We start from the raw sequence: 57,671 nt of genomic DNA, 5'->3' as shown, positions 1-57,671 counted from the left end.
CACTGGCCGTTTACCCATTGTCCCTGAACCGTAACCCACTGACCGGGAGGTGTATCATCCTGATTATAGGATGGTCCGTAGTTGTAAGGCTGTTGAGGTCCAGGGGCAGGGATATTGTAAACTGTTTGCCGGGTTGCTGCATTTGCCGGTTGCGATAAGGTAATACCGAGAACAGTGCCGAGAATGATGCCTCCAAGCGCTGCACCTGCGATGTATAAACCATTGTCGTTATCGTTTGACCTTTCATAGCGTACATTATTATAAGGACGGGAAGGCCCCGAATCACGACCACTATGATTATTTATTGCCATATGTTTATAATCGTTGTGACTACGATCAAAAACACGCCCATAGCTCATAGTAGGGTTGGATATTATAATCCCCGTCACTAAAACCATTATCACTGCTATTATTTTTTTCATCTTCAGCCTCCAGTACCGCCATTATTAATATTCATATACATAAATAAAGCAAAACCTGTACCAGATTTAGTAATGTTTGTATCTATGTGCAATATATAAGATATTTATAATATATGTTTGCATTGGATCGCATTTATCAAACAATATTGTCGAAACATGTATTCCATTCGACAAAATGGTTATGATATTTTTTTGAAATTATTTCTTGACAAATAAAAAAACAAATGTTTATAATTGTGCACAATGAAGGAACAGAGGAAAATGCAGGAAAATATTAATAAATATTTTGGCTGGTGGTATTTCAATGCGTCGCTGCATCCTCGTCCTCATTAGAGCCGAAAAAAGGTTTCTAAAGGCCATGGGTGTAGTAACCCATGGCCTTTTTTTATTGCCCACGGGCTAATATCCCGGAGTTTGTTTTGAGATGGTTTCATGTTTTTATCTCGTCTTTAAAACTCTGTGAAAGGAGACATTTGTTTGCCGCGGGGTAGTTCATTTCTAAAGTACGTGAAAGAAGGAGGCACAATGAACGGCATAAAATTGACTGCCTTAAAAGAAAATGGAAAGACAGTTGTGTGTGTGGGCGATGCGGTTATAGGGGAGGGTTTTTGTGTCATTGCAGGCCCATGCTCTGTAGAAAACGAGAAACAGACCGTTGAAACCGCACGGGCAGTAAAGGAAGCAGGCGCCGATATGATGAGGGGCGGAGCTTTCAAACCGAGAACATCTCCCTATGCTTTTCAGGGACTTGGCTTAAAAGGACTCAAGATACTGAGGAAGGCGAAGGAAGAGACGGGATTGCCTATTGTCACAGAGGTAATCGATACAAGGGATGTTCCGTGGGTATGTGAGTATGCCGATATACTCCAGATAGGTGCGAGAAACATGCAGAATTTTTCCCTCCTTAAAGAAGTGGGCAAGATGCAAAAGCCTGTCCTGTTAAAAAGAGGTATGAATTCAACTATAGAAGAGTGGCTGAACTGTGCTGAATACATACTCGATGGAGGAAACACCGATGTGATACTATGCGAGCGGGGCATACGTACTTTTGAAACCTATACAAGAAATACACTCGATATCAGTGCTGTCCCATCGCTGAAAGAACTTACCCATCTTCCTGTAATTATTGATCCTTCCCATTCATCGGGAAGGGCAAGTCTGATATCCCCACTTAGTCTTGCAGCAGTGGCTGCCGGTGCGGACGGTATTATTGTTGAAGTTCATATTAATCCGGAAGAGGCCATCTGTGATAAGGAACAGACATTAAACCCACAGCAGTTTTCAGAAATGATAAAAAAAGCCAGGGCACTCTATAAATTTATGGCGGATTCAGAATGAGACAGATTATGTTGGCCGGCAATACCGGCAAAAGCAAAATCATGCTGGGTACATCATTAAACAATTTGACCGATTTTTGCAGCATCGAAAAAACAATCATTATTACAGACAATAATGTCCACAGGCTTTACGGGGATCAGTTTTCCAGGTACAGGACAATTGTGATTGAGGCAGGCGAGGAGCATAAAACCCTCGATACAGTCCACAATATCTATAAAAAACTCCTTGAACTCGAATTTGACCGCTCATCATATATAGTAGGCATCGGCGGCGGGGTTGTATGTGACATTGCAGGTTTTGTGGCCTCAACATATCTCAGGGGCTTGCCCTTCGGTTTTGCACCTACTACACTTCTTGCTCAGGTGGATGCCAGTGTCGGCGGGAAGAACGGTGTCAATTTCAAGGGTTATAAAAACCTTATCGGTACAATCAATCAGCCCGGGTTTGTTATGTGTGATTTTGAAACCATAAAAACTCTTCCAAAAGCAGAATTAAAGAATGGTTTTGCCGAGGTGATAAAGCATGCCCTGATAGGGAACAAAGCACTTTTTTCCCGTATTGAAAGAAACCGGGAAGCAGCTCTATCGCTCGATAAAGATACGATTAACAGGATTGTATATAACTCCGTAAAGGTGAAAACCGGTATTGTTTCCCGCGATGAAACAGAGAAAGGAGAGAGGAGAAAACTTAATTTTGGTCATACCTTTGGTCATGCATTAGAAAAAACCACCGGTATCAGGCACGGTGAAGCAGTAAGCATCGGCATGTTTATGGAGGCAAGACTTTCCGAGGTTAAAGGCATGTTGCAGAAAAAAGATGTGAATAGAATAGCACATGTGCTTGGTGCCTTTGGTCTGCCGGTATCATTTCAGGGCAATGTAGAGGCAACTATTGATGCAATCAGAAAAGATAAGAAGCGGGAGGATGAGTACATACACGCTATCCTTCTCGATGGAATTGGAAAAGCTGTTATTGAGAAGATAAAGATTAATGTAATCAAGGAGATAGCATATGATATGTGTTAGTATGGATGAACAATATAATATTAACTACCTTAAATCATTAATGAATATAGACATTGCTGAGATAAGGATGGACAGGATGATCCTGGCCCCGGAAGATATTGCAGACATCTTCTCACAGCCTGTTACATTTGTTGCCACATGCAGACCCGGTACCCTTGACGATCAGAAGAGGAAGGCATATCTGATTGCTGCAATAGAGGCAGGGGCAAAATATGTGGATATCGAGGTGGAATCAGACATTGCCTTTAAAAGAGACATTTTGGAAAAAGCAGGGTCAAAGGGGTGCAAGGTGATAGTTTCTTTTCATGATTTCGAACAAACTCCGGCAAATGTAAAGTTAAGGCAAATAGCTGCCCTGTGCTTTAGTGAAGGCGCCGACATTGCCAAGATTGCTTGTAAGGCTAATTCTGTTATGGATAGTGCGAGACTTTTGGGACTTCCCGGTCAGGAGGATTTTAAGGACAGATTGATAGTGGTAGGTATGGGTAAAGAGGGGAAAATAACACGGATTGTTGCACCTCTTCTGGGAAGTCTTTTTACATATGCCTCGCTTGCAGAGGGGATGCAGACTACTGAAGGCCAGATTGAAAAAGCACGGCTGGAAGAAATCATGGAGTTATTAAGACAATGAAAAAAGAAAGGGAATTTAATGAGTCGTATACGACCTAATAAGACCAATCAAACAAACAATTCAGAAAAAACAAAGATTTTTGCCGTTGTCGGTAATCCTGTACTGCACAGCAAAAGCCCGGATATCTTTAACACTGCCTTTGGTTTGATGTCGATAGACGCAGTATATACCCGTTTTGCAGCATCGCGTGCCAAAGACATAATGGCTGGAATATCGGATATAGGGCTTTCCGGTTTTAACGTGACATCACCTTTTAAGGAAGAGATCATGCCCTTTCTGGAGAATACAGAGGAAGCGGCACAGAGAGTAGGTGCTGTTAACACAATACTTGTAAAGGATGGCAGACTTCATGGATTCAATACGGATATTAAAGGTGTAAAAGATGCCCTTTCTTTTAATGGTGTGGAAGTTGAAGGGAAGAGGGTGCTTGTGCTTGGTGCGGGCGGAGCAGCTAAAGCAGTCGTATGTGCCCTTATCTCAGAAGGGGCGGATGTAATAATCGTGAATCGTACCTTTGAAAAGGCAAAGGCTATTTCTGAAGATATGGGATGCAAAGTCGCAAAAATGGAAGATATGAATAAAGCACTGAAATTTACAGATATCCTTATTTCATGTCTGCCTTCAGCGGAAAGGATTGTTAAACCTGATTCCCTTAAGAAAAATATGGCAATCCTTGATGCTAACTACAGTAAACCCACTGCCCTTGTGGAGGACGGTAAAAGGCAGGGATGTACAATTATTGACGGCAGGGAATGGCTGCTTTTTCAGGGCGTGGCCGCCTTCAGGCTTTTCACAGGCACAGAGCCTCCGATGGAGTTCATGCGGCAGGCTTTATACGGGCAAAACAAGTCTATCGGGAAAAACATTGCCTTTATAGGTTTTATGGGCGCCGGTAAATCAACGGCGGCCCGTGGTATGGCAGAACTGACGGCAATGCCATTTATAGACATCGATACGGTGATTGAGCAGAAAGCAGGAATATCGATAAGCGAGATCTTTGAAAACAAGGGAGAACAGGCATTCAGGCAGATGGAGAGTGATGAAATAGCAAGCATCGGGAATCTGTCGGGAACAATAGTATCATGCGGAGGCGGGGCAATACTTAACAGGGCAAACAGGAATATACTCAGGAAAAACTCTATCGTCATATGGCTATGGGCAAACGCCGACACTGTTCTGAAACGTGCAGGCAATGACAATAGACGTCCGCTGCTTCGCAACATGCGTGAAAAAATCCACATTCAAGAGATGCTTGATGAAAGGATGCCTTTTTATGCAGAAACCTCCGATATGGTTGTAATTACGGATGGTATGGAACCTGAGGAGATTATAAGGAAGGTATATAGTGAAATCAATAAGTTCCTCAAAGATTGATGCGACAATCGACGCACCGGCATCAAAAAGCGTAATGATCAGAGTTGTTGCTGCAGCTTTGCTGGCTTCAGGCACATCTGAAATAGTAAACCCATCTTTTTGCAGCGACGGTTTGACTGCCCTTGCCATAGCAGATACGCTGGGGGCTGAAATATACAGGGGAGACAAAAGCGTTACGATCAAGGGTAATGATAGTTTGAAGGAAAGAGGCATAAAGAGCAATGTTCTCGATTGTGGAGAATCCGGGCTCTGCATGAGGATGTTTACCCCTGTTACAGGATTGCTTGAAGAAGAGATTATTCTGAAGGCCTCCGGCTCATTGATCAATAGACCTATGAAGATGGTTGAAGCATTAACGGATCTTGGTGCAACATGCCGTACAGAAGCAGGTTTTGCGCCTGTCATGGTGAAAGGCAGGATCAATGGAGGCAGGATCAACATAAGCGGCGCTGAAAGCTCACAATTCCTGACAGGCTTACTTATGGCGCTTCCTTTATGCAGCGGCGATTCACACATTGTGGTTACCGGGCTAAAAAGCAAGCCCTATATTGAGTTGACAATTGATATAATGGGCAGATTCGGCGTGAAGGTTCTCCATGACAAAAACCTTGAGGAATTTTATATTCGAGGTGACCAACAATACAAATCCTCTACGTATGTCACAGAAGGAGATTGGTCCGGTGCTGCTTTTTTTCTTGTGGCCGGTGCACTTGCTGGTTCTATAAAGGTAAGGGGCTTGAATCCTGCTTCATATCAGGCCGATAAAGCTGTGATAAAGGCTATTATCAATGCCGGTGCACAGGTAAAGGCAAAAGATGACTATATTCTTGTCACAAAAGATAGATTGAATGCTTTTGAGTTTGATGCACGTGATTGTCCCGATTTGTTCCCACCCCTTGTTGCCCTTGGAGCCGGTTGCACAGGCAAAAGTGTCATCTACGGGGTGGAGCGTCTCAAACATAAGGAGAGCAGCCGTGCCATTGCCCTGGTTGAGGAATTTTCCAAGCTTGGGATTGAAATAAAAGTTTTTGAAGACAGGATGGAAATCAATGGTGGTATTACCAGAGGCGGTACTGTGGATTCCCATAATGACCACAGAATTGCAATGGCATGCGCAATTGCTGCCATTGCAAGGGAAGTGGATGTTGTCATAGAGGGGCCGGCATGTGTTTCCAAATCCTACCCTTCGTTCTTTGAAGATCTAAACTCAGTGAAGGTGAAATATGAATAGTTTCGGACGTATTTTTAGAGTATCTATTCTTGGAGAATCGCACGGATCATGTGTGGGTATTGTTATTGATGGTTGTCCTGCCGGACTTTCTGTACCTGCTCAGGAGTTCTATGATGATCTGAAGAGGCGCATGAGAGGCATCAAGGGCACAACCCCGAGAAAAGAGCAGGATATACCCCTCATAAAAAGTGGAGTATTTAACGGAAAAACCACAGGTGCGCCGATATGCGTTCTCTTTGAAAATAAAGATGTTGATTCAGGTGCATACAACGATATAAAAGATACGCCCAGACCGGGGCATGCGGACTTTACTGCCTGGAGAAAATACGATGGTTTCAATGACTATCGAGGCGGAGGACATTTTTCAGGCAGGCTCACTGCAGGGCTGGTTGCTGCAGGGGTTATAGCAAAGATGCTTATAAAACCTGTGCACATAGAAGCAGTGCTTATAGAAGCTGGCGGGTCTCAGGATGTTGCCGCTGCTGTTCAATCAGCCATACAAAGCAGAGACTCTATAGGCGGTGTTGTAACGTGTAGAGTGGATGGCTTGCCGGCAGGACTGGGAGAACCTTTCTTTGACTCTGTGGAATCTTTAATAAGCCATATAGTTTTTTCAATACCGGCCATTAAAGGGATAGAGTTCGGCGCAGGCTTCTCATGCGCGCAGATGAGGGGGAGCGAGTGCAATGACGAGATCATCAATATAAATGGTGAGACAAGGACCAATAACGCCGGTGGTATTAACGGCGGCATAACAAACAGCAATGATATTTTTTTTAAGGTGGCTGTTAAGCCTACATCGAGCATTCCCATAATGCAGCATACAATTAATATGAAAACCGGCGAACAAACAGAGCTTAAAATAACTGGAAGACACGATGTATGCATTGCGCTACGGGTACCTGTTATTGTAGAGGCTGTCACGGCAATAGTTCTTGCAGATCTCATGCTTATACAACAGGTGATGGGGAGGATCATCGGCGTATCATCAGAGAAAATACAATTAAAGTATACAGATATGGTAAAAGGCGCATTAGCCGGTTGTCTTGATGCAGAGACCGTATTCAGTCCAGATTCATTGGCTGAACTGGACAGGGTTACGGCAAAGCTGGAATATCTGAAACATATCATCAGAGAAAAGGATCAGGAGGAATTGGAGACGTTTTCCCTGTGAAAAATTCCAATGTCAAATCAAAGCGCTATCATCGTTGGCTTCGTTATCGGCATCCTCGACGTACTGTTGAAGTACGCCTGCGGTGCCTCTTCCTTGCTGCCTTGATATCATCTTTGATTTGGCATTGGAAAAAGAACTTTGTTAATAGGAGAGGATGTATATATGAATAATGAAGCCATGACTTACAAAGAATTTTTAAAACAGGCTGAAGCAGGAGATGTATTCCCCTTTTTCAGGGAAATACTTGCAGATCTTGATACCCCCCTGTCATGCTATATGAAACTCAAGGATGCGTACCCGTCTTCCCCGTCTTTTCTACTTGAAAGCGTAGAGGCCAAGGAAAGACTCGGCAGATTCTCCTTTATCGGGTTTGAGCCATTTCTTGCGTTCAAGAGTCTTGATAATAAAGTGTTTTTAAATGGGATTATTGAGGATACATTCGAAAGTGATAATCCTTTTCTGGAACTCAAGGAAATCATGAACAAATTTAAGGGCTTCGGTTTTTCCGATAGCATTGCACGTTTTGGAGGTCCTGTCGGTTATGTGGGCTACGATGTAATTAAGTTCTTTGAGAAAATGCCGGACAGAAATGAACGTGTACTTGACGTTCATGATATACATTTCATCTTCCCGAAGAAACTTATCATATTTGATAATTATACACGGAGGATGACGCTCTTTGTATTTCATCATGCAGGAAAACATGAGAGTATGCGGGAGAGCCATGCGGGCGGTATTGCAGGACTTGACGAACTCCAGACCATTGTCCGTTCGCCCCTTGCCTTTCACAAAGAAGGTGAGCTTTCCGTACGCATGATGGACAGCAATACAACCAAAGAAGAGTTTGAGGAAATGGTCTTGAAGGCAAAGGCATATATCCATGCCGGTGATGTCATCCAGGTAGTTTTGTCCCAAAGATTCGCAATGGAGATTTCTATCGACAATTTGAGCCTTTACAGAGCACTGCGTGTGGTGAACCCTTCTCCATATATGTTTCTCCTCGATTATCTTGATTATAGTCTTATAGGTACTTCGCCTGAAACGCTGGTAAAACTGGAAGACGGAGAGGTCGAGGTAAGACCTATAGCAGGGACAAGAAGAAGAGGAAAGGACCGGGAAGAAGATGAGGCCCTGGCAAAGGAACTCCTCTGTGATGAAAAAGAGCTGGCTGAGCATACTATGCTTGTTGATCTCGGGAGAAATGATGTGGGAAGGATAGCTGCAGCAGGAAGCGTTTCTGTGCCGGAATTCATGGATATCGAGAGGTATTCCCATGTAATGCACATAGTATCCTCTGTTAAGGGACAGGTCAAAGAAGGCATGGATGCCTTTGATGTGTTTCAGGCAACCTTCCCGGCAGGCACAGTGACCGGCGCCCCGAAAATACGGGCAATGGAGATCATCGAAGAACTGGAAAAGGAGAAACGAGAATTTTATGCAGGATCTGTGGGCTATTTTACCTATAACGGAAACATGGATTTTTGCATTACCATAAGGACACTCCTTAAGAAGCAAAACAAGGTATATATCCAGGCCGGGTCAGGTATTGTGGCCGATTCCGTACCTGAGACGGAATACATGGAAACGATTCACAAGTCACAGGCATTGATAAAATCCATCATGGAATTAAAGGAGATAATAGACTGATATGCTGCTAATGATAGATAACTACGATTCATTTACATATAACCTCGTCCAGTATTTCAGCGAACTTGGTGAAGAGGTGGCGGTTTACAGGAACGATAAAGTCACATTGGAAGAGATAGAAAATCTTTTACCGGAAAGGATAGTTATATCTCCCGGACCGTGTACTCCTCGAGAAGCGGGCATATCTGTTGATGTAGTAAAACGCTTTGCCGGCAGGATTCCTATCTTCGGTGTTTGCCTCGGGCATCAGGCCATCGGATATGCATTCGGAGGCGAGATTGTGCTTGCAAAGGAGCTTATGCACGGAAAGACCTCTCAAGTGTTTCACGATGGAAAGACTATCATGCATGATGTGGGCAATCCCTTTGAAGCCACTCGCTATCATTCCCTTGCAGTGGAAATGAAGGGATTAGAGGATAAATTCGATGCGTCCGCATGGACCAAAGACGGCGAGGTTATGGGCATAAGACATAAAACATATATGCTTGAAGGGGTGCAGTTTCATCCGGAATCAATCCTTACAAAGGAAGGGATGAAGATATTGAATAATTTTTTGTCAATTTCAAAGACAAATGGAGGGAAGGGGTTATGATTAAACAAGCTATCAATAAGGCTGTAAATATGGTTCACCTTGAGGAACATGAAATGTCGCAGGTTATGGAGGATATCATGGAAGGGAAGACAACCCCTGCCCAGATAGCTTCATTGATTACGGCGCTGCGCATTAAGGGGGAAACCGTTGATGAGGTTGTGGGTGCAGTCAAGGTGATGAGAAGCAAGGCGGCAAAAGTAGCTTTAAACGGGGAAGCGATCTGTGATTGCATAAACAGACGTAATGGTGTGATAATCGATATTGTCGGTACAGGCGGTGATTGTACAATGACTTTCAACATCTCCACGGCGGCCGCTATTGTTGCTGCAGCGGGAGGCGCCACAGTCGCAAAGCACGGCAACAGATCTGTTTCAAGTAAATGCGGCAGCGCTGATGTGCTGGAAAAGTTGGGAGTTAATATTGAAGCTGCACCGGATATGGTTGCAAAACAAATCAGTGAAATCGGCATAGCCTTTATGTTTGCACCTGTATTCCATGGTTCAACGAGACACGCCGTAGGCCCAAGGAGAGAGATAGGAATCAGGACAATATTTAATATGCTCGGTCCTCTTACAAACCCTGCCTCGGCCAGACACCTGCTTCTCGGCGTATATGATGAAGCTTTATGCGAAATGTTTGCGAATGTGCTTTTGAAACTTGGCACGGAAAGGGCTATGATCGTCTATGGGCTTGATGGAATGGATGAAATATCGGTTACTACAGACACAAAAGTGGCGGAGATAAAAAACGGCGGGATAGGGCATTATCTGATAAATCCAAAGGATTTCGGGATTAAAGAATATGATATTGAGGATTTGAAGGGAGGGAATGCACAGGAGAATGCGCAAATCCTCAAAGGCATCTTTTCAGGGAAAGAAAACGGGGCAAAAAGGGCGGCAGTCCTTATCAATGCCGGCGCTGCATTTTATGTTGCAGGCGTCCGGCGGGATATAAAAGAAGGCATAGCCTATGCTGAAGAGGTTATAGACTCAGGAAAGGCATTGAAAAAAATTGAAGAACTGGCAGGAGCAGGCAGAGGATAGTAATTGTTCAAACCGTTTAAACCGTTAAAGCTATTCAAGTAGTTTAAGCAGATCAAAGGATGAGATAGGATTTATATGACATTTCTTGAAAAGGTTTTAGATGAAAAAAAGAGAGTAGTGAAGGATTCAAAAGTAAAAACCCCTCTCTCAGACCTTAAGCAGATGATCGCAGGGATTGAAAAGAGACCTTTTTATCAGATCTTTTGCAGGAGATTCCCGGAAGATGTGAAGATAATCGCTGAAGTGAAAAAGGCATCACCTTCCATGGGTGTGCTTGTTCAAGACCTGGATTTGCCGGGGCTACTTATGGATTATGAAAAAGGCGGAGCTTCAGCGATATCAATCCTTACTGAGGAAAAGTATTTTAACGGTTCACTTGCCTATATTACAGAGGCGAAAAAAGTTATTAATCTGCCGGTTTTAAGGAAGGATTTTATAGTTGATGAGTATGAAATATACCAGGCAAAGGCTTTTGGCGCTGATGCAGTGCTTTTAATAGGCGAGACTCTGGATGTACATCAGATTGCCGAATATCTCGAAATTGCCCGACAGATAGAAATTGATGTACTGCTTGAGGTTCATAGTATAAAAACCTATAAAAAGATAGCTGATCTTGGAGGCTTTGTCCTTGGGATAAATAACAGAAACCTTGAAACCCTGAAAGTCGATCTTTCTGTTTCCCATGAAATGCTTAAGAATATCTCTAAAACATTGCCTGTAATAGTGGAAAGCGGAATTGAGGACAGAGAACATATCAAGAGTTTTAAAGAACAGGGGGCCAGCGGATTTCTTATCGGCACATCGCTTATCGTTTCAGGTAACCCCTGTAACAAACTCAGAGAGTTGCAAGGAAAGACATGAAAACACTTGTTAAAATCTGTGGTATTACGAACCTCGCAGATGCTTTGCTGGCTACAGAAATGGGTGCCGATGCATTAGGGTTTGTGTTTTATGAAGGGAGTAAAAGATGCATATCATGCGAAGCTGCAAGAGAAATAATCTGCAACTTACCGCCGTTTATTATTAAATGCGGTGTTTTTGTTAATGAAAAGTGGGAAAGAATCATGGGAATAAGGGATTTTTGCAAACTGGACAGGGTGCAGGTATACTCAGGCGACGATAACCTGTACGGCAATATTGTCCCGGGTATTACCATTATGGCCTTCAGGATACGTAGTATGAAAGACGTTGAAATGGCGCAAAAATCGGAGGCGTTCCCTTTGCTTGACAGCTATCATGAGAAGATGCGCGGTGGAAGCGGCAGGGCATTCAACTGGAAGCTTATGGCTAATTTCGGCAGACCATTTATCCTTGCAGGCGGAATAAATTGTGAAAACATTGATATGGCCCTGAAACTTGAGCCCTATGCAATCGATATAGCATCAGGCGTTGAATCAACTCCGGGGAAAAAAGACCCGGAGAAGATGGTTGAAATTTTTAGAAAGATAGATAATTATTTTAGCTCACACAGTGAGCGAGAAGGATTAAGGATATTATGAAAACAAATGGTTATTTTGGTAAATATGGTGGTGCTTATGTACCGGAGACGCTCATGCCTGCCCTTGGTGAGTTGAATAAATGTTTTTTAAAACATGTGAAATCAAGGGTATTTCACAAAGAGTTTGTATATTACCTTGCCGAATATGTAGGCAGACCGACACCGCTTTACTTTGCAGCAAATATTTCCAGAAAAACGGGTATGAAGCTTTATTTGAAACGTGAAGATCTCTGTCATACCGGTGCGCATAAGATAAACAATGCCATTGGTCAGGTACTTCTTGCAAAGAAAATGGGCAAAGGCAGGGTTATAGCTGAAACAGGGGCAGGACAGCATGGTGTTGCAACAGCCACTGCGTCAGCACTTTTTGGTCTTGAATGCAGAGTCTACATGGGTTCGGAAGATATGGTAAGGCAGGCATTGAATGTAATCCGTATGGAATTGTTGGGCGCAGAAGTAGTTGGAGTAGAAAGCGGAAGCAGGACTCTTAAGGATGCAATAAACGAGGTATTAAGGGACTGGGTGACAAATGTGCGAAATACCCACTATGTCCTTGGTACTGCCTTTGGACCCCATCCTTACCCTACTATGGTGAAGGAGTTTGTTTCAGTCATAGGCAAGGAAGCAATCAGGCAGATTAAAAAGAAAGAGGGTAGGCTACCTGATGCTATTATTGCATGTGTCGGCGGAGGCAGTAATTCCATGGGTATTTTTCATCCTTTTATCGAGCATGAAGAGGTAGAACTCATTGGTGTTGAGGCGGGTGGTCTCGGTATAGAGACTGGCAAACATGCGGCAAGGTTTGAAACAGGTAAAGTCGGTGTATTTCAGGGCACGAAAAGTTATGTATTGCAGGATGATGACGGTCAGATTCTCCCGACACACTCTGTTTCAGCAGGGCTTGATTATGCCAGTGTGGGTCCTGAACACAGCTTTTTAAGAGATATGAAAAGGGCGCATTATTCCTATGCCACGGATGGTGAAGTGCTTGATGCATTCAGTCTTCTTTCGAGAGAGGAAGGCATTATTCCAGCCTTAGAGAGCAGTCATGCCATAGCCTATGCAATAAAACATGCGAACGAGTTTCAGGGAAAGATAGTTATTGTAAATCTTTCAGGCAGGGGAGACAAGGATGTGGATCAGGTATCGAAAATCCTGGAAGGAGAATCATGACTAACAATAAAATAACGAAAGTATTTGAAGAACTTAAAATAACCGGCAAAAAAGTGTTTATTCCATACATTACCACAGGTGATCCTGATCTTGCTAAAACCATGGAATTACTGGCGATGCTTGCAGAAAACGGTGCAGACATCATTGAACTTGGTGTTCCCTTTTCCGATCCCATGGCGGACGGGACTGTAATTCAGAGAGCTATGGAAAGGGCCCTTAAAAGCGGAACCACTTTAAGAAAAGTTCTTCAGTTAGTAAGTGATTTCAAGGCCCGCTATTCGGTGCCGATAGTACTTATGGGGTATTTTAATCCTTTCTATGCCTACGGGATTGAGACATTTGCAAAGGACGCAGGAACAGCAGGTGTTGATGCTGTGCTTACAGTTGACCTCCCGCCTGAAGAGGCAAAACCCTTTGTCGAGCTGCTCTGGAAGGAAGGGGTTTTTTCAATATTTCTTGCAACTCCTGTAACGGATAAAAAGCGTATACAGGTGATTAATAATATAGCAAGAGGTTTTATATATTTTGTCTCTGTTACAGGAGTCACCGGCGAGAGAAGTGCACTGCCGGAAGGATTAAAAGATAAGATTGACGAGATTAAAAGTAAAATCAAGCTGCCCCTGGTACTTGGTTTTGGAATATCCGGGCCTGATATTATACATGAATATGCGGGATGTGTAGACGGTTTTGTGGTAGGCAGTGCGCTCGTGAAGAGATGGGAAGGCATTTGTCAACAACACACGCCCTTTCGGGGCGATTTGTTACTGACTAACTTCCTGCAGGAAGTTAGTCGGAAGTCTCATGAAGAATCGGAAGATTTTCAATCATTTTTCAGGGAGCTGGCAGAAGCATGTCACACCCTGCGTAATACCAGTCCGCCTTCAATTATATAATCCTGGGATATATCATTGGCAACGATGTCGGGTTATCCCCGGCAAACACGTTCATTATGCTTAAGGCGGCTTCAATTACTGGGGCTTACGTCGCCCCATCCACAAGCAAAGCTCGCGGAGCCTCCCCTCCTCGCTCACCATGTGAGCTATTTATCACATTGACGCTATACATACCGGGATACCTGTAAACGGATACCCAGTCGCCCCCTCCACAAGCAAAGCTCGCGGAGCCTCCCCCTCTTGCCCACAGTGCGGGCTGGTTTATGCTCGCGTTCGGCTTAAGACTTTTGCTTATGCAACGGTATTAAAATTATTTATCTCCACTGGAATATGAGAGGAAACATATGGTAGCTTAACTGTATGTCCGTGAAAATGGGAGAAGATCACCATTTACATATAAATGAAAATAGAATCTTCGGGCAAGCAGTACGAGAGGGTATCCATTACCTGGAGAATTATCACCATGGCTGACGGAACGACCAGATATTGCTATGTTGATGAAGTTGGAAATGCAGGAGGTTCATGACACTACTTAAGGCTTATACGGCATGGAGCCTAATTTTGTTCCTGGTATGTATAATGTTAGCAGGTTAAGCAGATATATCAAAGAAAGTATTCAGGATTATTGAGAACTTGAGCGGTTTTATTTAGTTGTTTTCCATAGATATTTGGCGGTTTTGACTGAGACCGCTTCGGAGGGTGCTGAAATGAATGAGGAAATGAATTCCTTGCTTGCTTATGTAAAAAGCAACCCTGGCAAACATATTGTACAAATCGCAAATGGTTCAAATATATCACCGGGAAAAGCTGGAAGCTTGATAAAAAAGCTGCGTGGCGACGGCAAAATAGAGTTAAGAGGGAGCAAGAAGACCGGCGGTTATTATTTGACAGGAAATAGCATATAAGGAAAGACAAAATGTACATCACACAGCAGTTCTGCGAAAGTGAATAAGTTTAATTGTAAACTACGAAATGAATCACCCCGCCGTAAACGGACGGGGTATCAAAGACAAGAATATGGAACCATTTCGAAGCAAGCTTAGGGGTATTGACCCGGCGGGGCAATAAATTACTGTATGAACAATGGATTAAATGAATAACATGAAAAAAGTTATTACTGTTGTCGGACCGACATGCACCGGCAAATCCGATCTGTCAATGTACCTTGCTGAGACTTTTGGCGGCGAGATTGTCAACGCCGATTCCATGCAGGTATACAGACACTTTAACATAGGCACTGCCAAACCGGACATGGCGGAACGTAAAATAATTCCCCATCACTTAATTGACGTTGTTGAGCCATATGAAGAATTTAACGCAGCTCTGTTCAAAGAAAGGGCGGATGCCTGTATAAACGACATTTGCAGCCGAAATATGATCCCTATCATTGTCGGCGGGACAGGTCTGTATCTTAGGGCTTTGGTGTACGGACTCTTTGTTGCCCCGAAAGATGCAGGTTTAAGGGATGCCCTGCAAAGAGAATACGCCGAAGATCCTTTGAAGTTTTATGATAAACTTAAGGAGACAGACCTTGAATATGCTCTTAAAATAAGTTTCAGGGACAAGTTAAGAGCAGTCAGGGCAATGGAAATATTTAAATCCACAGGGCTGCGCATGTCTGAATGGTCGAGTATCCATGGTTTCAGGGAGAGTCATTATGAAGTTCTGAAACTTGGATTAAGAAGAGAAAGGGATGAATTATATCCGAGAATAAATAAAAGGGTGGATGATATGCTGATTGCAGGCTGGGTAGATGAGGTGAGACATATTCTTTCCCTGGGATATAAGGAGGAACTGAAGCCTTTTACAAGCATCGGATACAGAGAGATACTCCTTTATATTAAAGGTTTAATTAGCCTGGAAGATATGGTAAAAGATATAAAAATGCATACACGACACTATGCAAAAAGGCAAATGACGTGGTTCTCCAAAGAAAAAGATGTTGTCTGGCACGAGTATCCTGAAGGTATTGGTATTATAAAAACAACTGTTTCGGAGTTTTTGAAAGGATGGAACTCAAGAGGATTATAGAAGCGGTTCTTTTTGTGTCCGGTAAACCTGTAACGCTGAAAGGGCTCAATAAGAGGCTTGAAAGCTGTTCTATGGCAGATATTGAAGGGACTGTTAAAGAACTGATGTCTGAATACAACTACTCGGAAAGGGCAATAGAGATAGTCGAAGTATCAGGCGGCTACCAGATGAGAACGAAAATAGATTTTAAAGAATGGGTAAAAAGGTTTGTAAAAGAAAAAGATGTTGAATTAACGAAATCTGTACTTGAAGCGCTTGCAATTATTGCTTACAGACAGCCTATAACAAAAAGGGAGGTGGATGCTTTAAGGGGGGTAGACTCATCGCGTGCCATTAAGCAACTGCTTGAAAGAAAATTTATCGAAATTGCAGGAAGAAACGAAGAGATCGGAAAACCTATTGTTTTCAGAACAACGAACAGATTTCTTGAAGTATATGGACTAATGTGTTTAGAAGATTTACCGACAATAAAAGAGTTGGAAGTATTAGAAAAATAGGAGGGTAATTATGGATGTATCTGAATTATTGATTTTTATGGTTGACAATAAAGGTTCTGACCTGCATGTCAGTTCCGGCGAGCCTCCTGTTGTGAGGATAAACGGGGATATGATGAAGATTGAGGTGCCGCCCATGGACAAGGATGAAGTCCATAACATGATATATGATATTCTGAACGATCAGCAGAGAAAGGTTTTTGAGGAGAATCTTGAACTGGATTTTTCTTTTGCTCTTGGCGATATTGCAAGGTTCAGAGTGAATGTTTTTAAACAGCAGAGAGGCGATGCTGCTGTTTTCAGAACAATTCCAACAAAGATACCTACCTTCGAAGAATTGAACCTACCCAAGGTTTTTATGGATATTTCCAGATTGGAAAAAGGGCTTGTCCTTGTTACAGGCCCGACCGGTAGTGGCAAGTCCACGACCCTTGCGGCAATGGTTGACTTAATAAACCGGGAAGAAAAGGGACATATACTGACTGTCGAAGATCCGATCGAGTTTGTCCATCAATCGAAGGGCTGCCTTGTTAATCAACGCGAACTTGGACCTCATACAAAAAGTTTTTCCAATGCATTGAGGAGTGCTCTTCGTGAAGATCCTGATGTGATTCTTGTTGGCGAATTGAGGGATTTGGAGACCATTTCCCTTGCACTTACCGCTGCAGAGACAGGACACCTTGTTTTTGGAACATTGCATACAAGCGGAGCACCGAAAACAGTTGACAGGGTTATAGACGTTTTTCCTGCGGCTCAGCAGGCACAGGTTAGATCAATGTTTTCCGAGTCCATACAAGCAGTTATAACACAGGCATTGTTCAGGCGAAAAGATAGAAAGGGCAGGGTTGCAGGCTTTGAGATTATGATCGGTAATCCTGCTGTAAGGAACCTCATCCGGGAGGGTAAGATTGCCCAGATACCATCCATTATGCAAACAAGCAAGGCCCTTGGTATGCAGACAATGGAAGCTTCAGTTACCGAATTGCTTGCAAAAAATATTGTTACAAGAGATGAGGTGGCTTTTTATCTGCCTCAATCTGCGCAGCAGAGGTAATGAATTATGACCGATATTTTAGAATATTTAAGATATATGAATCAGATGGATGCCTCGGATATATATATTACTTCGGGTCTCCCTGCTATGTTCCGAATTCAGGGCTCCACAGAACCTTATGACGAACCGCCTTTAACCCCTGAAGACACGGATAGAGTAGCAGCTGCTATAATGAATGAAAAACAGAAGGTCCAGTTTGCTCAAGAGTTTGAACAGAATCTTGCACTTTATTATCCTGATATTGGCAGGTTCAGGGTCAATATTTTCAGACAGAGGGGATGCACCGGTATTGTTATCAGACAGATTAAAACAGAGATAAAAAGTCTCGATGAAATGGGCCTGCCGGCAGTCTTCAAAGATATTATGATGAGCAAAAGGGGTCTTGTGCTTGTTGTCGGTGCTACAGGAAGCGGCAAATCCACCACTCTTGCATCAATGATAGACCACAGGAATGCCAATCAGCGCGGACACATAATCACCATAGAGGACCCGGTTGAATATGTCCATAATCACAAAAAGAGTGTTATTACCCAGAGGGAGGTGGGTTTCGATACCCTTTCCTTTTATAATGCCTTGAAAAATACCTTACGGCAGGCGCCTGATGTGATCCTTATCGGTGAGATAAGGGATTCGGAAACCATGGAAGATGCCATTACCTTTGCAGAAACAGGCCACCTTGCCCTTGGTACCCTCCATGCAAACAATGCGAACCAGGCAATTGAAAGGATCATGAACTTTTTTCCTATAGAGAGGCATCTTCAGATACACATGCAGCTATCATTGAACCTGAGGGCTATTATATCTCAAAGGCTGATACCGACTGTTGAAGGAAAAAGGGTTGCAGCTATAGAGATAATGCTCGACAGCCCGAGGATAAAAGACCTTATTATGAGGGGCGAGGTTGGTCTTTTAAAAGAGACGATGGCCGAAGCGTATAATGAAGGTATGCAGACCTTTGACCAGCATATAATGGACTTTTATAAGGCAGGAAAGATTGACTACAATAATGCTATTGCAAACGCTGATAGTCCTAACGATTTAAGATTGAAGATAAAAATGTCCGGTATTGAAAAAGAAGATGTTGACAAAAAAGAGCCTTCATTTAAACTGAAGGTTGATCAGAAATGAAAAATGTTTTAGGGAATTAGCTGCTCCGCCGTAAGCATCCGGAGCAGCTAATTTTTTATTATATTTCCTTATCTAAATAGTGTATAATTGCAAAAAAAATGTCACATGAATTGATAATCCTTATAATTACCGCCGCCTCAATAGGTTTTTTCCATACGTTGATCGGTCCTGACCACTATATACCGTTTATAGTAATTGCCAAGGCAAGAAAATGGTCTTTAATGAAGACAATGTGGATAACCTTTTTATGCGGTATTGGTCATATCGGAAGCTCGGTTGTATTGGGTATGGCAGGCATAGTTTTAGGTATTGCTGTAACAAGATTGGAAATAGTGGAATCGTTTCGAGGTAACCTTGCAGCATGGGCGCTCATTGCCTTCGGGTTGGTATATTTTGTTTGGGGCTTAAGGAGGTCTATAAGAAACAAACCCCACAAACACGTGCATTTTCATTTAGACGGCGGCAAACATATCCATGAGCATGTTCACGTTGAGGAACATACTCATATTCATAACGTTGAAAATAATACAAATATCACACCCTGGGTGCTTTTCACAATCTTTGTTTTTGGTCCTTGTGAGCCGCTTATTCCCATATTGATGTATCCTGCAGCCAAGAGCAGTTTTTTTGGCCTGATGGTAGTAACATTTGTATTCGGTGGAGTTACAATAATGACTATGTTAAGCATTGTTGGTATTTCATATAGGGGTATCAATTTTCTTCCTTTCAAACGTTTTGAAAGATATAGCCATGCTTTGGCAGGTGCTGCCATTTTTCTTTGTGGGATTGCAATACAATTCCTCGGCATATAGCGGATAAAGGCCTAAAGCACTAACAGACAGAAAAGTACAAAAAATTCTAAACACAATTCATCAATATTCTTAAGTCTTTGTAAAAATATCCGATATTATACTGAAAGGTGAAATATATAATTATTAAGTCTGGAACATAGAAAAATTATGATAAAGGATTTAAAAAAAAGAATTGAAGGTGCTATTAACTTATTGCCACCGATTCCTGCGATAATGGCAGAGTTATTAAATGCCCTTGACGATGACAATACGGACATCAACTCTTTAGCAAGAATAATCTCAAAAGATCCTTCAATGAGCCTGAATGTGCTGAAGGTTGCTAATTCTGCCTTTTACCGGCTCCCATATAAGGTTTCGTCCATTGACCATGCGGTAAGAATGCTGGGAGTCAAAGAGATTACAATGATTTGTATAGCCTGTGGTACATATAAAGCATTAAAGCCATCCCGAAATGGACAAACATTTGATATGGATGAATTCTGGAAACATTCTGTGGCTACTGCGGTAATTGCAAAAAGGCTATGCAATAAGGTGAATATAAAAGACCAGGGAGCTATTTATCTGTCAGGCCTTCTGCATGATGTTGGAAAGATAATATTGGATAAATTTGTTCATGAAATATATGAGATTGTCATTAAGGCAACCCGTGACGAATGCATATCGATGATTGAGGCTGAGAAAAAGTTTATCGGTGAGTCTCACGAGACAATTGGCGGCTGGATTATGGAACGGTGGAAGCTGCCGTTTATGTTTATTGACGTCGCAAGCCACCATCATTCTGTAATGGATTCTTCGGAGGGAAACAGAACAGCTGTTGCTGTTTGCTCAATGGCGGATCAATTGGCAAGGATTGAAGATTTTGGTTTTGGCGGTGATATGAGCGGGGTTGTTTTGAATGAAACAGAAGCATTCAATGTTCTTTTAAAAGCCGATACAGCAATCGCAGAGATAGATTTTGTCAAGTTCATCTGGGATCTGGAGAATGTTGACAATGAAATCGAAGAGATGGAAAACATTCTGAAAAATTGAATTAACTGCCGCAATCAGCATTATCTCCTTTAAGCTTATTAAGTGCATGAGGTAGGGCAACCGATACAAAGGAAAGACATTCAGTTGCTGCCTTCGGGCTTCCTGGAAGGTTGATGATGATACTCTCGCCCCTTATCCCACAGATACCCCTTGATATTATCCCGTGAGGGGTGATCCTGTAGCTCTCAATACGCATTATTTCAGCGAAACCGGGCAAATCTTTTTCAATGACCATTCTTGTGGCTTCAGGAGTTACATCCCTGTTTGACAAACCTGTACCGCCGGTTGTAACAACAAGGTCTATCTTTTGTTCATCAATCAGCTTCTTTATCGTATCAGCAATAATATCTGTTTCATCCGGTACGATAAGAATATCGGTTACATTATAAGAATCTTTAAGCATTTCAGCTATTGCAGGTCCACTTTTGTCTACACGTTCACCTACGGAGCCCTTATCACTGCATGTAATAATTACAACACTATATTTCATTGCATTACCTCGATTTCATCTCCTGTTTTGATTTCACCCTCAGTGAGCACCTCGGTAAAAATACCTTCTCTTGGCATTACGCAATCACCGACTTGCTGGAAAATAGCGCACCTGGCATGGCATTCCTTACCTATTTGTGTGACCCTTAAAATAATTCCGTCTCCGACTTTAAATTTTGTGCCTATGGGTAGCGTAAAAAGTTCTATGCCTTCAGTGGTCAGGTTTTCAGCAAAATCTCCGCAATCCACATCGACTCCCATGTCCTTTATCTTCTGAATACTCTCCTTTGCCAGGAGGCTTACTTGTCTGTGCATAAAACCTGCATGTGCGTCATTCTCAAGCCCCCTATCTTTTATCAACATGCACTTCCCTATTGCATGTTTCTTCTCGCCCTTTTTGTCACTGATATTTACTGAAATGATCTTACCTTTCATGTCTTATACTCCATAGCCTTATATTTCGTGTTTTTACGCTTCACGAATCACACTTCACGTTTTTTACATATTTGCCGCTCTTCCCGCCGCTCTTTTCAAGGAGATAGAATGGCCCAAGTTCAATACCCTTATCAATAGCCTTGCACATATCGTATATTGTCAGCGCAGTGAGCATAACGCAGGTAAGAGCTTCCATCTCAACACCGGTCTGTCCTTTTATTTTTACAGATGATGTAATTTCCACAATGGATTCTTTGTCATCAAAGTTATAATTGACATCTATATGGGTAATGGTCAAGGGATGGCATAGAGGTATAAGCTCATGTGTTTTTTTAGTTCCCATAATGCCGGCTATTTTAGCAACAGTAAAAATATCACCCTTTGGCCCAACACCTTTTCTAATTTCCCTGTATGTTTTAGGCGACATCCTTACCTTACCAAAGGCCTTTGCCGCCCTTTCAGTTTCCTTTTTTTCAGTAACATCAACCATACGTGCCTTACCATTGCTGTCTAAATGGGTAAGTTTCATCTCCTCTCCTCTATCCTCCTATATGCTGCAAACTTCTTTGACATTTTTTAATCTGGCCGATTTCATCCTTTCTTTCAGGTTTTACCTTGACGATATTGATTATAAAAGTCTTTATTTCTTCATCGCTTTTTCCTTCTCTCATGAGTTTTTTCACATCATATCCCACATCAGAAAATAGACATGGCCGAATTTTACCGTTTGAAGTAAGCCTGATTCGGTTGCATTCCGAGCATATATGAGAAGATACGGGGCTGATAAACCCTATCTTGCCAGCTGCGCCTTTAATATTAAACATCTTCGCAGGACCTCTTTCATTATTAATAGAAGACTCCAGTTCGTATACTTCTCTTATGCGGGCTTCAATTTCACTTGAAGTGACAATCTTTGTTCTGTCCCACATGCCTGAATCGCCAAAAGGCATATATTCTATAAATCTAAAGTGATGATTATAACGTATTGTTAGTTTTGCAAAATCGAGGATTTCATCATCATTGAAGCCTTTAATAATAACAGAATTAATTTTAATCGGGTTTAAACCTGAATAATGAGCCTTCTTAATGCTCCTTATTACATCGGTGAAAGCATCAACACCTGTTATGTAAGCGAACTTGTCTTTTTTCAACGTGTCAAGGCTGATATTTACCCTTCTTAATCCTGATTCCATAAGCTCTTTAATGTTTTTTCCAAGTAAAACGCCGTTTGTGGTTAGACTTATATCGTTAATACCCTGTATTTTATTTATTTCTCCGAGAAGATAAGAAATCCCTTTTCTTGCAAGGGGTTCTCCTCCTGTCAAGCGGATCTTGCTTACGCCAAGCTCGGCGGATATTTTTACGAAGCGGATAATTTCTTCATAGGAAAGCATATCATTATGGGGGATAAAGGGAAATGTCCCGTCAACACAGTATTTACACCTTAAATTACATCTGTCGGTAATAGAAATTCTCACATAATTAATAACTCTGTTAAACTCATCAATCAGCATATTTATTGTTCACCGTTATTCATTGATATATTTTATTGGTTTTTTTATACCGTATCCGTCCATGCCTATAAGTTAAGTCTTTTTTTAGATTTATCCAAGGTAATCAGTTCCATAAGCATTTTAAATTTCCTGTCTTCCGGAAATTACATTTGGTGTAATACTATAACTGATTAAAAGAACTAAGTCAAAAAGCCAGAATGTTGCCTTATATGCCTCATTCTAATACCCTGAAACGATTTCTTTAAGAATTTATTTCAACATAAAACATTTGTAAAATTTTACAATCAATATAAAATAAGGGGTCTTTTTAATATCCAAAAAAATCGGAATGATATTTGTTGAATAGTGACAAAGTATGTGATAACGGTATTTTATTCATGAAAATAGTTTATGCAATAAGACATGTGGGCATGACAGGCGGAGTAAAAGTATTTTTCCAGCATGTGGAGCTTTTGCGAAACATGGGACATACGGTCTATCTTATTACGCGTTTTCTTGATGAAGAGTGGGGTTTCAGGGTAACGCCGGAAATAGTTCCTTCATTTGATGATATGTATGTGCCGGAAGCGGATGCAATTGTAGTTACAACCCCGAAGGACGTGGAGGACCTATGGAAAATTGCCAAGAAAAGGAATATCCCGCTCTTTCATTTCATGCAAGGTTTTGAGCCTGATTATGTGCTGGAGAGGATAAGAGGGCATGTTATACCAGCGCGTTTCTGCTCAAAGGATTTTTTGACAAGACTGAACTATTTTAGGAAAAAGCATGGTTGGAAACAAAAACTTAAAAGGTTTGATGAGTTGTACAGACTTCCTACTGTGAAGATTGCCATTTCTCCACATCTTGTTGCAGGCGTTGAAAAAAGATTCAATATGCCGTGCTATCTTTTGCCTAACGGTATTGACAGGAAAGTGTTTTATCCTAAGGTAGTAGAACTCGATTATTCAGGTACGATCAGAATACTTTCGGTGGGAAATTCTACCATAGAATACAAGGCTATACCGGATATATTAAAGGCAGTAAAGATTCTGAAAGAGAAAGGGAAAAATGTTTTACTGACAAGAGTGTCACCGGCAGATATTCCGGATGATGAAAAGAACTATGGGGTGGTAGACAGGTTTTTTGTAAGGATATCCGAGCAGGAGATGGCAGATTTGTATCGGGAAACCCATATACTTGTTTCTGCATCAACCGAGATAGAAGGTTTCGGCTTACCGCCTGTGGAGGCTATGAGTGCAGGAACACCTGTAATCCTGACAAAGGTTCCCCCCTTTCTTGCATTCGATGAGGCCTATGACTATGCATATTTTGTAAATGTGCACAAACCGGAAGAGATTGCAAAGGCTGTTATTGAGATAGCAGAAAATGAAGAAATGCGTCTTTCTCACATTAAACGTGGGTTTGAGGTATCGGGCAAGTATGCAATAGAGAGCATCGGAGAAAAACTTGAATTGATTTTGCAAAAGGGCATTCAGGCAAAGCACAATAGATGATTGAAAAGAACAGCAATAATAACTGCATGCTGTTTTTAGTGTAGATTGTTTATTCTTAAAATAATTCGATAAAGCAAATAAGAAAATATCTTGACATGCAAATAGTTTACTGGCATTATTAATGTGTTCAGTGGTTGAACATATTCAAAATTTATTTATCTTCAATGGTAACGGTAACATTCGCTAATAGCGGTAGCCTATCAATTTTTCGGAACACCCGCAAACGGGTACCCGGTCGTCCCCTCCACTGGCATCAAGCCACGACCCGCGATGCGGATGCCATGAGAGCAAAACAACAATATATGTTTTATGAACGAAGCTCAGTTTAAGACTCTGAAAGAATTATCCGTAGAGGGTACGGTATCTCAACGTGACCTTTCCAGAAAGGTAGGGTTGAGTCTCGGCAGCATCAACTATATCATGAAGGAGCTTATTCAAAAAGGATATGTCAAAACCCAGCGCTTTAAAAACTCGAGTAAAAAAGCAGCTTATATATATGTTCTGACGCCTCAGGGGATAAATGCACGGGTCAAACAAACCCAGTATTTTCTTCAGAAAAAAATGGAAGAGTACGAAAGGTTAAAGATGGAGATAGATGAATTAAAAAAAGATACAGATGAAGTAGGACAGGTGAAGGCAGACCGGAAAGCTAAAACGGAAGGAGATATAAGCCTATGAAATTGCTTATTACAGGGGGCGCCGGATATGTCGGGTCTGTGCTCACAAACACAGCGCTTAAAAATGACTACGAGGTAAGAGTTATTGACTCTTTATTTTTTGATAACAAGGTGCCCTTGATACATCTTGGTAATCCTAATTATGAATTTTTTAATATTGATATTACGGATTCAGGGAAAGTTAGGCCTTACTTGAAAGACATTGATTTTGTGATACACACTGCTGCAATAGTAGGAGAACCCGCAAGTAATAAATTCCCTGATTTGACGGAAAAAACAAATTTTGTAGCTACAAAAGAACTTATAAGGCTTGCAGCAGAAGAAGGGGCAAAAGGCTTTATCTTTCTTTCTACCTGCTCTAACTACGGGGTTGTTGATGGACTTGCAAGCGAGAACACAAATTTGAAGCCCCTTTCGCTCTATGCTGATACCAAGGTAAGAGTGGAAAATTTATTAATGGATAACCCAGGGAACATCGATTGGGTTGTATGTAGGATGTCCACTATCTATGGAGCATCGCCGAGAATGCGTTTTGACCTTACAGTCAACGATTTTGCATTGAATGCCTTTATGAAGAAATATCTCGATATCTTTTTACCTTATACATACAGACCTTATATACATGTTTATGATGCAGCAAGGGTAATTATCTCAATGATCGGGCAATTCAATAAGGTTTGTAGAAATGTTTTTAATGTTGGATTCAATACTGAAAACTACCAGAAGATTAGAATAGCTGAGATTGTGAAGAAGTTTGTTCCTGATCTGAAAATAGATGTAGTAGATAAAGGCGCTGATCTTAGAGATTACCAGGTTGATTTTACTAAGCTTAAAGAATATCTTGGTTTGACAAATGTTTTTACAGTGGAAGACGGAGTCAGGGAGGTCGTGAAAATGCTGTCTTCAGGAATCATAGAAAATCCATATGAAAACATATATTACAACACGGAACCTAAATTTAGGAGCGGTGGTGAAGATAGAGCTTGATGCACCAAATCTGGGTGCAATTGAAAAGGCATATATTGAAAAGGTCATAGATTCGAACTTTGTCTCTACCTTCGGTCCTTTTGTCCCGCAATTTGAAGATGAAATTGCCATATATCTTGGTGCTAAAAGGGCAGTGTCGACTCAGAGTGGAACCGCTGCTCTTCACGTAGCTTTATATGAATTGGGAATAAAAGAGGGGGACGAGGTTATTGTTCCAGCCCTTACCTTTGTTGCTACGGTGAATCCGATTGTTTACGTAAATGCAAAACCTATCTTTGCCGATGTGGATATAAAAACCTGGAATATTAGTCCTGCTGAAATTGAACGCTGCATATCGCCGAGGACAAAGGCAATTATTCCTGTCCATCTTTATGGAAACCCTTGTAAAATGGATGAGATAATGGAGATAGCCGAAAAATACGGGCTTTTTGTAATAGAGGATGCAACAGAGAGCCTTGGCGCTAAATACAAAGGCCAATATATGGGGAATGCAGGAGATCTTGGCTGTTTAAGCTTTAATGGCAATAAGACTATTACCACAGGCGGCGGCGGCATGGTTGTGGGAAATGATGAAAAGCGCATGGAGCACATCAAATTTCTTGTAAATCAGGCTCGTGATGAATCGAGGGGTTACTACCACCCGGAGATAGGGTTCAATTATAGAATGACGAATCTTGAAGCAGCTATGGGGCTGGCTCAGATGGAGAGGCTCGGCGAATTCCTTGCAAAGAAGAAGATGTACAACGATATATACCGTGAGGAATTGGGTAAACTTGATTTTGTCCGTTTTCAGGAGTCATATGAGTGTGCCGAAAGTTCATTCTGGTTTACCTGCATAACAATTGAGAAAAAGATTGATTTTAATTCCTTAATGGATTTATTAAAAAAGAAAAACGTGCCTGTTCGAAGGGTTTTTATGCCTATTACCGGTTTCCCGCCATATATTGCCGGAGATGAAATTTCCTTGAAAAACTCTGATGAAATATATGAAAAAGGTTTATGCCTGCCCTGTTCCACGTTGAATTCGGCTGATGATATCTATTATGCCTGCAAGGCAATAAAGGAGACTATTTCATAACCATGGAAGACTTAATACTTTTTGGTGGAGGCGGTCATTGCAGGTCATGTATTGATGTCATCGAAACTGAGAATATTTTCCGTATCGCAGGAATTGTAGACATTAAGGAGAAGCTGCACCAGAAGGTTCTGGGATATGAAATTTTGAGTACTGAAGATGATCTTGCCGGTCTTGTTGAGAGGTTTAAATTTTTTTTAATAACCATCGGTCAGATAGAAAATGCCTTTGTAAGGATTGAAAAATTTGACATGTTAAAAAAATTTGGTGCACTGTTTCCCGTGATAACCTCACCTAGGGCTCATGTATCGAAACATTCCGTCATTAGTGAGGGCACTATTATAATGCATAATGTAATTGTCAATGCGGGTGCTGAGATAGGCAGAAACTGTATCATAAACACCGGCGCCATTATCGAGCACGATGTAGTTATAGGCGATCACTGCCACATATCAACGGGAGCGGTGATAAATGGAGGGACGAGAATCGGAGCAAAAACTTTTATCGGAAGCAACAGTGCCACAAGGCAATATATCGAGATAGGTGAAAGCGCCTTTGTAAAAAGCGGTGTTACTGTTCCGTTTGGCATTTGTTCATGTGAACAATTTCCATCAAAAAAACGGTAGGACATGAAAAACAAACTGTCTGATAAGAAGGTATTTATTATTGCTGAAGCCGGTGTGAATCATAACGGGGATATCGGGATTGCAAAAAAAATGATTGATACAGCAGTTAAAGCAGGTACTGACGCTGTTAAGTTTCAGACTTTTGTGCCGGAAGATCTTGTGAGCAAAAAAACGCCCAAGGCGGAATATCAGAAAAGCACCACAGATGCAGGAGAATCACAGCTTGAGATGCTGAAAAAGCTGTCTCTTAAAGCTGATGCACATAAAGAACTTATCGAATATTGTAAAAAAAAGAGAATCCAATTTCTTTCGACCCCCTTTGATATGGACAGCATCGATCTCCTCGAAGGTCTTGGTCTTGAGACGTTTAAAATACCTTCAGGTGAAATAACTAATCTTCCCTATTTGAGAAAAATAGGAAATTTGAAAAAGAAGATCATCATGTCCACAGGCATGGCTGATATGAAAGAAATCGGAAGAGCAATAAAAATTCTTGTTGAAGCCGGGACATCCAAAGAAGATATAACACTTCTTCATTGTAACACCGAGTATCCTACTCCTCTTCAAGATGTAAACCTTCTTGCCATGGTTGCCATGAAAAAAAGATTCGGCATGAAGGTAGGTTATTCAGATCATACACTGGGAATAGAAATACCTGTAGCTGCAGTGGCTCTCGGTGCAGAGATTATTGAAAAGCATTTTACACTTAATAGAAATGCCAAAGGTCCGGATCACAGGGCATCACTTGAACCGGAAGAACTGGAGGCAATGGTGACGGCAATAAGAAACATAGAGGAAGCCCTTGGTAATGGGGTAAAAACACCATCGCCTTCGGAAACAAAAAATATGGTTATTGCTCGTAAAAGCATCGTCGCTTCAAGGGCGATAAAAAAAGGCGATGTTATTACAGAAGAAAATATTACCGTTAAGAGGCCGGGAACAGGGATCAGCCCTATGAAATGGGACAGTATTCTGGGGAAGAGGGCAAAAAGAGATTTTGAGCCTGATGAAATAATAGAGGTATGAATTTGCTGAAGCATAATCAAAAAACGTCTTCGGGTAAGTTAGATTCTTACTATCAGGGCTGGCGTGCAGAGGTTTTAGCGGAATATATCTTGTCAGAAATTGCTTTTGTGGTGCCAGTTCATGTCAGAAGCGACGTCGGGGCAGATTTTTTCTGCACTTTGTTTGCAAAAGAAGAAAGGTATTTAGAACCGGGAAAAACTTTTTCAATACAGGTAAAAGCTAAAGGAAAAGAAATTACGTTGAACTCAACAAATCTGAACTTTCTTGCAAGTTTGAGAATTCCCCATTATTTATGTATTGCGAACAGGAAAAATTCTTCTATTGAAATATATTCATGCCAGCAGTTGCTCCCTCTGTTCATAAAATTTGGAAATTTTTCAAGAGAAAACAAGACAGAGGGAAGGTTTTTGATAAAACTGAAACCTATTAAAAGATATTTAAAAAGAAATCTAATTAACATAACAAAACTTGTAGAGAAAAATGATTTTTCAGATCTTCTGAAAGATGAACATGTGGTTAAATGGAATGAAAAGAAAAAGGCAAAGCAGATTGAGTTAGAAATAGGCCCGCAGGTTTTTGAAACGTCAATGGAAACATTAAAGCTAAATGGCGACGAAAGAAAAACTATATCAGCATGTCTATCCGATTGGATTAACTTCGATTATTTTAATATTAATAATTTCTCTGCCTGTGTCTACTCTCCGTTGGCGAGATATTTCAACAAAGATAATGTTTTAACAACAGAGACGATAAGTTTTAATCAAGAAAACCCTGAAACATTTGTTTATACCTATACCACGACAAGGTTAGCAATATTGCTTGAGCACTTAAAAAGAATCGGTACTAATGTTAATGAGATTAATACCTTGAATCAACTTATTGATTTACTTTCGGAAAAAAACAAAATCAATATAGATAATAAAAATGATATTATGCCAGACTGGACGAAAGAATGGGATGCACGCTTAAGAAAAGCCTATTCCGAGTTGTCGGGTAAAAACTAAAACAAAACATGCCTAAGCCGAAACGTAAAATAGCAGTTGTAACAGGAACACGAGCTGAGTACGGACTTCTTTACTGGATCATTAAAGGCATACATGAAGATCCTCAACTTGAACTGCAGCTCATTGTTACCGGTATGCACCTGTCAACAGAATTCGGCTATACAATTAAAGATATTGAAAAAGATGGTTTCCCTATTGCTGAAAGGGTTGAAATGCTTCTTTCTTCTGATACAAAAGTATCGACCTCAATTTCAATGGGTATTGGTCTTGCCGGATTTGCAAAGGCATATGAGAGATTGAAACCGGATATTATTCTGGTGCTCGGTGACCGCTTTGAAATATTTTCTGCAGTTTCAGCTGCTGTACCCATGAGAATACCTGTTGCCCATATCCATGGCGGTGAGGCAACGGAAGGTGTTATGGATGAACAGTTCCGCCATGCTATTACCAAGATGAGTGCCATTCATTTTCCTGCTGCACAACATTATGCCGACAGGATAATACAGATGGGGGAGAAACCCGGAATGGTCTACTGCTTCGGTGCTCCGGGACTGGATAATATCTATAAACTCAAATTAGTGAACAGGAAGATGCTTATCAGTGAGCTTGATTTGCATGAGAAGGTAAAAATAGGTGTTGTCACGTTCCATCCAGAGACAATTGATGATTTTCCTGTTGAATCACAGGCACAGGAACTAATGAAGGCGCTTTCGGAAATAGAAAGTGTCTTCTGGGTTATCACCATGTCCAATGCAGACCCGGGAGGAAGAACTATACAGGCCCTTATGGAAAAGTTCGTTCTGGAAAATGCCGGCAAGGTTAAAATGTTTGCATCCCTCGGTCAATTGCGATACCTGTCGCTTTTGAAACATGCAGATCTTATGGTTGGAAATTCATCTTCAGGCATTATTGAAGCACCGTCATTTAAGCTTCCCGTGGTAAACATTGGTGACAGGCAGGCCGGCAGGATTCGTTCAGAAAACATTATTGACGTTCCTGTTTGCAGGAAACGTGATATTGTGAAGGCAATATCTAAAGCAATGAGCGATGATTTCAGAAGCTCATTGAAGGTTCTTGAGAGCCCTTACGGCAAGGGCGATGCCGGTAAAAAGATTGTGAAGGTCCTGAAAACAGTGGATTTAAGCGGTATATTAAAAAAAGAATTCTATGAAATACCTCACGGGAGGCACTAAAGATATATTATGGATAAAGTAAAACTGAAATCTCTTCTTGTTCCCCCTGATACTACTATTAAACAGGCAATGCAGAGGCTAAGCGAGACTTCCGAGAGGATACTCTTTGTCGTCGATGAAAAGGAAATGCTTTTAGGGACGGTTACTGATGGTGATATTCGGACTGCTCTTATAAACGGCCTCAAATTCAGTGATCTGATAGAAATTGTAATGTACAGGAATTTTGTGGCAGTCAATAAAGGCATGTTAAACATGGAGCAGCACGTAAAAAACCTCATGGTTCAAAACAAGATCGAACAGATACCTGTGCTTGATGATGACGGTGTGGTTGTTGATGTTTTCCTTTGGACCGATCTTCTTGGAAAGACCAAAAGCACAAAACCTGAAAAAACCTATGAAAAATTAGTAATTGTAATGGCAGGAGGAAAAGGAACAAGGCTTGAGCCTTTCACAAGAATACTACCTAAGCCCCTTATCCCAATTGGAAATAAACCTGTTATTGAACTTATTATGGAAAGCTTTTATAAATGCGGATTTTATCGTTTCATTTATTCGCTTAACTATAAAAAAGAATACATCAAGCTTTTTCTCAAAGAGAACAAATCAAATTATGATATTGATTGGGTTGAAGAAGACGACTTCTATGGAACAGCCGGAAGTTTGGCACTCATAAAAGACAAAGTTAATGACACTTTTTTTGTTACCAATTGCGATTCTCTCCTGGCTGTGGATTATGCGGATGTGTTGAGATGGCATGAGTCAAAAGGGGCAGCCATGACAATTATCGGATGTCACAACGAGGTAAAAATACCTTTTGGTGTATTGCAATTGGATAACGGAATCCTTGAAGGTATTGTAGAAAAACCTGTCCATGATATGATCATCAATACAGGTGTTTATGTTATGGAACCCATTGTACTGTCTTATTTAAGTCAAAATGAGCACATGAATATGAATGAGCTGATTGAAATTGTGTCGAAGGACAAAAAGGTTGTCGTATATCCCATATACGGAGGCTGGGTTGATATAGGTCAATGGGAAGAATATAAAAAGAGCGTTGAAGAATTTGGAGGTTTTAATACTTGATGAAAAACCGTTACACGAATGTTCATTATAACGAAAACTTAAGGCCTTACACGAAATATCCGGAAAAACTCTGCAACCATCTTGCAGATCATTATTTCAAAAGAAGATCGGGTAATTTTCTTGATCTCTGCTGCGGCAGGGGAGAACACCTGGAAATCTTTCAGAAGATAGGTTTTACCGTATACGGTATTGATATGGATACAGTTGCCAGAGACAAAGGGCTTAGCGTTGCCATTGTCAATATTGAGGAAGAACCCTTTCCTTATGAAGATGATTTTTTTGATGTAATTATGATGAAGTCAGCCATTGAGCATATACGTAATATTGATAATCTGATGAGTGAAGTATATCGCGTTCTGAAGCCAGGCGGTTGCTTTCTTGCCACTACATGCGACTGGAAGAAAAACTATAAAATCTTTTATGATGATTGTACTCATAAGACACCATTTACCAAAGTTTCTATGGAAGATACGTTCAATATGTTTGGATTTAAAAACTTCTATGTGGAATTTTTCTACCATCTGCCTTTCACTTGGAAAGGACCTTTTTATAAAAGTCTGACAAAATTGTTTGCTTTATTGCCTGCGAAATATACTGAGAACTCAAAACTGACGGAGTTTAAAAAATTAGTTAGGTTTTCCAGAGAGGTTCAACTTCTTGGTTACGCTGAAAAATAGTATAAATGATATTGTATGAAAATGTAATTATGAGAAAGATGACCGAACATATGCGAATCACCGATTTATATTACGATGTTGAAGAAATAAAGAATAGATTGTGAAGGGGGCTGAATGAAAGATTTTTTAAAAGAAAATGTACGTTTTATCATGAGGACAGAACTTTTTGCCGGTGATGGTATTGCCAGGGAACTTCCGGAAAAGCTGAAAGGCATGGGTTGGAACAGGATAGGTCTTGTTGTTGACAAAGGTGTCTATCAGGGCAATGGATACGTTAATGAAATCATAGATCTGCTAAAAAGCAGCATGGAAAAAACTGTGCTTTTGATAGGTGAGATGCCGGAACCTACATACGATTATCTGGACAAAGCGAAGACAGAATTTGAGTCATCAGACCTGGACTGTTTTGTTGGTATTGGCGGCGGGAGTGCTCTTGATCTTACAAAAGGACTTGCAACATTAAAGACAAATAAAGGACCGGCCATAGAATACAGAGGCTTCGGCAAGGTAAAAGAGGTCCCGCTTCCTGTCGTGGCTCTTCCAACAACAGCAGGGACAGGAAGTGAAGTTACACCATATGCAGTATTCATAGACACGAAAGAGCGTTGGAAATTTGGAATCAACACGGAATATAATTATCCGAGACTTTCTCTTTATGATCCGGGTTTTCTCGACAGCTGTCCTGATACGGTATATGCCTCTGCAGGAATGGATGCCATGACCCATACTCTGGAAAGCTTCGTTGCAAACGGGGCAAGCGCTTACTCCAGAATATTTTCCAAAGAAGCGTTCAGACTTTTATTTGAAAATCTCAACAGGATTGCACAAAAAGACAGGTCAGTCAGCACAAAGCTGAATCTTCTTGTAGGAAGCGGACTTGCAGGAATTGCCCTTATGAATGCAGGAGCAGGGCCAGCCGGTGCATTGAGTTATCCTCTCGGAGTTTATTTTGATGTTCCTCATGGTCTTGCCGGATCAGTTTTTCTGCCGGGTGTTGTAAAACATAATGTGGAAAAAGGCTACACTGATTATGCAATGCTCTATGATCTTATTTTCGGCGAATCATCAATGGGGGCAGCAGAAAAGTCTATCAGTTTTGCAGAAGAAATACGCAAACTAAGTGCGGCATTAGGTATCCCCACGGATCTGAAAGGTTTCGGTGTAAAAACTGAAGATGATGCCAAACTGATTATTGACAATTCCATGCAGCTTAAAGGTGCCTTTGACCAGAATCCTGTGCCTTTCGGCATAGATGAAATTGAAAAGCTTATATATTCTTTAAGATAAAGAGGTGTTTATGAAATTTGATAATTCTATTAAAACTTATGAAGATGCCCTTAATGTTATCCCTATGGGTACGTCAACCTTCAGCAAAAACCCCAACCTTTTTGTAATCGGCGGAGCACCGTTGTTTATAAAATCAGCAAAGGGATGCAGACTTTACGATGTTGATGATAATGAATTTATTGATTTTTCTATGGCTCTTGGTCCTATTATTCTCGGATATGCCAACGAAGAGGTAGATAGGGCGGCTAAGGCCGGTATTGATGACGGATTGATATTTACCCTTTCCTGCCCGGAAGAAGCAGTGCTAGCAAAGAAACTGACAGAAATCATCCCGTGTTCCGAAATGGTGAGATTCTGCAAGAATGGTTCTGATGTTTGCGAGGGTGCAATCAGACTTGCAAGAAACTATACGAAGAAATTAAAAGTAATAACTGTTGGCGGATATCATGGGTTTCATGACTGGTTTATTGTTTCAACACCCAGAAAAAAAGGCATTCCCGAAGTAATGGCTGAATGGATTCTGCCCCATAATTACAACGATATCGATGCCATAGAAAAGACCATAAAAGACAAAGGAAATGAGATTGCTGCCCTCATTATGGAACCTGTTATAAATTTTGAACCAAATGAAGGTTTCCTTGAGAGAATACGGGAACTTACAAAAGATAACAACATCATACTTATATTTGATGAGATGAAAACAGGTTTCCGCCTTGATATAGGAGGAGGTCAGAAATATTTTAATGTAATCCCTGATCTGGCAGTATTTGCAAAAGGTCTTTCCAATGGTTTTCCTTTGAGTGTACTTACCGGGAAAAAATATCTCATGGAGCAGTTTGAAGACGAAAACTGTTTCTTTTCAGGTTCCTATGCGACAGAGAAGGCATCACTCAACGCCGCACTGAAAACTATTGAGATACTTGACAGAGACAAGGTGATCGAGCATAACTGGAAAGTGGGCGGATTACTGAAAAAAGGTATATCAGATATTATCAGTAAACATAACATCAGTGATTTTGTTAAGATTGTCGGATTTCCGGTAATGAGCCATTTTGTAATAACGGATTATGAGGGCTTTACCGTAAACGAGATAAGATCATTTATTCAGGAGGAATGTGTAAAAAGAGGGTTGCTCTTTGTCGGATATCACCACACTTCTTTTGCCCATAAAGAGAAAGACATTGAATATACTTTAAAAACATATGATGAAGTATTTGCTATAATGAAAACAGTTATTCAGGATAAATCATTGAGAAATAAGATTAACGGTAAGCCTATAAGTGCTTTTAATATAAGGAAATTATAGTTAAGTAACTGTCGAAATTGATATGAAATTTCTTGTAATAGGATATGGCTCAATCGGGAAAAGGCATGCCGGGAATATTCGTTCTTCAGGACATAACGCTGTTCTGCTGAGACATTCAAGGACAGAAAAGAATAAAGAAGGCATTAAAGAATATTATTCCTTTGATGATGTGCTGGCGCATGAAGAGAATATTGACGGTGCCGTTATATGTTCTCCAACTTCCATGCATCTTCATGATGTAAAATTGCTGATTGAAGAAAATATTCCCTTTCTTCTTGAGAAGCCGCCTGCTTCAGATTTGCGGTCAACCGTAGAAATGGCTGATATTATAAGAGCTAAGGAATTTAAGAGATATGATATTGCCTTTAATCTCCGATATCATCCTGTCATCAGATTTCTAAAAGACTTTATCCCGACAATTGGAAGTATTTATGCTGCAAATATTTATGTGGGTTATTATCTGCCGTACTGGAGACCTGATGCTGATTACCGTGAAACGTCAAGTGCAAAAAAAGAGCTTGGCGGTGGTGTTCATATAGAACTAGCCCACGATATCGAGTATGCCCTCTGGTTTCTCGGTTTTCCGGAGTCCCTTACAGGTTATGTAAACAGAGTGAGCTCTCTTGATATATCTACGGACGATATGTGCTCAGCTATTTTAAAGTACAAAAGCGGCGCTGTTGCTGAAATCCACCTTGACTATCTCTCGCATAAGTATTTAAGAGGCGGGAGAATTATAGCAGAGAAAGGCACTGTCGAATGGGAATGGGATGGCAAGGGCGGCAGGGTTGCTTATTTCAGCAAAGAAAAAAGGTTGTCTGAGGATGTTTTTGTTGTTCAGCCCGGTTATGATTTTAACAGTACCTATTTGGAGGAACTGGAAAATTTTATCGGAATCATAAAAGGTACCAACAGGAGTATGGTAGATCTAGAGACTGCCTTAAGTACCATGAAGGTTATTGGGGCAATTGAAAGATCTGATAATGAGAAAAAATGGATTTCTCCTGATGATGTGCATTATTAAACAAGAGGAAGGTCAATGAAAAAATATGTAATTATATCTGGTGGATTAGGGGTATTGGGTCAGAGTTATGCAAAAATATTAATTGATGATGGCTACGATATTTTGTTGCTTGACACAAAGGAATATCATAAAGACAGAACGATCTATGGAGAATATTTTCAATGTGATATAGCAAATGAAAAAGACATAGCAAGACTTGAAAATCATCTCTCTTCTGGTGAATGCGAAATACACGGACTCGTCAATAACGCATCCTGTCAGCCTGAAGGTTTTGCAAATGAGCTTGAAGACTATTTGCCTGATACCTTTAGAAAGGTTCTCGAAGTAAATCTTGTAGGCAGTTTTCTGCTTGTAAAGCTTGTGGTGCCTTTTATGAAGAAGCAGGGATTCGGAAGTATTGTCAATATTGGCTCCATTCAGGGAGTAGTTGCGCCCACATTTACCATATATGAAGGTATGAAGATTACATCACCGTTGGTGTATGCTGTCTCAAAGGCCGGCATAATTCATTTCTGCAAGTGGGTCGCTGCCAAATACGGACGATACGGCATCAGATGCAACGCAGTCTCTCCGGGAGGAATTGGTGACTCTCAGAGAGGTGGGAGTGATTTTGCAAAGACATATGCTTCAAGAGTACCCCTTGGAAGGATGGCATCGTCAAATGACGCGGCTGAAGCAGTGCGTTTTCTGATCAGTGACCGTTCGGCTTATATAACCGGCCAGAATCTTCTTGTTGACGGCGGCTGGACAATATATTGAAAGCAGTTTTTAATTTTGAATTTTTATTTATGAAAACTTTGACCGGGTTCCGGCGGGTTTCATGATTTTTGCGAGGCTATAATGTATAAAGATAAAAAATGTCTTGCTGTAATAACTGCAAGAGGAGGGAGTAAGGGCCTTCCGGGAAAAAATATAAAAATTCTACTCGGAAAACCTCTTATTGCATGGACAATTGAAAAGGGTTTGGAAAGCAAATATATTGACAGAGTCATTGTGTCTACTGACAGCGATGAAATTGCTGCTGTGTCAAAAAAGTACGGGGCAGAAGTGCCGTTTATGAGGCCAGAGGAACTCTCCGGTGACAGCATGGGCTCCTTTGATGTGGTAGTCCATGCCATTGAATATCTGGCAAAAAATGGTGATGAGTATGATTATGTGGTACTTCTTGAACCTACTTCACCCATGAGAAAGAAGGGTGATCTTGACAATGCTATTGCCAATTTAATAGACAAAGAAAAAGAGGCTGACAGCCTTGTTAGCCTGGGAAGGGTTAATCTCGAACATCCGGCAGTTATAAAGAAGGTCAACGATAAGGGTTATATGGTGCCTTATATTAAAAAACCCGAAAAGGCAACCGGGCGACAGGGATTCAGCCTGGCATATTTTCCCTATGGGGTTATCTATATTACAAAGATTAAAGCTCTCTATAAATACAAAAGTTTTTATCAGCGCAGGACAATACCTTATTTTGTAGAAAGATGGCAATGCTATGAGGTAGATGACATTTACGATTTTATGATAATTGAGACGATAATGCAGGAAAGAATAAACGATATAGTGTAACAGCAGAAAAATCGTATTACCAATTTTGACAATAACAAACTTTAAGAAAGTATGCAGTAACAAGGAGGAAGCATGAGTGCAGAAGAGAAGTCAAAACAAACAAATAAACATAATAACGAGAGCGAACTCGAGGCTTATTATGGATTACCAAGTGAAGTTAAGTTTTGTAATGAGTGTGTTTATTCGAACCAGAATCCAATCTCTGACAACGAATTTGCCCACAATATCAATAGAAAAAAAAGAACACTTAATTTTAATGACGATGGGATATGCGATGCATGCAGTTGGGCAGATATGAAGAAAGGTGGTACCGTTGACTGGAACCAAAGAGAACAGGAATTGATTGATCTCTGCAATAAACACCGCAAAGATGATGGTTCTTATGACTGCCTTGTCCCTGGTTCCGGTGGAAAAGACAGTTTTTATGCAGCACATATTCTCAAATACAAATATGGCATGCATCCTCTTACGGTAACCTGGGCACCCCATATGTACACTGACTGGGGCTGGAAGAACTTTCAGGCATGGATTCATGCCGGTTTCGATAATTATCTATTCACTCCGAACGGAAGGGTTCATAGATTATTGACTAGGCTTGCAACAGAGAATATTTTTTATCCATTCCAGCCTTTTGTTATCGGACAGAAGAACTTTGCACCTAAATTTGCATTAAAGCATAAAATTTCTCTCATATTCTTCGGTGAAAACGAAGCAGAGTATGGTAATCCGGTGGAAGACAACTTCAATCCTAATAGGGACTGGTCTTATGCGACTGCTGATGACCCCGATAATGTATACATATCCGGTGTAGCTGTTAAATCCTTAAAAAATGATTATGGATTAAGTCAAAATGATCTTTCACCTTATCTGCCTTCGAGACTTGAAGATATGGAAAAAATGAACATACAGTTCCAATTCCTTGGCTATTATCTGCCGTGGCATCCGCAGGGCTGTTATTATTATGCTGTTGAACACGGCAATTTTCGTTGTGCTCCAGAGAGAACTCCAGGCACCTATAGCAAGTACAACAGTATCGACGACAAAATTGATGATTTCCACTTCTTATCGCACTATATAAAGTTTGGGATGGGAAGGGCTACGTACGACGCTGCTCAAGAGATAAGGAACGAAGAAATCACACGTGATGAAGGAATTGCGCTCGTAAAGAAGTTCGACGGTGAATTCCCTGAGAGATTTGCAGAGGAGATATTTAAATACTTAAGTATTCCGGAAAAGGAATACCCGGTTGCATCCAAGATGTTCGAGAGTCCGCTGATAGACAGAGATTATTTCATGAGTCTATGCGATAGATTCAGATCTCCGCATCTCTGGAAAAAAGAGAATGGACAATGGAAACTGAGATATCCTATATGGGAAGCGGAAGGAAAATAATAAGGCTTAAAAATGCATAACATGCGACTCATTGCCCGTCTTGATGTTAAGGGGCCTAATCTTGTAAAAGGTGTACAGCTTGAAGGTTTGCGCAAAATGGGGAACCCAAACAGATTTGCAAAAAAATATTATGACGACGGGATTGATGAGATTATTTATATGGACATAGTAGCAAGCCTTTATGAGCGTAATAATATTAAAGAAATAGTGCGGCGCACCTCTGAAGATGTGTTTATCCCTGTGACAGTGGGTGGAGGAATTCGTTCTGTTGATGATGCCAGAGAAATACTGCGTGCCGGCGCCGATAAAGTTGCTATAAACACTGCCGCAATCAAGAATCCTCAACTTATACGGCAGGTTTCGCAAAGATTTGGCTCTCAATGTATGGTGCTTTCCATTGAAGCTAAGAAAAAAGGTGAAAAGCAATGGGAGGCCTACTACGATTATGGACGAGAAAAAACAGGCATTGATGCAATAGAGTGGGCACAAAAAGGTTATGATCTCGGTGCAGGGGAAATACTTCTCACTTCCATTGATATGGAGGGCGGGGCAAAAGGATTCGATCTTGAGCTTGTCAGAACAGTCTCCGATATGCTGCCTATCCCTGTAATTGCAAGCGGAGGAATGGGGAACATTGATGATCTTGAAAAGGTTGTAAAAGATGGTCACGCCGATGCGGTTGCTATGGCGCATGTCCTCCACTATGGAATGCTTACGATAGATGAAATAAGAGATGGTTGCCAGCAGAGAGGAATCAAGGTAAGGGTTTGCTAAAATGCGAAATGTTGTAGTTGTTGACTACGGAATGGGAAATCTTTTGAGCGTGCAAAGGGCTTTTGAGAACTGCGGCGCAAGGGTCGTAATTACAAATTCTCCAAATGTGGTGGAGCGAGCTGAATGCCTTGTTCTTCCAGGAGTAGGTGCATTTGCTGACGGGATGCGGGAGCTGCACAGCAGGGGGTTTGTGGAAGCGATCAGAAAGTTTGCTAAAACAGGTAGACCTTTTCTTGGTATTTGCCTTGGTATGCAAATGATGATGGAAACAAGTGAGGAGTTTGGTATTTATGAAGGGCTTGCTTTAATACCTGGCAGAGTAATTATGATTCCAAAGACAGGTTCCAACGGCACACTACACAAAATTCCCCATATAGGCTGGAACGGCCTTTTACTCCCGAAAAATCGCGAAGATTGGGATAATACTATTTTTCAAGACTTATCAATAGGGGAATCGGTATATTTTGTTCATTCTTTTTCAGTAAATCCGGCAGATCCTGTTAATGATCTTGCCGACTGTGAATACAACGGACTTTCTATCTGTGCAGCCATTCAATCGGGAAATCTGTACGGATGTCAGTTCCATCCTGAAAAAAGCGGCGCAGTTGGGCTTAAGATTATAAATACCTTCCTGAAAATGCGTTCGCAACACCTATAGAAGCCAATCAACCAAATAATGCACATTAAAAAGGTTATCTATTTTCTTGAAGAATACTTCAATGAAAGAGACTATAATCGTTTCGGCATAGAAATTATGTTGAACAACGGGTTTGATGTAGAGATATGGGAATTTACCAAACTTATTGTACCTGAGGGATACATAACAAGCGCTCCTCCTGATCCAATTCAGTGGAGGGGGCATCGTTCTTTTGAAAATTTGAAAGCTGCCAGAGAGGCGATTAAAACCCTCAACAGTTCTGTGTTTGTTGTTTTAATGGTTCATTACACACTTGCTTCTCTTTTTATTTTTAGAATGCTGTCGAAACAGGGCATACATTTTTCAACAACACTGTTTGCTCTTCCTGTCAGTTCAGGCAAGAAGGAATTATGGCTAAGAAGATTGAAAAAAATCACCTTCGAGAGGGTTCTGGATAAAACATTCAGGATGATTCCCTTTACATTTTTCGGGGTAAAACCGGCAAGAATCGTGTTTGCACCGGGAGAAAAATATTTTCTTGCAAATTACTTTGCAATAAATGAAAAAAGTGAGTTTCTATGGGTACACAGCTATGATTATGATACATATCTTGAATTAAAAGATATTTCTCAAGAAAAGATTCCTTCTGTAGGAGTTTTTCTTGATGAATATCTTCCGTTTCATACGGACTACCTTTATCTTGATTTACCGGTAAAAATATCTGCAGATGAATACTATCCTGCATTGGTAAAATTTTTTAATTATATTGAAGAAAGTTTTAAAGTGCGGATTATTATAGCTGCCCATCCGCGTTCACATTATGAAGAACATCCTGATTATTTCGGTGGAAGAGAAATTATACGGGGCAGGACAGCGGAACTGGTAAAGAATGCAGATTTTATTTTGATGCATAATAGTACTGCTATTAATCATGTTGTACTCTATAAAAAACCAATGATATTTTTTACAACCGATAAGGTAAACGCCAGTATATTAGAAGACCCTACAATTGAATGGCTGGCTTCTTTTTTCGGAAAGAAGGCCCACAATTTAGACAGAGAGGTTTCAATTGATCTTAATGAAGAAATACGGATAGATGAAGACGCATACCGCAGATACAGGAACTATTATATTAAAAAGGATGGGACCGAAGAACTGCCTTATTGGCAGATTGTTGCAAACAGACTTATGAAAGCATTATAAGGAAAGGTGAATTTATGTCAATATTTAATGGAAAATCTATACTTGTAACCGGCGGAACAGGCTCCTTCGGAAAAAAGTTTGTAGAAATTGTTCTGAAGGAATACAAACCTGAAAAATTGATTATATTCAGTCGGGATGAATTGAAACAATTTGAAATGTCCCAAATATATTCTGAAAAAGAACATAGGTGTCTAAGGTATTTTATTGGTGATGTAAGAGACAAAGATCGATTGTACAGAGCCTTTTATGGAGTTGATTATGTTATCCATGCTGCTGCACTAAAACAGGTGCCTGCCTGTGAAAGAAACCCTTTCGAGGCAATTCAGACAAATGTCATGGGTGCTGAAAATATTATTAATGCAGCTATTGATTGCGGTGTTAAAAAAGTTCTTGCTCTCAGTACAGATAAAGCTGCCAACCCTGTCAATCTTTATGGAGCCACAAAACTATGCTCAGATAAACTATTCATCTCAGGGAACTCCTATGCAGGATGGAAGGATACAAGATTCTCGGTTGTGCGTTACGGTAATGTCATAGGAAGCAGGGGAAGTGTAATTCCGTTATTCAAAACAATGAAAGAGACCGGAGTTATTCCGATTACAGACCCGAGGATGACCCGTTTCTGGATTACTCTTGAGCAGGGTGTCAGATTTGTATTGAAATGTCTTGATCTTGCTGAGGGGGGAGAACTGTTTGTTCCGAAAATCCCAAGCATGAAGCTAATTGACTTAGCCAATGCAATAGCTCCTGATTGCCGTTATGAGATTGTAGGTATCAGACCTGGAGAAAAGATACATGAAGTTTTAGTCACAGAAGATGATGCCAGACATACCCTCGAATTTGATGATTATTTTATTATCGAACCTGAGTTTAACTGGTGGAATTCTAAAAACCATATGTCAAATGGAGGACAGACTGTTAATGAAGGTTTTGTGTATGATAGCAAAACAAACAGCAAATGGCTGACAGTGAATGATTTGAGAGAATTAGTAAAAGATCATTAGCATGATTCAAATCGGAAGATAATCAATCAACAATGATAATATTCAGGTGGTCAACAAGGTTTCACAATTGCTTAGACCGGCTTAAGCAAGATCTTAAAATTAATTGATTTGAGAAAACATTTGTAAATTTTATCTTCATGGTTATCGTATAAGCTATTTTTTATGATAGTAAACCCATATTTGCCGATTAGATAAAAAAACTTAAGAGGTAGGTTTTTCAGATGAAAACAACTATAATCATACAAGCCCGCATGACATCAAGCAGATTGCCTGGCAAAGTTTTAAAAACCGTCTTAGGCAAATCTTTATTGGAGATAGAACTTGAAAGATTAATGGGGTCAAAACTTGCCGATCAGATTGTTGTTGCAACTACCAAGAATCAGGATGACCAACCTATAGTTGATTTATGCAATAAATTAAATGTTGCATATTTTAGAGGATCTGAAGATGATGTGCTGTCAAGATTCTATTTCACGGTAAAGGAATTTATGGCTGACCAAATTGTGCGGATTACTGCTGATTGTCCAGTAATTGATCCGAGAGTGGTTGACAACGTAATTGCATATTATAAATCAAATTACCCCAGATATGATTTTGTTGCGAACTGCATTGAAAGAACATATCCGCGTGGTATGGATACAGAGATTTTTTCTTATGCGGCTCTTGAGAAGGCATTTTTCGAAGCCACTAAACAGCCTGACCGTGAGCATGTAACTCCATTTATCAGAACAAATTCAAAATATTTTAAACTTGCTAATATTCGATATTACAAGGATTTTAGTTCACACAGGTGGACAGTTGATACAAAGGAAGATTTTGAGTTGTTGAAATTAATTATAGAGAATCTTTATCCTAAAAATAGTTTATTTAGTCTGGAAGACTGTTTAGAATTATTGGAAAAGCATCCGGAGTGGCAAAACATTAATGCACACATAGAACAGAAAAAGTATGGTGAATGAAATTATGGAGCAAAAAACCGATATGAAACAGAATTTAATTTATATTGGAAACCATTTAATTGGTGATGGAAAGACATTTATAGTGGCGGAAATTGCTTCCAACCATAATCAGGATATTAATCTAGCCCTGGAATTGATAGATGCTGCTTTGCAATGTGGAGCCAATGCTGTAAAATTTCAATCTATTAATATAGATGAATTGTATTATAAACCTGATAAATCAACTAAAGAACTTCATAAACAAATTGACATCAGTGAAAAATGGCTTATCAAATTGAAAGAATATTCTGATAAAAAAAATATTGTTTTTTTCGCGTCACCAACTTACTTAAAGGCGGTTGATATACTTGAAAGCATCCAAACAGAACTATATAAACTGGCGTCAGCGCAAATAGGTACTTTTCCACAAATTATTGAAAGAGTGGCAAAAACCGGTAAACCAGTTTTATTGTCAACAGGTCTGGTATCCTACAGTGATTTAGAAAAGGTCGTAAAAATTTTTAAAAATAATGGAAATGAAAGGTTCGTGATTCTCCATTGTAACAGCATCTATCCTACGCCATATAATAAAGTAAACTTACAGCTGATGCACATTTATAGAATGATGTTCAATCAACCGGTAGGATTTTCAGACCATACGCTAGGCATATATGTTCCCATTGCGGCAGTGAGTTTGGGTGCGAGTGTGATAGAAAAGCATTTTACTTTAGACAGAAAACTCAAGACACCTGATTCCGATATTTCTTTAAATCAAAAAGAATTTACTGAAATGGTGAAAGCCATTAGATCAGTGGAACAATCACTAATAAGCAAAAGCAGAATCAATATTGATGACGATGAAAAGAAATTCAAAGAAAAAATAATTTATCGAATTATTTTAAAATATCCAAAAGAGAAAGGGGATCCATTTAAAGACGGTGATTTCGAATTTAAACGTTATCCACGAGGAATTGACTGCAGAGATTCAGATTTTATAGTCAGTCATTTGAAGCCAAAGAAATATCTGCAGCAGGGAACGTTTCTAAAATGGAGTGATTTGGAGGGGCAATAAATGAACAGAAAAAAAATACTCGTTATTAACTTAGGATGGGAGCAGGAACCTCTTTTGGACAAACTTAGTGAATTAGGAGTCAACATTTATGGTGTTCATTATAACGATAGCTATTATAAAGCACCAAAATATAAGGACATGTTAATTACTGATCTGAGAGATTTGGTAAAAATATCCAGATTTGCCGAGAAAGTGAAGCCTAATGCAGTTATTTCAGATCAATGTGACTACTCATATTTTGCTCAAAGCCTAATAGCAGAGAAGCTAAATCTTCCCGGCCCAAGGATCATGGAGGCACAAAGGGCTACAAACAAGTATTTGCAGCGCACCGTATCAAAGCAAGCTAATATTCTGATTCCTGAGTTTCAATTGTGCACTGCAATTTATGATCTCTATCAGTTCATTGATAAAGTGGGTTTGCCTGTTATCACAAAACCGGTAGATAATAGGGGCAGCTTTGGCATTAATAAAATCAAGGAAGAAAAGGATATTCCGAATGCTTTTTACGATGCTTTGGCTAATTGTCATTCAAGACTGGTATTGGCAGAAAAATTTATTAATGGTATCGATATAACTGTTGATGGTTATATGTTCCAAGGAATTGGACCAAGGGCTTTAGGGTTAGCAACAAAACAAAAATTGGAGGATAAAGGTGGAATTATTGACGGGGAGATAATTTATCCTGGAGATCTTGACGATGAACTATATGATAAAACAATAATGAACGCAGAGTATGTGGCAGAGAATTTAGGCTTATCTTTTGGGTTCTTCCATGGTGAATTTATAATCACAACAGAAGGAGATGTTTATTTGACTGAAATTGCAAATAGAGGGGGAGGAGTTTTTACTTCGGAAATTATTGTTCCCCATGTATCCGGTATAGACATATTGGACGTGTATATTAAAGATGTCTTTGGTATATCTACGGGTATAAAAAGTGTTAAAGTAAATAAAATACCGACGTTAATGAAGTTCTTCTCTTTTCCAAATCTCAAGGGAAAAGAGGTCAAAAATATAAAAGGCATTAAGGATGTTGAAGACGATGTCCATACGCTGAAGTTAAAGATGCTTATTAAGAAAGGATATAAAATACCTGAGATTAGAAGCGGCGCAGACAGACATGGCGTAATTATTGTGACTACATCAGGTAAAGAACAGTTGGTGTCTCAAACGAAAAGCCTATTAGATAGATTAGAGGTAGAATGTGAATAAGTTTAACATTTTAGAAGATACATGCAGGGATAGTCTATATGTCTCTAATTTTTTAATTGAATCTGAAGTGATTTCAGAGTTTGCAGGAAAGATATCAGATATCGGCATAGAATACATTGAAATTGGCCATCCATTAGGCCTTGGTGCTTACAGGAAATATTCAAGCGGATTTACAGATGAACAGCTATTCTCTGTTCTCCAGGGAATAATAGAAAAAAATAAAGTTTTTTGTTTCTTTATTCCTGGTATAGGAGATATGGATGACCTGCAGCTATTGAAAAGCTATGGCCTATATGGTGTGAGAGCGGGAATAAATGCGTCAGAATTAAATAGTCAGATCGGAATTATTGAATCCATAAAAAAAAGAGATATTTTTGTTTGTCTTAATCTTATGAAAACTTATACTGTATCGCCAAAAGAATATGCAAAGAATCTAAAAGACGTGAAAGACCTGATAGATGTTATTTATGTGGTAGATTCTGCCGGATGTATGTTCCCGGAAGATATTAAAACATATATAAATATTATACAAGATGAGATCGGAGATATAAAAATAGGGTTTCATGGCCACAATAATTTGAATCTCGTTATGGCAAATGCTCTAGCAGCAATCGAGTGTGGTGCTGATTTCATTGACACTACTTTGGGCGGCATAGGACGAAGCGGTGGCAATGTACCCACGGAAGCTTTATTGGCAATAATGAATAGAAAGGGTATGCTTGAAGACGAAAATATTTTGCTAAAAGCATTAAAAATAACCAGAGATTTCAGAAATTACCTCCTGGCCAAAGGGATCCACTATTCCGTAAAGGAAGAAGATACGCTTTTTGGTTATGCTTCTTTCCACTCTTCCTTTGAAGACATTGTAAAGAATTTTTCCGAAAGAGAAGGAGTTGATTTCCATAAAATGATCATAGAGATATCTAAAGTGAATAAAACTATTGTTGACAATGAAGTTTTAGAACAAGCTTTAATAAGATACAAAAAGATGTAGTCTGTTGCTGGAGAAAAGATGATGCTTGAGAGAAAAAAGATTGCATTAGAAGAAAGATATTGTCCTTGCTGCAATAATAACGACTTAGAGAAACTCTGGAGTTACACATTTCCCGCAAAGACAAAAAAAGCAATATGGGAGTTTAATGTATGCAATGTTATTTGCAGAAAGTGTGGTTTTGTCTTTGTATCACCAGCGGCTATTGAAAAAGATCTAAAAGACTATTACTTCGATTCTTATACGCCCTACGATAAACAGACTTTGGATTACGATATCAACAAACGTATTGAATTCATAAAAAGAAACCTGTCCCATAGAGAGGTCTATATTGAAATAGGCAGCAACAGACAATCAATCTTTCATAAAAAGCTAAAAGATATTTTTTCCAAGGTTATTACTGTTGAGATTAACAACAATGTTGCAAGAGATCTGCAATCCATTGAAGAAATATATGATAACAATGGTGATGTGCTCACACATTATTTTGTTCTGGAACATGTTACAAATATAGAAAATTACTTTTATAATTGTCACAGAGCTTTAAAAGCTGGCGGTATTATGATTTGCGAAGTACCCGACATTGAATTTTATCCTCAGTACCTGAGTCCTTTTATGCTCCATGAGCATGTTAATCATTTTTCTTTGGGGTTGCTCACAAGAATTGCAGAAAACTGTGGATTTAATCTTATAGACAGTTCATACGAATTGTGTAGCAGGCCATATGGTGTTGCTGTGGCTTTTATTAAGCATGATCGGCAAATGGCTTCTGCAAACTCTATACAATTAAATGAAACATTAACGTCAAAAATTAGTACAAATTATGATAATAAAAATTTCTTCTCACCAATCCTTCGAAAAGCAGAAGTGGGAGAATTACCCGGTGAATATGAAAAAAATAAATCATTTTTTACTAAAGCCCTTGAAAAAATGAATAAATTTGATGCACAAATAGATAATGCCAATTTCCTATTGACTGAATATGCAAAGAAGAATATGCCTATTATCCTTTGGGGTGCAAATGATAATTTAATAAGATTTTTGAGTAAAAGAAATTCCATGCCGAAAAATGTCTTTATTGTTGATTCTAACCCGGAAAAAAAGAATTTCTTCCTTGATGATCTTCCCGTTTTTCTACCCAATGAGGTCAAGCAGGAAATAATAAATAGTGTTTTTATTATTATATTTACTCGACTTCACAGCAATGTCATTCTGGAATATATAAAAAATGAGTATGACAAACTATTTAATAATCAGGATTTGCTAATACTTGATATCTAAAGAATTATAGTAAGGGGTTATTATGGACAATACAGACGAAGCATTGAAAAAGGTTTTTAATGAAACTGTCGAACGTTACTCGAATAGATATAAAACACTTAAATACGACGTACGAACGCTTGGTTGGGGAACGAAGGAGCAGCAGAAATATAGGTTTTTGCAGACCATTAGTGGAGAGATAGATTTTAAAAGTCGGCATATTCTTGATATTGGATGTGGTTTTGGGGATTACTATAGTTTCTTAAAAAATGCAAACATTGATATTAAATCATATAAGGGGTGGGATTTAAATCCCGACTTAATTGGCGAAGCAAGAAATATATTTGCTTTAGAAAAGAATGTCACATTTGACGTTAAGAATATATTTGATAACCACACTGACGAAGGGCTCTTAACGGATATTGGCGTTATGCTTGGTGTATTGAATTTTAACCTGAAAGACACTTTTGATAATTATAGGTATTCAAAGATTGCCATAGATAAAGCCTTTAGCCGTGTCCGCGAAGTTTTGATTGTTGATTTTTTAAGTTCTTATTTGACGCAAAGTTATCCAAAAGAGGATTTTGTTTTTTATCATAAACCCGAATTGATGCTCGAATATGCATTTTCATTATCTAATAATGCTATTTTGAAGCATGATTACCTTCCCATACCTCAGAAGGAATTTATGTTATTTATTTTCAAATAAATAACAGGATTTAGTTATGAAAAACATTTTCGATTTTAATATTCATTTGCCATACCCATTCATACAGACCTCTGGTCAGTTAGCGTATAACGAAGATAATATCACCGTAGAGCAATTGAGTAAAAGTTACATCGACAGTTTAGAAGATCTTCAAAGCTCCATAAGTAGTGCAAATTTTATGTTTCTGAACGAAAACATAATAACAGAAGATGGTGTTGATACCGTAATCAAAAGAATGAAAGGTGATTTTAAACACTGCTACATTACTTCCCTTATCAATTTCAGAAATAGCAAGATCGAGGATTCTATAAACAGAGCAGTTGAACTCGGGATAGATGGTATAAAATTCCACTCATATATTCAAAAAATAACAGAAAATGATTTCGATAATGTTCTGAAAGCTGCCCAGTATGCAGAAAAGCATAAATTGTTCATTTGCATAGATACAAGCTATGGAACGTCGGGAATGTATAAATACGATAACCTCAGACTTTCAGCTTTTTTATCAGAGTTTATTTCAAAAGTCCCTATTGTTTTGCTTCACAGTGCAGGAGCAAGGATCCTGGAAGCAATGCTTCTTGCTGACGAAAAAAAGAATATATTTCTGGAAACATCATTTTCATTACCATACTTTTTGGGGTCTTCAGTGGAACAAGATTTTGCCTTTGCTTATAAAAAGATTGGAGTCGATAGGATATTGTATGGATCTGATTTTCCATATATAAGCTTGATGGATTCTGTGCATATAATGAATAATTTTTTTGAAAAGTATGGTTTTGACGACGCTGATATTCAAAAAATTATGGTTCAGAATGTCTTTCGACTAAAAAACGAATAAAGCCCTCCGGAGGTCTAATGCGAATTCTACTTATCAATGTATGTATCCGTTATAATACTATCATAAAATATATACCGGTTGGATTGTCCTGTATTGCGACGGCGCTTGATCATGCCGGTTTCCATCCCGATATATACGATATTGATTTGCATGAATACAATGATGATGAAATAAACAATTTTTTAAGAAAAAACAACAATTATGATATTGTTGGTTTTGGGAATATTGTTTCAGGCTATAAATTTACAAAGAAAATTGCCATTCAGGTCAAAGAAGCAATGCCTAAAACTTTAATAGTGGTTGGAAACACGGTTGCAACATCAATCACCGAAATTATTTTGACATGTGTACCGCAGGTAGACATTGCCGTCCTTGGCGAAGGTGATAGAACTATTGTTGATATAGCAAAGGCAGTTGCATCCGGGAAAGAATGGAGAAATGTCGCAGGGATTGCATATAGAAGTGAATCGAAGATTATTTTTTCAAGTCAAAGAGAAGCAATTCCTAAAATTACAGATGTTGACTTCCCTGACTATTCTCTTTTTGACATTAACACGTATCTTTCTCTGTCCTATAAGACTATATCGGAGCCTATACCTCCCGTTCCCATCGAAAGACTAAAGGCTCTGCCGATAAACACTGCAAGAGGATGTCTTTTTAACTGTACTTTTTGTGGTCACGCTTTTAAAGGGTACCGGTATAGATATTACCCATTCAATATGGTTGTAAATTTTATTAAAGAATTACAAGAAAATTATTCCATAAATTATGTTCATTTTTGGGACGAACTCACTTTCTTTTCTAGAAAAAGATTGGAAGAACTGTGCCAGATAATAGAAAAATCTAAAATATATTTTTATTGGAAAATTAATTGTAGGCCAAACACTTTTACTTGGAAGGATCTTGATTTGTTAAAAAGAGCTAAAGACTTGGGAGCAATGGCAATAGGCGGTGCTTTTGAATCAGCAGACAATGATATTTTAAAAGCTATGAATAAGAAGATGGAAATTGAGCAATATATAAAACAAGTACAGGTTGCAAGGAAAGCAGGCCTCGATGTTGCAACGTCCCTTGTTTTCGGATATCCGCAAGAGACGAAGGAAACAATTATAAAAACTATCGACTTGTGCAGACAGCTATCTATATACCCATCAGCAGGTTTTTTACTGCCTCTTCCAAAAACACCTATCTATGATTATGCGTTGCAGAAGGGTCTTATCGCCGACGAAGAAGATTATTTATTAAGCATAGGCGACAGGCAGGATTTACATATAAATCTGACAAAAATGACTGACGAAGAGTTGATAGATACTTTGCGTCAGGAATTAATAAAACTGAAAAATGCTTTGGGCATACCTATAGCTGATGATAATGTATTAAAAACAACAACTTATAAAGTGGCAAGGAAATAAAAACGCTTTAAATAGTATGAACAATAAAAATACCATGGTAATCCATAAATGCAAAATTTAGTTATTTTAACAGAAGCAGGTAAAAACATAGGCTACGGTCATTACATGAGGTGTAATGCTTTAAAAGACCATTTAATAATAAATGGCATCAATGCGCTTGTTTTTGTAAATTATTATGGTAGTGGATACAAAAGTGAAAGCAGATTTATCAAATGTGTTAACTGGTTGGATAAAGCCAATGAGGTTGAAAAGATTGCAAGGCTATTTGAATATGTACTTGTTGACTCATACCTTGCTACTGCAGAATATTATGAATTTCTTAAAAAATGTTTTAAAAAAGTCATTACAATAGATGATTACAACCGGATTCAATATCCAGTTGACCTGATAATTAATCCTAACATATATGGTGATTCCATTGATTATACAAATCAATCTGCCATAGCAATAGGTGGCACTAAATATGTAATACTCCGCAAGTCTATAATGGATATTAATATAAATTTTAAAATAAGAGATAAAATTGAAAAAGTATTAGTTATAATGGGCGGGAGTGATTATAGAGGTCTAATGCCAAAGCTTATTGATGTTTTAAACGGCAAGGGATGCTATGACATTGTCTCAATTGCTGGTACAGAAGAATATATGAATAAGCTTAAGACACAATTTTCCAGACAAAATAAAATTCATTTTTATGGTTTTGTCGATGATCAGGAAATAGTAAAATTATTTAATTTGGCGGATGTGGTAATAACAGCGGCTGGTCAAACTTTAAATGAACTTGCTTATATGGGTCAGCCAACAATTGCAATTTGTGTCGATGATGATCAGAAATTAAATGCAGAAAGCTTTTATGAGAAAGGTTTTTTAATTGATAAAATATTTTGGGATGATGAAAAATTGTATATGAAAATAATTGATCAACTTGATAAAATAAAAGAAGTATCAATAAGATTACAACTTTCACAAAATGGCAGGGAATTAATTGATGGAAAAGGTGTTACAAATATTTATGAATTTATAAAAGGAATTGATAATTTATGAAGACAATACTTGTTGTTGCAGCACACCCCGATGATGAAATATTGGGTTGTGGAGGAACAATATCGCGATTAGCAAGAGAAGGATATGAAGTGCATACCTTGATATTGGGTGAAGGAATAACTTCCCGGGACAATGAACGTGATGTTAAGAATAGAAAAAATGAATTGGATGCGCTAAAAAAACAGGCATATGATGCTGCTCATGTTGTCGGAGTAAAGGAAGTTTATCTTTTTGATTTTCCAGATAACCGTTTTGACAGTATCCCCTTATTAGATATTGTGAAAACTGTCGAAAATATTAAAATTGATATTAAACCGGATATAGTTTTTACGCATTATGAGAAAGACCTAAATGTTGACCATAAAATAACATATAAGGCAGTGATTGTTGCTACAAGGCCATTAAAGGACGAGACTGTAAAGGAATTATATACTTTTAAAACCTTATCTTCGACTGAATGGAATTACCCTTTAAATTTTGTTCCTGATGTATTTTATGATATTTCCAATACTTTGGATATTAAATTAAAAGCTGCTAATATGTATAAGTCTGAGCTAAAGGAATTTCCTCACCCAAGATCTATTAAAGGTATTAAAGTAGATGCAGAATACTGGGGGATGTGCTCTGGATATAATTATGCGGAAGCTTTTAAGTGCGTTAGAATTATTCGGTAAGAAATATTGTCTATAAATTTAAAGAGTAACTTTACAATTCACAAAGTACATCTGGTTAATTTTGTAAACTTATCTGATCAGCAAAAGGAAATGATTCGGCAGTGGAGAAACAATGATAAGATAAAGAACTGGATGTACTCAAATCATGTCATATCCAAAGAAGAACATCTAAATTTCATTGAAAGACTTAAAAAAGATAATAGTAATTATTATTGGCTCGGGCAGGAAGAAAACAGTGACGATATTGGAGTGGTCTACCTTAACGAAGTGGATAGAAAGAAAAAAAATGCATACTTGGGCATATACACAAATCCTGATGAATTAAAGGTCGGTAAAATTCTCATTCAATGTCTTAAGGTGCTTGCTTTTGAAATTGTAAAACTTCGTACTCTGAAGCTTGAAGTAATCGACAATAATATACGTGCGATCCAGTTTTATGAAAATGCTGGTTTTCAAAGGGAAGGTGTTTTGCCGGATTCAGTCTATAGAGATAACAAATGGTGTAACATATTGATAATGGGAATGGTTAATCAAATTGATGATAGAATTAACATCAAAAGGAAAAATACATGATTGAAAAAAACTTAAGAGAATATATCGGATTTTATTTCCAAATGTACGATTATATAAAAAACAGTTTTTCTGAGAAAACAGTGCTTCCTCCTCTTCATATTTATATGGAACCTATCAATTTGTGCAATCTCAGCTGTCCCTTTTGTGCTACAAAAAATATTCTTCGAAAAAAAGAGAAAATGGATTTTAATATTTTTAAAAAAACAATAGATGATATTGTTTCTCAGAATTGGCAAAAGCTTATTAGACTGACTTTAACCGGTCATGGCGAGCCTCTCCTTAACAAAGAATTACCACAAATGATAAAATACATAAAAAAGAATAATTTTTTAAGCGTAGAATTGATTACAAACGGTACCATATTGAATAAAAAAATAAGTCATGCATTAATAGAATCTGGTTTGGATAGAATTCAAATATCAATAGATTCAATAAAAAAGACAACATATGATTTATTGAGGAGACCCAAGAGAAAGAATATAAGCTTTTTTAATGTAACCATGGCTAACATATTGTATTTTCTTTTATTAAACCAGGAGCATGAACATAGCGTATATACTTCAATTTCTGCCATTTTAACTTCAATAAACAGTGGGGAAAGAGATGAATTCATGAAATTCTGGCAGACTCTGCCGGTAGACAATATAGCTTTTCCGCCACTTAGCACGCTTCAGAACAATAGCCCTATGGAAGAATCATTGAGGTTTCATGGAGACATAAAGAGCAAACCCGTTTGCATAATTCCTTGGATTACATTAAGTGTCAAATCAAATGGAGATGTAACAATTTGTTCTCATGATTTCCAAAGCAGATACCCAATCGGGAATGTTAAAAAAGATAAATTATATGAGCTATGGAATAATGAAAAAGCAAGAAAATTAAGAAAATCACTTATTAATAGTGACATTGATTACTTTGTTGGAATTGGGCATGATTGTTTTGCCTGCAATAATCCCTGCATTGGTTACGGAAAGGATGATTTTCTTAGGGATTTGCCAATCTACATGGAAAAAACTGTTTTAGGAAATTTAAAACAAAAAAACCATGTTGATACTGATAAAATTGAGACATTGAAACAGATGATGGAGATTTATATTTGATTTTGAATGGTTGTCTGAATAATCACGAGAACAAGATTGAGCAAAAATAGAAAAGCAATTGTCTTGTATAGACTTACCTTGATTACTTTCTTAATTTCAATTCTATTCAAGCGTGGCAAATTAACCGATGTTTATTTTTTTGAAGTTTCACTCTACTTTCAAAAACGTATTAAGCTTATTGAGCGATTAGAACAACATGGATATAGATGGATAAAAAAAGATTACATACACTTTTCTGATTTTGAAAAAGGGAATATTTTTGCTACAGATTTCCAAAGAAAAATATTTGAAAAAATAAACCTTTCTTTTATAGTGAACTTAATCAATCAATATTATTCTTCTGAAAAAATAAAAACAAAAATGGAAGTTGTTTGGAGACACAATATATTTAAGGCAATTAAACCGTTTGCATTCCAGTATGCGGTATTTTATTTCTTAGATAAAAAGAATATTTATACTAAAGTGAGACTTTTGACGTCCAACTCCATTGCGCTTTTAATAAAAGACCACCTACAACCCAATGTTAAAATCATATTATTTCCTTTTATTATTTTATCTGATTATTACGATACACAATATATCTATAATAAATTGATCAGATTTTTATTAAATAAAATTACTAGTTTATTAAGATTTAATAAAAAAAATAAATTGATTGATGCAAATAGTTCCCTTTCTCCATACTATCAGACATTAGATAGCGCAAAAGCTTATGAAGTTGCATATTTCCCGCACCAGGGAATTTTTTTCGGTAATCTTTTTGTTAAAGATCAATTTTATAGTTCAGATTCGAAATCATCCTTGCATAGCTCAAGAATATTGCATATATCTTTGAATGAGAAAACAAAAGACTATATGGAAGAATGTTATGAATATTATGGTTCCAATAAAATACCCCATATCGATTCAAGTGATTTTGGAATAAGCCTATTCAATGTCATAAAGGACTATTTGCTATTATTATCCAAAACACCTTTTAAAATTTTATCAGAAGTTTACCGGTATGGCGCAGTATTTATCATACTGGTATCCATAATTTTCATAAAGATAAAGCTGTATTATTCAATTGTGTCTAAACTTAAAAAATTAAAATTAGCTCTTGCGGGTTATGATTATTTGTTCGCTCCAGAACTGGCTATTGCTCTTCAATTAATTGATGTAAAGGTTTGTGCAACTCAAGAGAGGTTTATACAGGCTTTTTATGCCTCAACATATTATCTTTTTGATTATTACTTTATTGCAGGGCCTATAGTTAAAGAAAAAGGATTAAAAAATTCAAATATCGATAATTGTGTATCAATTGGTCTGCCCAGGGTTGATAGGTTATATGAATTCGATAAATTGAAAATTTCAGATGATAAATATGATGTAATTAAAAAATCAAAGAAACTTGTACTTGTATTTGATTATCCATTGCCAGAAAATGATTATCAAAACACTTCATTATTTTTGCCAAAGGTTGATCAAATGAGACGATTCTATGAAGATTTATTGCAATTATCTATAGAGTTTCCACAGATTCATATAGTTATTAAAGGAAAGGATATTAAATCTTATAGCAGTGTATATATATCAGATATAGTTCAGAAAATAGATAGCGCTGCGAATATAAATATAGAATTGAATCTGGACAAATACAATCCTCATTTTATTGCAGCGAAGGCTGATTTGACTATTGCTTGCCACACCTCTATTTGTGATGAACTGCTTGCTTCAGACAGGGATGTTATATTTTATGAAATATCTGATTACATGGAAACACATTTTAATTATGATAATGTTCCTGTAATAGTAAAGGAATATTCAGAATTGAAGCATCACGTAAATAATTATTTGAGTGGTAATATGTTGAAGGAAGTTAACAGGAAAATATTAAAGGAAGAATTTTACAGTAATTGTTATCATGGCAATGTTTGTAATAAAGTTCAATCAATATTAGAAAATATGTTAGATAAATAAAAGGAATAATAAATGATAAAAAGTAATAAACCTACCATTTGGGACCTTTTTCAAAGAATAGGGGCTGTTGTTTTGTTTAAAATTGTGGATAAAAATAAACTTGCAAACAACTATATATTGCATAAATATTATTTTCCTATATCGAGATTTCTTGCAATGAAAGGTATCAACAATCCATTTAAAAAAGATCAAAAAAAATATTGGTCTGATAGAAATGTTGGCGATACTCATGGCCCTGAGAATTATATTAAAGAGGATATTTCAACACATTCACTATTCGAAGATGTACTGCAGGTACTAGATAAAAACGCTTCCTTTTTAGAAATAGGATGCAATGCGGGGAGAAACTTAAATTATCTTTATAAAAAAGGTTTTAGGGATTTGGCAGGAATAGAGATTAACCGGACAGCAATTAATGAAACTTTAAAAAATAATTTTCCAGAGCTTTATAATGTTGGTCAATTTTTTGTAGGAAGTGCTGCTGAGGAAATTAAGAAAATATCAGATAAAAGTTACGATGTAGTTTTTGCAAATGCAGTGCTCGAACACATTCCGCCAAAAGATATTTCGTTATTCAAAGATATGGTTAGAGTATCAAAAAAATATATTTTGGTTTTAACAACGGAAAATTCTAAGGTATATGCTTATGATTTTAATAGTATATTTGAGAAGAATGGTTGTAAAACAATCTTATTCAAATTATATTACGGCGACAATCATAAGTTCTTGTTACCAACAATGCCATACAACATAAAAAATAATTTTTTCAGTTCAGTTTCTAAAAGAGTATTTATAAAGAAGAAGGACTAAAAATAACAAGGATACAAT

General features: G+C 38.7%; 58 protein-coding genes and 1 pseudogene (1 of these 59 only partly in view). 54 read left to right on the top strand and 5 right to left on the bottom strand.

Annotation, left to right across the window (positions count from 1 at the left end; genetic code table 11):
- Positions 1 to 422: the 5' portion of a hypothetical protein gene (locus tag NT010_16480; GenBank protein MCX5807637.1), read on the bottom strand. It extends 40 nt beyond the left edge of the window; 422 of the gene's 462 nt are visible here — the first part of the coding sequence; the start codon lies at positions 420 to 422; the stop codon falls past the left edge of the window.
- A 525-nt stretch (positions 423 to 947) separates the two neighbouring features.
- Between NT010_16480 and aroF the strand changes: the two genes are divergently transcribed.
- From aroF to NT010_16380, 20 genes and pseudogenes are all read left to right on the top strand, one after another.
- Complete coding sequence (gene aroF, locus NT010_16475) at positions 948 to 1,760, top strand: 3-deoxy-7-phosphoheptulonate synthase (protein ID MCX5807636.1); 813 nt, start codon at positions 948 to 950, stop codon at positions 1,758 to 1,760.
- Complete coding sequence (aroB, locus tag NT010_16470; protein MCX5807635.1) at positions 1,757 to 2,785, top strand: 3-dehydroquinate synthase; 1,029 nt, start codon at positions 1,757 to 1,759, stop codon at positions 2,783 to 2,785. The genes aroF and aroB overlap by 4 nt, the downstream gene beginning before the upstream one ends.
- On the top strand, positions 2,772 to 3,416 hold the full coding sequence (locus tag NT010_16465) for a type I 3-dehydroquinate dehydratase (protein ID MCX5807634.1): 645 nt from the start codon (positions 2,772 to 2,774) through the stop codon (positions 3,414 to 3,416). The genes aroB and NT010_16465 overlap by 14 nt, the downstream gene beginning before the upstream one ends.
- 18 nt (positions 3,417 to 3,434) lie before the next feature.
- Positions 3,435 to 4,790, top strand: a complete 1,356-nt coding sequence (gene aroE, locus NT010_16460) for a shikimate dehydrogenase (protein MCX5807633.1) — start codon at positions 3,435 to 3,437, stop codon at positions 4,788 to 4,790.
- On the top strand, positions 4,762 to 6,021 hold the full coding sequence (gene aroA / locus NT010_16455) for a 3-phosphoshikimate 1-carboxyvinyltransferase (GenBank protein MCX5807632.1): 1,260 nt from the start codon (positions 4,762 to 4,764) through the stop codon (positions 6,019 to 6,021). Before aroE ends, aroA begins: the two co-directional genes overlap by 29 nt.
- Positions 6,014 to 6,988 (top strand): annotated as a pseudogene (locus NT010_16450) (chorismate synthase). Before aroA ends, NT010_16450 begins: the two are co-directional and overlap by 8 nt.
- 369 nt (positions 6,989 to 7,357) lie before the next feature.
- Positions 7,358 to 8,842: an anthranilate synthase component I gene (gene trpE, locus NT010_16445; protein MCX5807631.1), complete on the top strand. Its 1,485-nt coding sequence runs from the start codon at positions 7,358 to 7,360 to the stop codon at positions 8,840 to 8,842.
- 1 nt (position 8,843) lies between these two features.
- Positions 8,844 to 9,434: an aminodeoxychorismate/anthranilate synthase component II gene (locus NT010_16440; protein ID MCX5807630.1), complete on the top strand. Its 591-nt coding sequence runs from the start codon at positions 8,844 to 8,846 to the stop codon at positions 9,432 to 9,434.
- A complete protein-coding gene (trpD, locus tag NT010_16435) occupies positions 9,431 to 10,477 on the top strand; it encodes an anthranilate phosphoribosyltransferase (GenBank protein MCX5807629.1) in 1,047 nt (348 codons plus the stop codon). Before NT010_16440 ends, trpD begins: the two co-directional genes overlap by 4 nt.
- Before the next feature lie 75 nt (positions 10,478 to 10,552).
- Positions 10,553 to 11,338 (top strand): indole-3-glycerol phosphate synthase TrpC, encoded by a 786-nt coding sequence (trpC, locus tag NT010_16430; GenBank protein ID MCX5807628.1) that lies wholly within the window; start codon positions 10,553 to 10,555, stop codon positions 11,336 to 11,338.
- A complete protein-coding gene (locus tag NT010_16425) occupies positions 11,335 to 11,976 on the top strand; it encodes a phosphoribosylanthranilate isomerase (protein MCX5807627.1) in 642 nt (213 codons plus the stop codon). Before trpC ends, NT010_16425 begins: the two co-directional genes overlap by 4 nt.
- Complete coding sequence (trpB, locus tag NT010_16420) at positions 11,973 to 13,148, top strand: tryptophan synthase subunit beta (protein ID MCX5807626.1); 1,176 nt, start codon at positions 11,973 to 11,975, stop codon at positions 13,146 to 13,148. The genes NT010_16425 and trpB overlap by 4 nt, the downstream gene beginning before the upstream one ends.
- Entirely contained in the window at positions 13,145 to 14,041 is an 897-nt protein-coding gene (gene trpA, locus NT010_16415) for a tryptophan synthase subunit alpha (protein ID MCX5807625.1), read from the top strand. The genes trpB and trpA overlap by 4 nt, the downstream gene beginning before the upstream one ends.
- A gap of 707 nt (positions 14,042 to 14,748) precedes the next feature.
- Complete coding sequence (locus NT010_16410; protein ID MCX5807624.1) at positions 14,749 to 14,946, top strand: hypothetical protein; 198 nt, start codon at positions 14,749 to 14,751, stop codon at positions 14,944 to 14,946.
- Positions 14,947 to 15,142: 196 nt separating this feature from the next.
- On the top strand, positions 15,143 to 16,072 hold the full coding sequence (miaA, locus tag NT010_16405; protein ID MCX5807623.1) for a tRNA (adenosine(37)-N6)-dimethylallyltransferase MiaA: 930 nt from the start codon (positions 15,143 to 15,145) through the stop codon (positions 16,070 to 16,072).
- The gene (gene scpB / locus NT010_16400) at positions 16,051 to 16,569 is read left to right on the top strand and encodes an SMC-Scp complex subunit ScpB (GenBank protein ID MCX5807622.1); all 519 of its coding nucleotides are present in this window, start codon (positions 16,051 to 16,053) and stop codon (positions 16,567 to 16,569) included. The genes miaA and scpB overlap by 22 nt, the downstream gene beginning before the upstream one ends.
- Positions 16,570 to 16,579: 10 nt before the next feature.
- Positions 16,580 to 17,620 carry a type IV pilus twitching motility protein PilT gene (locus NT010_16395; protein ID MCX5807621.1) on the top strand — a complete coding sequence of 347 codons (1,041 nt, stop codon included), beginning with the start codon at positions 16,580 to 16,582 and terminating at the stop codon, positions 17,618 to 17,620.
- A 6-nt stretch (positions 17,621 to 17,626) separates the two neighbouring features.
- Positions 17,627 to 18,748, top strand: a complete 1,122-nt coding sequence (locus NT010_16390) for a PilT/PilU family type 4a pilus ATPase (protein MCX5807620.1) — start codon at positions 17,627 to 17,629, stop codon at positions 18,746 to 18,748.
- A 98-nt stretch (positions 18,749 to 18,846) separates the two neighbouring features.
- Complete coding sequence (locus NT010_16385; protein MCX5807619.1) at positions 18,847 to 19,560, top strand: sulfite exporter TauE/SafE family protein; 714 nt, start codon at positions 18,847 to 18,849, stop codon at positions 19,558 to 19,560.
- Positions 19,561 to 19,707: 147 nt separating this feature from the next.
- Positions 19,708 to 20,589, top strand: coding sequence for an HDOD domain-containing protein (locus NT010_16380; GenBank protein ID MCX5807618.1), 882 nt, complete (start codon positions 19,708 to 19,710; stop codon positions 20,587 to 20,589).
- Position 20,590: 1 nt separating this feature from the next.
- Here the strand turns inward: NT010_16380 and NT010_16375 are convergent, their stop codons facing one another.
- From NT010_16375 to moaA, 4 genes are read right to left on the bottom strand one after another with little or no spacing between them, the layout of a single operon-like run.
- Positions 20,591 to 21,079, bottom strand: a complete 489-nt coding sequence (locus NT010_16375) for a MogA/MoaB family molybdenum cofactor biosynthesis protein (protein ID MCX5807617.1) — start codon at positions 21,077 to 21,079, stop codon at positions 20,591 to 20,593.
- Positions 21,076 to 21,513 (bottom strand): MOSC domain-containing protein, encoded by a 438-nt coding sequence (locus NT010_16370; protein MCX5807616.1) that lies wholly within the window; start codon positions 21,511 to 21,513, stop codon positions 21,076 to 21,078. The genes NT010_16375 and NT010_16370 overlap by 4 nt, the downstream gene beginning before the upstream one ends.
- Before the next feature lie 40 nt (positions 21,514 to 21,553).
- Complete coding sequence (moaC, locus tag NT010_16365) at positions 21,554 to 22,042, bottom strand: cyclic pyranopterin monophosphate synthase MoaC (protein ID MCX5807615.1); 489 nt, start codon at positions 22,040 to 22,042, stop codon at positions 21,554 to 21,556.
- A 10-nt stretch (positions 22,043 to 22,052) separates the two neighbouring features.
- Positions 22,053 to 23,027 (bottom strand): GTP 3',8-cyclase MoaA, encoded by a 975-nt coding sequence (gene moaA, locus NT010_16360; protein MCX5807614.1) that lies wholly within the window; start codon positions 23,025 to 23,027, stop codon positions 22,053 to 22,055.
- 377 nt (positions 23,028 to 23,404) lie between these two features.
- On the opposite strand from moaA, the gene NT010_16355 reads away from it, so the two are divergent.
- The 34 genes from NT010_16355 (at position 23,405) to NT010_16190 (ending at position 57,653) form a co-directional block, all read left to right on the top strand.
- A complete protein-coding gene (locus NT010_16355) occupies positions 23,405 to 24,520 on the top strand; it encodes a glycosyltransferase family 4 protein (GenBank protein MCX5807613.1) in 1,116 nt (371 codons plus the stop codon).
- Between the two features lie 309 nt (positions 24,521 to 24,829).
- Positions 24,830 to 25,198 carry a MarR family EPS-associated transcriptional regulator gene (locus NT010_16350; protein MCX5807612.1) on the top strand — a complete coding sequence of 123 codons (369 nt, stop codon included), beginning with the start codon at positions 24,830 to 24,832 and terminating at the stop codon, positions 25,196 to 25,198.
- Positions 25,195 to 26,184 carry an SDR family oxidoreductase gene (locus NT010_16345; GenBank protein ID MCX5807611.1) on the top strand — a complete coding sequence of 330 codons (990 nt, stop codon included), beginning with the start codon at positions 25,195 to 25,197 and terminating at the stop codon, positions 26,182 to 26,184. Before NT010_16350 ends, NT010_16345 begins: the two co-directional genes overlap by 4 nt.
- On the top strand, positions 26,165 to 27,262 hold the full coding sequence (locus NT010_16340; protein ID MCX5807610.1) for an aminotransferase class V-fold PLP-dependent enzyme: 1,098 nt from the start codon (positions 26,165 to 26,167) through the stop codon (positions 27,260 to 27,262). Before NT010_16345 ends, NT010_16340 begins: the two co-directional genes overlap by 20 nt.
- Before the next feature lie 2 nt (positions 27,263 to 27,264).
- Positions 27,265 to 27,885: an acetyltransferase gene (locus NT010_16335; GenBank protein MCX5807609.1), complete on the top strand. Its 621-nt coding sequence runs from the start codon at positions 27,265 to 27,267 to the stop codon at positions 27,883 to 27,885.
- A 3-nt stretch (positions 27,886 to 27,888) separates the two neighbouring features.
- The gene (gene neuB / locus NT010_16330) at positions 27,889 to 28,911 is read left to right on the top strand and encodes an N-acetylneuraminate synthase (protein MCX5807608.1); all 1,023 of its coding nucleotides are present in this window, start codon (positions 27,889 to 27,891) and stop codon (positions 28,909 to 28,911) included.
- Positions 28,908 to 29,915 (top strand): hypothetical protein, encoded by a 1,008-nt coding sequence (locus NT010_16325; GenBank protein ID MCX5807607.1) that lies wholly within the window; start codon positions 28,908 to 28,910, stop codon positions 29,913 to 29,915. The genes neuB and NT010_16325 overlap by 4 nt, the downstream gene beginning before the upstream one ends.
- A gap of 8 nt (positions 29,916 to 29,923) precedes the next feature.
- Positions 29,924 to 31,108: a UDP-N-acetylglucosamine 2-epimerase gene (gene neuC / locus NT010_16320; GenBank protein MCX5807606.1), complete on the top strand. Its 1,185-nt coding sequence runs from the start codon at positions 29,924 to 29,926 to the stop codon at positions 31,106 to 31,108.
- A 9-nt stretch (positions 31,109 to 31,117) separates the two neighbouring features.
- Entirely contained in the window at positions 31,118 to 32,194 is a 1,077-nt protein-coding gene (locus NT010_16315) for a sugar phosphate nucleotidyltransferase (GenBank protein MCX5807605.1), read from the top strand.
- Positions 32,194 to 32,871, top strand: coding sequence for a class I SAM-dependent methyltransferase (locus tag NT010_16310; protein MCX5807604.1), 678 nt, complete (start codon positions 32,194 to 32,196; stop codon positions 32,869 to 32,871). Before NT010_16315 ends, NT010_16310 begins: the two co-directional genes overlap by 1 nt.
- Positions 32,872 to 32,985: 114 nt before the next feature.
- Positions 32,986 to 34,158: an iron-containing alcohol dehydrogenase gene (locus NT010_16305; GenBank protein MCX5807603.1), complete on the top strand. Its 1,173-nt coding sequence runs from the start codon at positions 32,986 to 32,988 to the stop codon at positions 34,156 to 34,158.
- A gap of 10 nt (positions 34,159 to 34,168) precedes the next feature.
- Positions 34,169 to 35,464: an aminotransferase class III-fold pyridoxal phosphate-dependent enzyme gene (locus tag NT010_16300; GenBank protein ID MCX5807602.1), complete on the top strand. Its 1,296-nt coding sequence runs from the start codon at positions 34,169 to 34,171 to the stop codon at positions 35,462 to 35,464.
- A 22-nt stretch (positions 35,465 to 35,486) separates the two neighbouring features.
- A complete protein-coding gene (locus tag NT010_16295; protein ID MCX5807601.1) occupies positions 35,487 to 36,488 on the top strand; it encodes a Gfo/Idh/MocA family oxidoreductase in 1,002 nt (333 codons plus the stop codon).
- A gap of 15 nt (positions 36,489 to 36,503) precedes the next feature.
- A complete protein-coding gene (locus tag NT010_16290) occupies positions 36,504 to 37,247 on the top strand; it encodes an SDR family oxidoreductase (GenBank protein MCX5807600.1) in 744 nt (247 codons plus the stop codon).
- 81 nt (positions 37,248 to 37,328) lie between these two features.
- The gene (locus tag NT010_16285) at positions 37,329 to 38,051 is read left to right on the top strand and encodes an acylneuraminate cytidylyltransferase family protein (GenBank protein MCX5807599.1); all 723 of its coding nucleotides are present in this window, start codon (positions 37,329 to 37,331) and stop codon (positions 38,049 to 38,051) included.
- A 72-nt stretch (positions 38,052 to 38,123) separates the two neighbouring features.
- Positions 38,124 to 39,443: an N-acetyl sugar amidotransferase gene (locus tag NT010_16280; GenBank protein MCX5807598.1), complete on the top strand. Its 1,320-nt coding sequence runs from the start codon at positions 38,124 to 38,126 to the stop codon at positions 39,441 to 39,443.
- Positions 39,444 to 39,455: 12 nt separating this feature from the next.
- Positions 39,456 to 40,217, top strand: coding sequence for an imidazole glycerol phosphate synthase cyclase subunit (locus NT010_16275; protein ID MCX5807597.1), 762 nt, complete (start codon positions 39,456 to 39,458; stop codon positions 40,215 to 40,217).
- Position 40,218: 1 nt separating this feature from the next.
- Entirely contained in the window at positions 40,219 to 40,875 is a 657-nt protein-coding gene (hisH, locus tag NT010_16270) for an imidazole glycerol phosphate synthase subunit HisH (GenBank protein MCX5807596.1), read from the top strand.
- Positions 40,876 to 40,893: 18 nt separating this feature from the next.
- The gene (locus NT010_16265) at positions 40,894 to 42,057 is read left to right on the top strand and encodes a hypothetical protein (protein MCX5807595.1); all 1,164 of its coding nucleotides are present in this window, start codon (positions 40,894 to 40,896) and stop codon (positions 42,055 to 42,057) included.
- A 14-nt stretch (positions 42,058 to 42,071) separates the two neighbouring features.
- Positions 42,072 to 43,061, top strand: coding sequence for a UDP-N-acetylglucosamine 4,6-dehydratase (inverting) (gene pseB / locus NT010_16260; protein MCX5807594.1), 990 nt, complete (start codon positions 42,072 to 42,074; stop codon positions 43,059 to 43,061).
- Positions 43,062 to 43,282: 221 nt separating this feature from the next.
- Positions 43,283 to 44,020, top strand: a complete 738-nt coding sequence (locus NT010_16255) for a glycosyltransferase family protein (protein ID MCX5807593.1) — start codon at positions 43,283 to 43,285, stop codon at positions 44,018 to 44,020.
- Positions 44,010 to 45,071, top strand: a complete 1,062-nt coding sequence (locus tag NT010_16250; protein ID MCX5807592.1) for an N-acetylneuraminate synthase family protein — start codon at positions 44,010 to 44,012, stop codon at positions 45,069 to 45,071. The genes NT010_16255 and NT010_16250 overlap by 11 nt, the downstream gene beginning before the upstream one ends.
- A complete protein-coding gene (locus NT010_16245) occupies positions 45,072 to 46,283 on the top strand; it encodes an ATP-grasp domain-containing protein (GenBank protein MCX5807591.1) in 1,212 nt (403 codons plus the stop codon).
- On the top strand, positions 46,276 to 47,277 hold the full coding sequence (locus tag NT010_16240) for a 4-hydroxy-2-oxovalerate aldolase (GenBank protein MCX5807590.1): 1,002 nt from the start codon (positions 46,276 to 46,278) through the stop codon (positions 47,275 to 47,277). Before NT010_16245 ends, NT010_16240 begins: the two co-directional genes overlap by 8 nt.
- 18 nt (positions 47,278 to 47,295) lie before the next feature.
- Positions 47,296 to 48,555 carry a methyltransferase domain-containing protein gene (locus NT010_16235; GenBank protein ID MCX5807589.1) on the top strand — a complete coding sequence of 420 codons (1,260 nt, stop codon included), beginning with the start codon at positions 47,296 to 47,298 and terminating at the stop codon, positions 48,553 to 48,555.
- Positions 48,556 to 48,577: 22 nt separating this feature from the next.
- Positions 48,578 to 49,243, top strand: coding sequence for a class I SAM-dependent methyltransferase (locus NT010_16230; GenBank protein MCX5807588.1), 666 nt, complete (start codon positions 48,578 to 48,580; stop codon positions 49,241 to 49,243).
- 16 nt (positions 49,244 to 49,259) lie between these two features.
- Complete coding sequence (locus NT010_16225) at positions 49,260 to 50,081, top strand: amidohydrolase family protein (GenBank protein ID MCX5807587.1); 822 nt, start codon at positions 49,260 to 49,262, stop codon at positions 50,079 to 50,081.
- 17 nt (positions 50,082 to 50,098) lie between these two features.
- Positions 50,099 to 51,493 (top strand): radical SAM protein, encoded by a 1,395-nt coding sequence (locus NT010_16220; protein MCX5807586.1) that lies wholly within the window; start codon positions 50,099 to 50,101, stop codon positions 51,491 to 51,493.
- A gap of 48 nt (positions 51,494 to 51,541) precedes the next feature.
- Positions 51,542 to 52,537: a glycosyltransferase gene (locus tag NT010_16215; protein ID MCX5807585.1), complete on the top strand. Its 996-nt coding sequence runs from the start codon at positions 51,542 to 51,544 to the stop codon at positions 52,535 to 52,537.
- Complete coding sequence (locus NT010_16210; protein MCX5807584.1) at positions 52,534 to 53,211, top strand: PIG-L family deacetylase; 678 nt, start codon at positions 52,534 to 52,536, stop codon at positions 53,209 to 53,211. The genes NT010_16215 and NT010_16210 overlap by 4 nt, the downstream gene beginning before the upstream one ends.
- Before the next feature lie 6 nt (positions 53,212 to 53,217).
- On the top strand, positions 53,218 to 53,784 hold the full coding sequence (pseH, locus tag NT010_16205; protein ID MCX5807583.1) for a UDP-4-amino-4,6-dideoxy-N-acetyl-beta-L-altrosamine N-acetyltransferase: 567 nt from the start codon (positions 53,218 to 53,220) through the stop codon (positions 53,782 to 53,784).
- Positions 53,781 to 54,884, top strand: a complete 1,104-nt coding sequence (locus tag NT010_16200) for a radical SAM protein (GenBank protein MCX5807582.1) — start codon at positions 53,781 to 53,783, stop codon at positions 54,882 to 54,884. Before pseH ends, NT010_16200 begins: the two co-directional genes overlap by 4 nt.
- 36 nt (positions 54,885 to 54,920) lie before the next feature.
- Positions 54,921 to 56,843: a hypothetical protein gene (locus NT010_16195; protein MCX5807581.1), complete on the top strand. Its 1,923-nt coding sequence runs from the start codon at positions 54,921 to 54,923 to the stop codon at positions 56,841 to 56,843.
- 12 nt (positions 56,844 to 56,855) lie between these two features.
- Entirely contained in the window at positions 56,856 to 57,653 is a 798-nt protein-coding gene (locus NT010_16190) for a class I SAM-dependent methyltransferase (GenBank protein MCX5807580.1), read from the top strand.
- Positions 57,654 to 57,671 lie beyond the last annotated feature (18 nt).

The sequence above is a fragment of the Pseudomonadota bacterium genome, assembly GCA_026388275.1.
Lineage (GTDB): Bacteria > Desulfobacterota > Syntrophorhabdia > Syntrophorhabdales > Syntrophorhabdaceae > JAPLKB01.
Note: the sequence above shows the minus strand (reverse complement) of the source record. Positions and strands in the feature narration are given on the sequence as shown.

Bases quoted from the DNA above. Each gene is read 5' to 3' on its own strand.
- NT010_16190 (MCX5807580.1), top strand. From the start codon at position 56,856: ATGATAAAAAGTAATAAACCTACCATTTGGGACCTTTTTCAAAGAATA.
- trpD (MCX5807629.1), top strand. From the start codon at position 9,431: ATGATTAAACAAGCTATCAATAAGGCTGTAAATATGGTTCACCTTGAG.
- NT010_16385 (MCX5807619.1), top strand. From the start codon at position 18,847: ATGTCACATGAATTGATAATCCTTATAATTACCGCCGCCTCAATAGGT.
- moaA (MCX5807614.1), bottom strand. From the start codon at position 23,027: ATGCTGATTGATGAGTTTAACAGAGTTATTAATTATGTGAGAATTTCT.
- NT010_16215 (MCX5807585.1), top strand. From the start codon at position 51,542: ATGCAAAATTTAGTTATTTTAACAGAAGCAGGTAAAAACATAGGCTAC.
- NT010_16335 (MCX5807609.1), top strand. From the start codon at position 27,265: ATGGAAGACTTAATACTTTTTGGTGGAGGCGGTCATTGCAGGTCATGT.
- NT010_16410 (MCX5807624.1), top strand. From the start codon at position 14,749: ATGAATGAGGAAATGAATTCCTTGCTTGCTTATGTAAAAAGCAACCCT.
- hisH (MCX5807596.1), top strand. From the start codon at position 40,219: ATGCGAAATGTTGTAGTTGTTGACTACGGAATGGGAAATCTTTTGAGC.
- NT010_16280 (MCX5807598.1), top strand. From the start codon at position 38,124: ATGAGTGCAGAAGAGAAGTCAAAACAAACAAATAAACATAATAACGAG.
- neuB (MCX5807608.1), top strand. From the start codon at position 27,889: ATGAAAAACAAACTGTCTGATAAGAAGGTATTTATTATTGCTGAAGCC.
- NT010_16465 (MCX5807634.1), top strand. From the start codon at position 2,772: ATGATATGTGTTAGTATGGATGAACAATATAATATTAACTACCTTAAA.
- NT010_16200 (MCX5807582.1), top strand. From the start codon at position 53,781: ATGATTGAAAAAAACTTAAGAGAATATATCGGATTTTATTTCCAAATG.
- NT010_16345 (MCX5807611.1), top strand. From the start codon at position 25,195: ATGAAATTGCTTATTACAGGGGGCGCCGGATATGTCGGGTCTGTGCTC.
- pseB (MCX5807594.1), top strand. From the start codon at position 42,072: ATGTCAATATTTAATGGAAAATCTATACTTGTAACCGGCGGAACAGGC.
- NT010_16390 (MCX5807620.1), top strand. From the start codon at position 17,627: ATGACCGATATTTTAGAATATTTAAGATATATGAATCAGATGGATGCC.
- NT010_16305 (MCX5807603.1), top strand. From the start codon at position 32,986: ATGAAAGATTTTTTAAAAGAAAATGTACGTTTTATCATGAGGACAGAA.
- aroB (MCX5807635.1), top strand. From the start codon at position 1,757: ATGAGACAGATTATGTTGGCCGGCAATACCGGCAAAAGCAAAATCATG.
- NT010_16235 (MCX5807589.1), top strand. From the start codon at position 47,296: ATGATGCTTGAGAGAAAAAAGATTGCATTAGAAGAAAGATATTGTCCT.
- NT010_16375 (MCX5807617.1), bottom strand. From the start codon at position 21,079: ATGAAATATAGTGTTGTAATTATTACATGCAGTGATAAGGGCTCCGTA.
- trpE (MCX5807631.1), top strand. From the start codon at position 7,358: ATGAATAATGAAGCCATGACTTACAAAGAATTTTTAAAACAGGCTGAA.
- NT010_16295 (MCX5807601.1), top strand. From the start codon at position 35,487: ATGAAATTTCTTGTAATAGGATATGGCTCAATCGGGAAAAGGCATGCC.
- NT010_16325 (MCX5807607.1), top strand. From the start codon at position 28,908: ATGAATTTGCTGAAGCATAATCAAAAAACGTCTTCGGGTAAGTTAGAT.
- NT010_16285 (MCX5807599.1), top strand. From the start codon at position 37,329: ATGTATAAAGATAAAAAATGTCTTGCTGTAATAACTGCAAGAGGAGGG.
- NT010_16210 (MCX5807584.1), top strand. From the start codon at position 52,534: ATGAAGACAATACTTGTTGTTGCAGCACACCCCGATGATGAAATATTG.
- NT010_16220 (MCX5807586.1), top strand. From the start codon at position 50,099: ATGCGAATTCTACTTATCAATGTATGTATCCGTTATAATACTATCATA.
- scpB (MCX5807622.1), top strand. From the start codon at position 16,051: ATGGAACTCAAGAGGATTATAGAAGCGGTTCTTTTTGTGTCCGGTAAA.
- NT010_16255 (MCX5807593.1), top strand. From the start codon at position 43,283: ATGAAAACAACTATAATCATACAAGCCCGCATGACATCAAGCAGATTG.
- miaA (MCX5807623.1), top strand. From the start codon at position 15,143: ATGAAAAAAGTTATTACTGTTGTCGGACCGACATGCACCGGCAAATCC.
- NT010_16300 (MCX5807602.1), top strand. From the start codon at position 34,169: ATGAAATTTGATAATTCTATTAAAACTTATGAAGATGCCCTTAATGTT.
- neuC (MCX5807606.1), top strand. From the start codon at position 29,924: ATGCCTAAGCCGAAACGTAAAATAGCAGTTGTAACAGGAACACGAGCT.
- NT010_16315 (MCX5807605.1), top strand. From the start codon at position 31,118: ATGGATAAAGTAAAACTGAAATCTCTTCTTGTTCCCCCTGATACTACT.
- NT010_16265 (MCX5807595.1), top strand. From the start codon at position 40,894: ATGCACATTAAAAAGGTTATCTATTTTCTTGAAGAATACTTCAATGAA.
- NT010_16425 (MCX5807627.1), top strand. From the start codon at position 11,335: ATGAAAACACTTGTTAAAATCTGTGGTATTACGAACCTCGCAGATGCT.
- trpC (MCX5807628.1), top strand. From the start codon at position 10,553: ATGACATTTCTTGAAAAGGTTTTAGATGAAAAAAAGAGAGTAGTGAAG.
- NT010_16250 (MCX5807592.1), top strand. From the start codon at position 44,010: ATGGTGAATGAAATTATGGAGCAAAAAACCGATATGAAACAGAATTTA.
- NT010_16370 (MCX5807616.1), bottom strand. From the start codon at position 21,513: ATGAAAGGTAAGATCATTTCAGTAAATATCAGTGACAAAAAGGGCGAG.
- NT010_16440 (MCX5807630.1), top strand. From the start codon at position 8,844: ATGCTGCTAATGATAGATAACTACGATTCATTTACATATAACCTCGTC.
- NT010_16230 (MCX5807588.1), top strand. From the start codon at position 48,578: ATGGACAATACAGACGAAGCATTGAAAAAGGTTTTTAATGAAACTGTC.
- NT010_16380 (MCX5807618.1), top strand. From the start codon at position 19,708: ATGATAAAGGATTTAAAAAAAAGAATTGAAGGTGCTATTAACTTATTG.
- NT010_16310 (MCX5807604.1), top strand. From the start codon at position 32,194: ATGAAAAACCGTTACACGAATGTTCATTATAACGAAAACTTAAGGCCT.
- aroF (MCX5807636.1), top strand. From the start codon at position 948: ATGAACGGCATAAAATTGACTGCCTTAAAAGAAAATGGAAAGACAGTT.
- trpA (MCX5807625.1), top strand. From the start codon at position 13,145: ATGACTAACAATAAAATAACGAAAGTATTTGAAGAACTTAAAATAACC.
- NT010_16355 (MCX5807613.1), top strand. From the start codon at position 23,405: ATGAAAATAGTTTATGCAATAAGACATGTGGGCATGACAGGCGGAGTA.
- trpB (MCX5807626.1), top strand. From the start codon at position 11,973: ATGAAAACAAATGGTTATTTTGGTAAATATGGTGGTGCTTATGTACCG.
- NT010_16275 (MCX5807597.1), top strand. From the start codon at position 39,456: ATGCATAACATGCGACTCATTGCCCGTCTTGATGTTAAGGGGCCTAAT.
- aroE (MCX5807633.1), top strand. From the start codon at position 3,435: ATGAGTCGTATACGACCTAATAAGACCAATCAAACAAACAATTCAGAA.
- NT010_16245 (MCX5807591.1), top strand. From the start codon at position 45,072: ATGAACAGAAAAAAAATACTCGTTATTAACTTAGGATGGGAGCAGGAA.
- NT010_16290 (MCX5807600.1), top strand. From the start codon at position 36,504: ATGAAAAAATATGTAATTATATCTGGTGGATTAGGGGTATTGGGTCAG.
- NT010_16225 (MCX5807587.1), top strand. From the start codon at position 49,260: ATGAAAAACATTTTCGATTTTAATATTCATTTGCCATACCCATTCATA.
- moaC (MCX5807615.1), bottom strand. From the start codon at position 22,042: ATGAAACTTACCCATTTAGACAGCAATGGTAAGGCACGTATGGTTGAT.
- NT010_16350 (MCX5807612.1), top strand. From the start codon at position 24,830: ATGAACGAAGCTCAGTTTAAGACTCTGAAAGAATTATCCGTAGAGGGT.
- NT010_16395 (MCX5807621.1), top strand. From the start codon at position 16,580: ATGGATGTATCTGAATTATTGATTTTTATGGTTGACAATAAAGGTTCT.